The organism is Streptomyces sp. NPDC058289, from assembly GCF_042880975.1.
GTDB lineage: Bacteria > Actinomycetota > Actinomycetes > Streptomycetales > Streptomycetaceae > Streptomyces > Streptomyces stoeckheimensis.
The window spans coordinates 1-51,996 of record NZ_JBHVYI010000062.1; the positions used below are offsets into that span (position 1 = coordinate 1).

Annotated in this window: 51 protein-coding genes, 1 pseudogene and 1 riboswitch; of the genes and pseudogenes, 23 read left to right on the forward strand and 29 right to left on the reverse strand. The window is 72.7% G+C overall.

Annotated elements, in window-relative coordinates:
* Window positions 1–197 precede the first annotated feature (197 nt).
* Both ACFVX6_RS27635 and ACFVX6_RS27640 read right to left on the reverse strand, forming a co-directional pair.
* Entirely contained in the window at window positions 198–1,661 is a 1,464-nt protein-coding gene (locus ACFVX6_RS27635) for a trehalose-6-phosphate synthase (protein WP_389695880.1), read from the reverse strand.
* A 246-nt stretch (window positions 1,662–1,907) separates the two neighbouring features.
* Window positions 1,908–2,894, reverse strand: a complete 987-nt coding sequence (locus ACFVX6_RS27640; RefSeq protein ID WP_389695968.1) for a glucosyl-3-phosphoglycerate synthase — start codon at window positions 2,892–2,894, stop codon at window positions 1,908–1,910.
* A gap of 185 nt (window positions 2,895–3,079) precedes the next feature.
* Window positions 3,080–3,237: riboswitch (SAM riboswitch) on the forward strand.
* A 17-nt stretch (window positions 3,238–3,254) separates the two neighbouring features.
* On the opposite strand from ACFVX6_RS27640, the gene thrC reads away from it, so the two are divergent.
* From thrC to ACFVX6_RS27670, 6 genes are all read left to right on the forward strand, one after another.
* On the forward strand, window positions 3,255–4,565 hold the full coding sequence (gene thrC, locus ACFVX6_RS27645) for a threonine synthase (protein ID WP_389695882.1): 1,311 nt from the start codon (window positions 3,255–3,257) through the stop codon (window positions 4,563–4,565).
* Between the two features lie 37 nt (window positions 4,566–4,602).
* Window positions 4,603–4,881: a ubiquitin-like small modifier protein 1 gene (locus ACFVX6_RS27650; RefSeq protein ID WP_383953156.1), complete on the forward strand. Its 279-nt coding sequence runs from the start codon at window positions 4,603–4,605 to the stop codon at window positions 4,879–4,881.
* Window positions 4,882–5,305: 424 nt separating this feature from the next.
* Window positions 5,306–5,512, forward strand: coding sequence for a cold-shock protein (locus ACFVX6_RS27655; protein ID WP_008743607.1), 207 nt, complete (start codon window positions 5,306–5,308; stop codon window positions 5,510–5,512).
* Between the two features lie 368 nt (window positions 5,513–5,880).
* The gene (gene groL, locus ACFVX6_RS27660; protein WP_389695884.1) at window positions 5,881–7,503 is read left to right on the forward strand and encodes a chaperonin GroEL; all 1,623 of its coding nucleotides are present in this window, start codon (window positions 5,881–5,883) and stop codon (window positions 7,501–7,503) included.
* Between the two features lie 283 nt (window positions 7,504–7,786).
* Entirely contained in the window at window positions 7,787–8,020 is a 234-nt protein-coding gene (locus ACFVX6_RS27665; protein ID WP_389695886.1) for a hypothetical protein, read from the forward strand.
* An 18-nt stretch (window positions 8,021–8,038) separates the two neighbouring features.
* Complete coding sequence (locus ACFVX6_RS27670) at window positions 8,039–8,656, forward strand: phosphoribosylanthranilate isomerase (RefSeq protein WP_389695888.1); 618 nt, start codon at window positions 8,039–8,041, stop codon at window positions 8,654–8,656.
* Between the two features lie 437 nt (window positions 8,657–9,093).
* Here the strand turns inward: ACFVX6_RS27670 and ACFVX6_RS27675 are convergent, their stop codons facing one another.
* Entirely contained in the window at window positions 9,094–9,711 is a 618-nt protein-coding gene (locus tag ACFVX6_RS27675; RefSeq protein WP_389695890.1) for a TetR/AcrR family transcriptional regulator, read from the reverse strand.
* 92 nt (window positions 9,712–9,803) lie between these two features.
* Between ACFVX6_RS27675 and ACFVX6_RS27680 the strand changes: the two genes are divergently transcribed.
* From ACFVX6_RS27680 to ACFVX6_RS27695, 4 genes are all read left to right on the forward strand, one after another.
* The gene (locus ACFVX6_RS27680) at window positions 9,804–10,625 is read left to right on the forward strand and encodes an SDR family oxidoreductase (protein ID WP_389695892.1); all 822 of its coding nucleotides are present in this window, start codon (window positions 9,804–9,806) and stop codon (window positions 10,623–10,625) included.
* A gap of 77 nt (window positions 10,626–10,702) precedes the next feature.
* Window positions 10,703–11,578: a haloalkane dehalogenase gene (locus ACFVX6_RS27685; protein WP_389695894.1), complete on the forward strand. Its 876-nt coding sequence runs from the start codon at window positions 10,703–10,705 to the stop codon at window positions 11,576–11,578.
* A 131-nt stretch (window positions 11,579–11,709) separates the two neighbouring features.
* Window positions 11,710–13,170, forward strand: a complete 1,461-nt coding sequence (locus ACFVX6_RS27690; RefSeq protein ID WP_389695896.1) for an alanine/glycine:cation symporter family protein — start codon at window positions 11,710–11,712, stop codon at window positions 13,168–13,170.
* A gap of 108 nt (window positions 13,171–13,278) precedes the next feature.
* The gene (locus tag ACFVX6_RS27695; protein ID WP_389695898.1) at window positions 13,279–13,881 is read left to right on the forward strand and encodes a Uma2 family endonuclease; all 603 of its coding nucleotides are present in this window, start codon (window positions 13,279–13,281) and stop codon (window positions 13,879–13,881) included.
* Window positions 13,882–13,944: 63 nt separating this feature from the next.
* Here ACFVX6_RS27695 and ACFVX6_RS27700 read toward each other — a convergent pair.
* From ACFVX6_RS27700 to ACFVX6_RS27730, 7 genes and pseudogenes are all read right to left on the reverse strand, one after another.
* A pseudogene (locus ACFVX6_RS27700) lies at window positions 13,945–14,013 on the reverse strand (hypothetical protein); the annotation flags it as partial.
* Window positions 14,014–14,055: 42 nt separating this feature from the next.
* A complete protein-coding gene (locus tag ACFVX6_RS27705) occupies window positions 14,056–15,057 on the reverse strand; it encodes a pyridoxal-phosphate dependent enzyme (protein WP_389695970.1) in 1,002 nt (333 codons plus the stop codon).
* Window positions 14,978–16,060 (reverse strand): GHMP kinase, encoded by a 1,083-nt coding sequence (locus ACFVX6_RS27710; protein ID WP_389695900.1) that lies wholly within the window; start codon window positions 16,058–16,060, stop codon window positions 14,978–14,980. The genes ACFVX6_RS27705 and ACFVX6_RS27710 overlap by 80 nt, the downstream gene beginning before the upstream one ends.
* The gene (locus ACFVX6_RS27715; protein ID WP_389695902.1) at window positions 16,057–16,917 is read right to left on the reverse strand and encodes a Rossmann-like domain-containing protein; all 861 of its coding nucleotides are present in this window, start codon (window positions 16,915–16,917) and stop codon (window positions 16,057–16,059) included. The genes ACFVX6_RS27710 and ACFVX6_RS27715 overlap by 4 nt, the downstream gene beginning before the upstream one ends.
* 11 nt (window positions 16,918–16,928) lie before the next feature.
* A complete protein-coding gene (locus tag ACFVX6_RS27720) occupies window positions 16,929–17,741 on the reverse strand; it encodes an ABC transporter ATP-binding protein (RefSeq protein ID WP_389695904.1) in 813 nt (270 codons plus the stop codon).
* A complete protein-coding gene (locus tag ACFVX6_RS27725) occupies window positions 17,738–18,847 on the reverse strand; it encodes a FecCD family ABC transporter permease (protein WP_389695906.1) in 1,110 nt (369 codons plus the stop codon). Before ACFVX6_RS27725 ends, ACFVX6_RS27720 begins: the two co-directional genes overlap by 4 nt.
* Window positions 18,837–19,868 carry an ABC transporter substrate-binding protein gene (locus ACFVX6_RS27730; RefSeq protein ID WP_389695908.1) on the reverse strand — a complete coding sequence of 344 codons (1,032 nt, stop codon included), beginning with the start codon at window positions 19,866–19,868 and terminating at the stop codon, window positions 18,837–18,839. The genes ACFVX6_RS27725 and ACFVX6_RS27730 overlap by 11 nt, the downstream gene beginning before the upstream one ends.
* Window positions 19,869–20,044: 176 nt before the next feature.
* Between ACFVX6_RS27730 and ACFVX6_RS27735 the strand changes: the two genes are divergently transcribed.
* Window positions 20,045–21,328 carry an MFS transporter gene (locus tag ACFVX6_RS27735; RefSeq protein WP_389695910.1) on the forward strand — a complete coding sequence of 428 codons (1,284 nt, stop codon included), beginning with the start codon at window positions 20,045–20,047 and terminating at the stop codon, window positions 21,326–21,328.
* Here the strand turns inward: ACFVX6_RS27735 and ACFVX6_RS27740 are convergent.
* Genes ACFVX6_RS27740 through ACFVX6_RS27750 form a run of 3 tightly spaced genes read right to left on the reverse strand, consistent with a single transcriptional unit; the run spans window position 21,325 to window position 23,480 of the window.
* Window positions 21,325–22,374 (reverse strand): phosphotransferase, encoded by a 1,050-nt coding sequence (locus ACFVX6_RS27740; protein ID WP_389695912.1) that lies wholly within the window; start codon window positions 22,372–22,374, stop codon window positions 21,325–21,327. The genes ACFVX6_RS27735 and ACFVX6_RS27740 overlap by 4 nt on opposite strands.
* Before the next feature lie 25 nt (window positions 22,375–22,399).
* The gene (locus ACFVX6_RS27745) at window positions 22,400–22,657 is read right to left on the reverse strand and encodes a DUF397 domain-containing protein (RefSeq protein WP_389695914.1); all 258 of its coding nucleotides are present in this window, start codon (window positions 22,655–22,657) and stop codon (window positions 22,400–22,402) included.
* Complete coding sequence (locus tag ACFVX6_RS27750) at window positions 22,641–23,480, reverse strand: helix-turn-helix domain-containing protein (RefSeq protein WP_389695916.1); 840 nt, start codon at window positions 23,478–23,480, stop codon at window positions 22,641–22,643. The genes ACFVX6_RS27745 and ACFVX6_RS27750 overlap by 17 nt, the downstream gene beginning before the upstream one ends.
* Window positions 23,481–23,595: 115 nt before the next feature.
* Here ACFVX6_RS27750 and ACFVX6_RS27755 point away from each other — a divergent pair, with 115 nt between their 5' ends.
* A complete protein-coding gene (locus ACFVX6_RS27755) occupies window positions 23,596–23,814 on the forward strand; it encodes a hypothetical protein (RefSeq protein ID WP_254386664.1) in 219 nt (72 codons plus the stop codon).
* Here ACFVX6_RS27755 and ACFVX6_RS27760 read toward each other — a convergent pair.
* Complete coding sequence (locus ACFVX6_RS27760) at window positions 23,773–24,480, reverse strand: YitT family protein (protein WP_389695918.1); 708 nt, start codon at window positions 24,478–24,480, stop codon at window positions 23,773–23,775. The two genes, ACFVX6_RS27755 and ACFVX6_RS27760, sit on opposite strands and share 42 nt — an antisense overlap.
* A 60-nt stretch (window positions 24,481–24,540) precedes the next feature.
* On the opposite strand from ACFVX6_RS27760, the gene ACFVX6_RS27765 reads away from it, so the two are divergent.
* On the forward strand, window positions 24,541–25,944 hold the full coding sequence (locus ACFVX6_RS27765) for a PLP-dependent aminotransferase family protein (RefSeq protein WP_389695920.1): 1,404 nt from the start codon (window positions 24,541–24,543) through the stop codon (window positions 25,942–25,944).
* A 118-nt stretch (window positions 25,945–26,062) separates the two neighbouring features.
* Window positions 26,063–26,401, forward strand: coding sequence for a GYD domain-containing protein (locus ACFVX6_RS27770; protein WP_389695922.1), 339 nt, complete (start codon window positions 26,063–26,065; stop codon window positions 26,399–26,401).
* A gap of 22 nt (window positions 26,402–26,423) precedes the next feature.
* Here the strand turns inward: ACFVX6_RS27770 and ACFVX6_RS27775 are convergent, their stop codons facing one another.
* A complete protein-coding gene (locus ACFVX6_RS27775) occupies window positions 26,424–27,029 on the reverse strand; it encodes a GNAT family N-acetyltransferase (protein ID WP_389695924.1) in 606 nt (201 codons plus the stop codon).
* A gap of 188 nt (window positions 27,030–27,217) precedes the next feature.
* Here ACFVX6_RS27775 and ACFVX6_RS27780 point away from each other — a divergent pair, with 188 nt between their 5' ends.
* Complete coding sequence (locus ACFVX6_RS27780) at window positions 27,218–28,537, forward strand: lipase family protein (protein ID WP_389695926.1); 1,320 nt, start codon at window positions 27,218–27,220, stop codon at window positions 28,535–28,537.
* An 84-nt stretch (window positions 28,538–28,621) separates the two neighbouring features.
* On the opposite strand, the gene ACFVX6_RS27785 is transcribed toward ACFVX6_RS27780, so the two are convergent.
* From ACFVX6_RS27785 to ACFVX6_RS27795, 3 genes are read right to left on the reverse strand one after another with little or no spacing between them, the layout of a single operon-like run.
* The gene (locus ACFVX6_RS27785) at window positions 28,622–30,172 is read right to left on the reverse strand and encodes a PTS transporter subunit EIIC (protein WP_389695928.1); all 1,551 of its coding nucleotides are present in this window, start codon (window positions 30,170–30,172) and stop codon (window positions 28,622–28,624) included.
* Window positions 30,173–30,199: 27 nt separating this feature from the next.
* Window positions 30,200–31,126 carry an N-acetylmuramic acid 6-phosphate etherase gene (gene murQ / locus ACFVX6_RS27790; RefSeq protein ID WP_389695930.1) on the reverse strand — a complete coding sequence of 309 codons (927 nt, stop codon included), beginning with the start codon at window positions 31,124–31,126 and terminating at the stop codon, window positions 30,200–30,202.
* A gap of 27 nt (window positions 31,127–31,153) precedes the next feature.
* Window positions 31,154–32,113 (reverse strand): MurR/RpiR family transcriptional regulator, encoded by a 960-nt coding sequence (locus ACFVX6_RS27795; protein ID WP_389695932.1) that lies wholly within the window; start codon window positions 32,111–32,113, stop codon window positions 31,154–31,156.
* A 102-nt stretch (window positions 32,114–32,215) separates the two neighbouring features.
* Here ACFVX6_RS27795 and ACFVX6_RS27800 point away from each other — a divergent pair, with 102 nt between their 5' ends.
* Window positions 32,216–32,647: a hypothetical protein gene (locus tag ACFVX6_RS27800; protein ID WP_389695934.1), complete on the forward strand. Its 432-nt coding sequence runs from the start codon at window positions 32,216–32,218 to the stop codon at window positions 32,645–32,647.
* Between the two features lie 7 nt (window positions 32,648–32,654).
* Complete coding sequence (locus ACFVX6_RS27805; protein WP_389695936.1) at window positions 32,655–32,921, forward strand: DUF4031 domain-containing protein; 267 nt, start codon at window positions 32,655–32,657, stop codon at window positions 32,919–32,921.
* Between the two features lie 70 nt (window positions 32,922–32,991).
* On the opposite strand, the gene ACFVX6_RS27810 is transcribed toward ACFVX6_RS27805, so the two are convergent.
* A complete protein-coding gene (locus tag ACFVX6_RS27810; protein ID WP_389695938.1) occupies window positions 32,992–34,215 on the reverse strand; it encodes a Cmx/CmrA family chloramphenicol efflux MFS transporter in 1,224 nt (407 codons plus the stop codon).
* A 68-nt stretch (window positions 34,216–34,283) separates the two neighbouring features.
* Window positions 34,284–34,988, reverse strand: a complete 705-nt coding sequence (locus ACFVX6_RS27815; protein ID WP_389695940.1) for a hypothetical protein — start codon at window positions 34,986–34,988, stop codon at window positions 34,284–34,286.
* A 110-nt stretch (window positions 34,989–35,098) separates the two neighbouring features.
* On the opposite strand from ACFVX6_RS27815, the gene ACFVX6_RS27820 reads away from it, so the two are divergent.
* Complete coding sequence (locus ACFVX6_RS27820) at window positions 35,099–35,794, forward strand: copper homeostasis protein CutC (protein WP_389695942.1); 696 nt, start codon at window positions 35,099–35,101, stop codon at window positions 35,792–35,794.
* Between the two features lie 192 nt (window positions 35,795–35,986).
* On the opposite strand, the gene ACFVX6_RS27825 is transcribed toward ACFVX6_RS27820, so the two are convergent.
* Window positions 35,987–38,089, reverse strand: coding sequence for a HelD family protein (locus tag ACFVX6_RS27825; RefSeq protein WP_389695944.1), 2,103 nt, complete (start codon window positions 38,087–38,089; stop codon window positions 35,987–35,989).
* A gap of 322 nt (window positions 38,090–38,411) precedes the next feature.
* Between ACFVX6_RS27825 and ACFVX6_RS27830 the strand changes: the two genes are divergently transcribed.
* Window positions 38,412–38,600: a hypothetical protein gene (locus ACFVX6_RS27830; protein ID WP_327306059.1), complete on the forward strand. Its 189-nt coding sequence runs from the start codon at window positions 38,412–38,414 to the stop codon at window positions 38,598–38,600.
* 47 nt (window positions 38,601–38,647) lie between these two features.
* On the forward strand, window positions 38,648–39,553 hold the full coding sequence (locus ACFVX6_RS27835; RefSeq protein WP_389695946.1) for a glycosyltransferase family 87 protein: 906 nt from the start codon (window positions 38,648–38,650) through the stop codon (window positions 39,551–39,553).
* Here the strand turns inward: ACFVX6_RS27835 and ACFVX6_RS27840 are convergent.
* The 5 genes from ACFVX6_RS27840 to ACFVX6_RS27860 all read right to left on the reverse strand — a co-directional run bounded on the left by ACFVX6_RS27840 (window position 39,511) and on the right by ACFVX6_RS27860 (window position 44,560).
* Complete coding sequence (locus tag ACFVX6_RS27840) at window positions 39,511–41,154, reverse strand: DNA repair helicase XPB (RefSeq protein ID WP_250750761.1); 1,644 nt, start codon at window positions 41,152–41,154, stop codon at window positions 39,511–39,513. The two genes, ACFVX6_RS27835 and ACFVX6_RS27840, sit on opposite strands and share 43 nt — an antisense overlap.
* A 107-nt stretch (window positions 41,155–41,261) precedes the next feature.
* Window positions 41,262–42,017 (reverse strand): MBL fold metallo-hydrolase, encoded by a 756-nt coding sequence (locus ACFVX6_RS27845; protein ID WP_389695948.1) that lies wholly within the window; start codon window positions 42,015–42,017, stop codon window positions 41,262–41,264.
* Between the two features lie 142 nt (window positions 42,018–42,159).
* The gene (locus ACFVX6_RS27850; protein ID WP_389695950.1) at window positions 42,160–43,194 is read right to left on the reverse strand and encodes a GlxA family transcriptional regulator; all 1,035 of its coding nucleotides are present in this window, start codon (window positions 43,192–43,194) and stop codon (window positions 42,160–42,162) included.
* 75 nt (window positions 43,195–43,269) lie between these two features.
* Window positions 43,270–43,944: an HAD family hydrolase gene (locus ACFVX6_RS27855; protein ID WP_389695952.1), complete on the reverse strand. Its 675-nt coding sequence runs from the start codon at window positions 43,942–43,944 to the stop codon at window positions 43,270–43,272.
* Window positions 43,945–43,951: 7 nt separating this feature from the next.
* Window positions 43,952–44,560, reverse strand: coding sequence for a TetR/AcrR family transcriptional regulator (locus ACFVX6_RS27860; RefSeq protein WP_389695954.1), 609 nt, complete (start codon window positions 44,558–44,560; stop codon window positions 43,952–43,954).
* An 84-nt stretch (window positions 44,561–44,644) separates the two neighbouring features.
* Here ACFVX6_RS27860 and ACFVX6_RS27865 point away from each other — a divergent pair, with 84 nt between their 5' ends.
* Both ACFVX6_RS27865 and ACFVX6_RS27870 read left to right on the forward strand, forming a co-directional pair.
* Window positions 44,645–45,355: a peroxiredoxin-like family protein gene (locus ACFVX6_RS27865; protein WP_389695956.1), complete on the forward strand. Its 711-nt coding sequence runs from the start codon at window positions 44,645–44,647 to the stop codon at window positions 45,353–45,355.
* Between the two features lie 9 nt (window positions 45,356–45,364).
* A complete protein-coding gene (locus ACFVX6_RS27870) occupies window positions 45,365–45,859 on the forward strand; it encodes an N-acetyltransferase (protein ID WP_389695958.1) in 495 nt (164 codons plus the stop codon).
* Window positions 45,860–45,927: 68 nt separating this feature from the next.
* Here the strand turns inward: ACFVX6_RS27870 and ACFVX6_RS27875 are convergent, their stop codons facing one another.
* From ACFVX6_RS27875 to ACFVX6_RS27885, 3 genes are all read right to left on the reverse strand, one after another.
* On the reverse strand, window positions 45,928–47,199 hold the full coding sequence (locus ACFVX6_RS27875; RefSeq protein WP_389695960.1) for an LAETG motif-containing sortase-dependent surface protein: 1,272 nt from the start codon (window positions 47,197–47,199) through the stop codon (window positions 45,928–45,930).
* A 299-nt stretch (window positions 47,200–47,498) separates the two neighbouring features.
* Complete coding sequence (locus ACFVX6_RS27880; RefSeq protein ID WP_389695962.1) at window positions 47,499–48,104, reverse strand: DUF4291 domain-containing protein; 606 nt, start codon at window positions 48,102–48,104, stop codon at window positions 47,499–47,501.
* Window positions 48,105–48,180: 76 nt separating this feature from the next.
* On the reverse strand, window positions 48,181–50,676 hold the full coding sequence (locus ACFVX6_RS27885; RefSeq protein ID WP_389695964.1) for a helicase C-terminal domain-containing protein: 2,496 nt from the start codon (window positions 50,674–50,676) through the stop codon (window positions 48,181–48,183).
* Between the two features lie 85 nt (window positions 50,677–50,761).
* Between ACFVX6_RS27885 and ACFVX6_RS27890 the strand changes: the two genes are divergently transcribed.
* Window positions 50,762–51,754: a hypothetical protein gene (locus ACFVX6_RS27890; RefSeq protein WP_389695966.1), complete on the forward strand. Its 993-nt coding sequence runs from the start codon at window positions 50,762–50,764 to the stop codon at window positions 51,752–51,754.
* Window positions 51,755–51,996 lie beyond the last annotated feature (242 nt).

Sequence of the window (51,996 nt, forward strand, 5' to 3'; positions counted from 1 at the left end):
GGGGCAGGCAACATCCAGCCTCGCCGGCGTTTGAGGAGCGGGGGTCCGGGGCGGAGCCCCAGAGTCTTTGCGGGTCCGGGCAGCGCCCGGGGAACGGTGGAAGGGCGGGTAGGGGACTTCTGCCCTGCGCAGCGGCGACGGGCGCTGCGGGGACTTCGGCCCGCGTAGCGGGACACCCTTGGGCGGGGCCGGGAGGGTCAGGCGCGCAGGGCGTCCAGTTGGGACGTGAGCCACTGGGTCGGGGGGAGGGCCGTGGCCGCCACCGCGAGTCGCTTCGTGCGGTCCGCACGCTCCGCCGCCGGCATGGAGAGGGCGGCGTGCAAGGCCTCCGCGGTGGCCGTCACGTCGTACGGGTTCACCGTCAGCGCATCCGCGCGGAGCTCCTCGTGCGCCCCCGCCCCGGTGGACAGCACCAGCACGCACCCCGCCTCCGAGACCACCGGGATCTCCTTCGCGACGAGGTTCATGCCGTCCCGCACGGGATTGACCAGCGCCACGTCCGCCAGCCGGTACGCCGCCAGCGACCGCGCGAAGTCGTCCTCGACGGAGACCAGCACCGGCTGCCAGTCGGCCGTGCCGAACTCCGTGTTGATCGCCGCCGCCAGCTCCCGCACCGACTCGGTGTACTCCCGGTAGACGGTCAGGTCCTGCCGGGACGGGTACGCGGAGGCAAGGTGGACCACCCGCTCCCGCCATTCGGGGTGCACCGTCAGCAGCTCCCGGTACGCCAGCAGCCCGCGCAGGATGTTCTTCGACAGCTCCGTCCGGTCCACCCGGACGATCGTCTTCAGATCGCCGACCTCCGCCCGCAGCGCCGCCAGCTTGTCGTCCACCTCCGGCCGGTGCGCGAGTGCGCGCAGCTCGTCCGCGTCCACGCCGAGGGGGTACGGGGTCACGTCGGTGAACCGGCGCTCCCCGAGCCCGGTCCTGGTATCGGCCGCCTTCCTGTGCCACACCCCGCGCTCCGGGGTTCCGGTCGGGGAGTAGCCCTCCGCGACGCCGCTCGCGTCGTCCATGCCCGCGCCGTTGACGAAGTTGAACGCCCACCTCCACGTGTGGAACCCCAGCCGGTCCGCCCCGAGCATCCCCCAGACCAACTGGGTCCGGATGTCGCCCGGGAGCATGTTCATGAACTCCGTCGAGGCCCACGGCGTGTGCGTGAAGTGTCCGATCCGCAGGTCGGGGCGGAGCTCCCGGAGCATTCCGGGGGCCAGGGCCAGGTGGTAGTCCTGGATCAGGACCGCCGCCCCCTCGGCCGCCTCCTCCGCGAGCGCCGCCGCGAAGGCCTCGTTGTACGTGACGTACGAAGCCCAGCGCCGCCGGAACTCCGCGTCGAAGACCGGCTCGCGCGGGATCTCGTACAGGTGGTGGTGGAGGAACCACAGCACCGAGTTCGCGATGCCGTTGTACGCGCCGTCGTAGACCTCCGGGTCGATCGGCAGCATCCGTACGCCCGGCTCGGCGACTCCCCGTCGTACCGCCTCCCGGTCCGCGTCCGACAGCGCCGCGCAGATCCACAGCGCCCCGGGTTGCTCCGCGAGGGCGGTGGAGAGGCCGGAGACGAGGCCGCCCCCGCCGCGGCGGGCACTGAGCGTGCCGTCCGCGGCGAGGGCGTACGAGAGGGGGCCGCGATTCGCGGCTACGAGCACTTGGGAAGCCATGCGGCGAACCTAGCCCGCCTCGCCGCCGGTCAAACGTCAGCGCCTGCGCGTCCGCCTGACCGAGAGGAAGACCACACCGCCGAGTGTCGTGAGCGTGGCGGCCGCCGTGCGGGCTGGTCGAGCGGTGGAGCACGTGGCCGCCTTGAAGCGCTCTCCCGGCTGAGGCCGGGAGATTCCTGCTTACCTTGCGGCAGCGGGCTTGACGCGCTTGGCGCGCCTGACGACTGCCCTTCCGGCAGCCGGACGTTACGCCACGCGACGGCGTGCGTACTCCTCGATGTTCCGCATCGGCGGCCGCTCCTCGGTGTCCACGGCGTAGGTGTGCGGTACGAACCCGTCCGGGCCGCGCTCGAACTGCGTCAGCTCGGGGCGTACGAGGTGCCCGCGCGAGAGCCGCACCTGCGCCGTGCGGTAGATCGCGGCGGCCATCCTGCCCAGGGCCTGGCCGTCCTGGTGCCGGTGCAGCCGTACGCCCACGTCCACCTGGGCCAGCGCGTCCAGCCCGGCCGTGTGCAGCGCGTCCACCAGCAGGCCCAGCTCGACCCCGTAGCCCACGGGGAACGGCAGCCGCTCCAGCAGCTCGCGGCGCACGGCGTACTCGCCGCCGAGCGGCTGGACGAAGCCGGCCAGCTGCGGCCAGTGCAGGTTGAGCAGGGGGCGGGCCACCAGCTCCGTGACCCGGCCGCCCTGGCCGTGGGCCTTGGCGGAGGTGAGGCCGGTCGGGTCGCTGAACTCCTGGCCGAGGGGGCGGTCGTACATCGCCTTGACGAACCGCACGTCCGGATCGGTCAGCAGCGGGCCGACGATTCCCGACACGAAGGTGGCCGAGAAATCGCGCAGGTCGGCGTCCACGAAGCAGACGATGTCACCGGTGGTGGCCAGCAGTGAGCGCCACAGCACCTCGCCCTTGCCGGGCAGCGCCGGTATCCGCGGCAGGACCTCGTCGCGGTGCACCACCCGGGCTCCGGCCTTGGCCGCGACCTCCGCGGTGCGGTCCGTGGAGCCCGAGTCGATCACGACGAGCTCGTCCACCAGCGGCACCGGCAGGCCCTCGATCAGATCGCGCCGGATCACCTCGACGATCGCGCCGACCGTCGCCTCCTCGTTCAGCGCCGGCAACACCACGCTCACCGTGGTCCCCGCTGCCCGCTTGGCGGAAAGCAGCTGGCCGAGCGGTCGGTCGGCGGCGGACCAGGAGCGGTCTGCCAACCAGCGCTCCACCTCTTCCAGCACCTTCAGCACTCCCTGGTTCTTCACTGGTTTGGACCGAAATGTGATCCATCTCGCGGTTCGGACGGCTGTCTCAACCACCCGGGCCTTCGGTTACAGTCTTGAACAACGCGATGGTCCACCGCATGCCGGGGGGCCCGCGTACAAACGCACCGGCGCGCCACAGAGCGCGTGTGCCGGTGCCATACCGCTCATCCAGAGGGGCAGAGGGACACGGCCCGTTGAAGCCCCGGCAACCCTCCAGTCGGTTCTCGCGATCGCGCATTCCAGCGCCGCAGCGAGGTCCCCGGCTAGGGAAGGTGCCAATTCCGTCTCATGGCGAAGTGCGCCATGGGGAAGATGAGGAGAAAGGGCCTCGCCATCATGGCTGCACAGTCTGTCGCAACCTCTGCCGAAACCGTTGAAATCAATGCGTCCGGCACCTCTGTCGATCTCGGTCCCGCCACCGGCCTTTCCTGTCGTGAGTGCGGTACCCGCTTCGAGCTCGGCCCGATCTTCGCCTGCGCCGAGTGCTTCGGACCGCTCGAAGTCGCCTACGAGCTGCCCCTGGGCGACCCGGAAGCCCTGCGCGCCGCCATCGAGGCCGGCCCGAACAACATCTGGCGCTACGCGCCGCTGCTGCCCGTCCCGGCGGACGTGGCCTCCAAGCCGAGCCTGAACCCCGGCTTCACCAAGCTCGTGGACGCGGCCAACCTGGCCAAGGAGCTCGGCGTCACCGGCAAGCTGTACGTCAAGGACGACTCCGGCAACCCGACGCACTCCTTCAAGGACCGCGTCGTGGCCATCGCCGTCGAGGCCGCCCGCGCCTTCGGCTTCACCACCCTCTCCTGTTCCTCCACCGGCAACCTGGCCGGCGCCGTCGGCGCCGCGGCCGCCCGCGCCGGCTTCCGCTCCTGCGTGTTCATCCCGCACGACCTGGAGCAGGGCAAGGTCGTCATGGCCGGTGTCTACGGTGGCGACCTGGTCGGCATCGAGGGCAACTACGACGACGTCAACCGCTTCTGCTCCGAGCTCATCGGCGACCCGCTGGGCGAGGGCTGGGGCTTCGTCAACGTCAACCTGCGCCCGTACTACGGCGAGGGTTCCAAGACCTTGGCGTACGAGATCTGCGAGCAGCTCGGCTGGCAGCTGCCCGACCAGATCGTCATCCCGATCGCGTCCGGCTCGCAGCTCACGAAGATCGACAAGGGTCTGCAGGAGCTGATCAAGCTCGGCCTCGTCGAGGACAAGCCGTACAAGATCTTCGGCGCCCAGGCCGAGGGCTGCTCGCCCGTCTCGACCGCCTTCAAGGCCGGTCACGAGGTGGTCCGCCCGCAGAAGCCGAACACCATCGCCAAGTCGCTGGCCATCGGCAACCCGGCGGACGGCCCGTACGTCCTGGACATCGCGCGCCGCACCGGCGGGTACGTCGAGGACGTCAACGACACCCAGGTCGTCGAGGCCATCAAGCTGCTCGCGCAGACCGAGGGCATCTTCGCCGAGACCGCGGGCGGCGTGACCGTCGGCGTGACGAAGAAGCTCGTCGAGAACGGGCAGCTCGACCCCACGCTGACCACCGTGATCCTGAACACCGGTGACGGCCTCAAGACCCTGGAGGCGGTGGCCGAAGGTGGTGGCCAGACCGCCACCATCCGCCCCAGCCTGGACGCGTTCCGCGCCGCCAACCTGGCCTGATCTCTCCCTCCCTGCACACCGGAAAGGCAGTAGCGCCATGAGCGTCAACGTCCGCATCCCCACCATCCTGCGCACCTACACCGGCGGCCAGGCCGAGGTCGCCGCCGAGGGTGCGACCCTCGAAGAGGTCATCCAGTCCCTGGAGGCCAGCCACCCCGGCATCGCCGCGCGCGTCCTGGACGACCAGGGCAAGCTGCGCCGCTTCGTCAACGTCTACGTCAACGACGACGACGTGCGCTTCGAGGGCGGGCTGCAGACGTCCACTCCGGACGGCGCCGGCATCTCGATCATCCCCGCCGTCGCGGGCGGCTGCTGAGGCTCGTCGGGCTTCGTGGGCCTTCGTAGGGCTTCGTAACACTTCGTAGAAACTGAATTCCCCCCTCCGTTACCAAACGGAGGGGGGAATTCTGCTTGGTTGGGCGCGGTAGGGTTGGGGAAGTCCCCTCCGCTGTTCTTGCCCGCCGCATATGAGCGGGTCGCGCGAGGGTTGACATTGAGTCAACATGCAAGTGCGCTATGGGTCGTTGGCGGCGTTTGTCCGGCCCGAGTTGCCCTGGAATATTCCTGGTTTTCACCCTATTTCAATCTTTTGGTGTGTCCAGAATTCTCGTCGGAATGACCTGTTGCAGACAGCAGCGGTGCGGATACATTCAGCCCCGGTCGAGGCGTTCCGGCGCAAGTTCTGACCCGGGACCGCGAAGTGCGGTCCTGCGCAAGGGCCAGTAATAGGGGAGTTAGGCATGGCTCAGGGCACCGTCAAGTGGTTCAACGCGGAGAAGGGCTACGGCTTCATCGCGGTCGACGGTGGTGCGGATGTGTTCGTCCACTACAGCGCCATCCAGATGGACGGGTACCGCACCCTTGAAGAAGGTCAGCGGGTCGAATTCGAGATCTCGCAGGGCCAGAAGGGTCCGCAGGCGGACATGGTCAAGCTCGCCGCCGGCTAGTCCGACCGCGATCGACCACCGACACGTACGCGGTCGCGCACAGCGGCCGCGCACGACGGCACAACGGCATATGTACGAGGGGCCCACATCCTGGACACGGGATGCGGGCCCCTCGTGCGTGGCGGCTCCGGAGCCCTTGCGGCGTCTGGGTGTTCATCCCGGGTTGCTCGAAGCCGCTTGCACTCGGGGGGGTCGAGTGCTAATCATTGGCGTTAGCACTCTCCGGGTGAGAGTGCTACTAAACGAGGACCGGGTCGGTGAGGCCCGCAGGGTCCGGTGGGAAGGAACCGCCGGGCACGCAGGCCGTCCGTCGCGGGCGCGGGCGCGGTCCGGGAGCAATCCACCGCTGTCCGGGAGGACCACTTCAGATGGCCAAGATCATTGCGTTCGACGAGGAGGCCCGCCGCGGCCTCGAGCGTGGGATGAACCAGCTCGCCGACGCCGTCAAGGTCACCCTTGGCCCCAAGGGTCGCAACGTCGTCCTTGAGAAGAAGTGGGGCGCGCCCACGATCACCAACGATGGTGTCTCCATCGCCAAGGAGATCGAGCTCGAGGACCCGTACGAGAAGATCGGCGCCGAGCTGGTCAAGGAAGTCGCCAAGAAGACGGACGACGTCGCCGGCGACGGTACGACCACCGCCACCGTTCTCGCCCAGGCGCTCGTCCGCGAGGGTCTGCGCAACGTGGCCGCCGGTGCGAACCCGATGGCCCTCAAGCGCGGTATCGAGAAGGCCGTCGAGGCCGTCTCCGCCGCCCTGCTGGCGCAGGCCAAGGACGTCGAGACCAAGGAGCAGATCGCTTCGACGGCCTCCATCTCCGCCGCCGACACCCAGATCGGCGAGCTCATCGCCGAGGCCATGGACAAGGTCGGCAAGGAAGGCGTCATCACGGTCGAGGAGTCGCAGACCTTCGGCCTGGAGCTCGAGCTCACCGAGGGCATGCGCTTCGACAAGGGCTACATCTCGGCGTACTTCGCCACCGACATGGAGCGCATGGAGTCGTCCCTCGACGACCCGTACATCCTGATCGTCAACTCCAAGATCGGCTCGGTCAAGGACCTGCTGCCGCTCCTGGAGAAGGTCATGCAGTCCGGCAAGCCGCTGCTGATCATCGCCGAGGACGTCGAGGGCGAGGCGCTCTCCACCCTCGTCGTCAACAAGATCCGCGGCACCTTCAAGTCCGTCGCCGTCAAGGCCCCGGGCTTCGGTGACCGTCGCAAGGCCATGCTCGGCGACATCGCCATCCTCACGGGCGGCACGGTCATCTCCGAGGAGGTCGGCCTCAAGCTCGAGAACGCCGGTCTCGACCTGCTCGGCCGCGCCCGCAAGGTCGTCATCACCAAGGACGAGACCACCATCGTCGACGGTGCCGGTGACAGCGACCAGGTCCAGGGTCGCGTCAACCAGATCCGCGCCGAGATCGAGAACTCCGACTCGGACTACGACCGCGAGAAGCTGCAGGAGCGCCTGGCGAAGCTCGCCGGCGGTGTTGCGGTCATCAAGGCCGGCGCCGCGACCGAGGTCGAGCTCAAGGAGCGCAAGCACCGCATCGAGGACGCCGTTCGCAACGCGAAGGCGGCCGTCGAAGAGGGCATCGTCGCCGGTGGCGGCGTGGCCCTGCTGCAGGCCTCCTCGGTCTTCGACAAGCTCGAGCTCACCGGCGACGAGGCGACCGGCGCCAACGCCGTCAAGCTCGCGCTGGAGGCCCCGCTCAAGCAGATCGCCGTCAACGGTGGTCTCGAGGGTGGCGTCGTCGTGGAGAAGGTCCGCAACCTGCAGATCGGTTGGGGCCTGAACGCCGCGACCGGCGAGTACGTCGACATGATCGCGTCGGGCATCATCGACCCGGCGAAGGTCACCCGCTCTGCCCTGCAGAACGCGGCGTCGATCGCGGCCCTCTTCCTCACCACCGAGGCCGTCATCGCTGACAAGCCCGAGAAGGCCGGCGCCGGTGCCGGCGGCGGCATGCCGGGCGGCGACATGGACTTCTGATCCACCCCCGGGCTCCGGCCCGAAGGTAGATCGGCTGTTCTTCACGTACCGAGGGCGGCACCCCTTCCTGACGGAGGGGGTGCCGCCCTCGGGCGTTTTCGCGCGAGGCGGCCGGCAGCGTAAGACGTTTCGTCTTACGTCGATGTCATGGCTGACACCGTGACGATCCGCACCGACTCGGAGACCGAGCACGCCCCGGCTGTTCTCACGCGGGACGGCAGCTCGCGATCCGTGGCCGTCAGAGCGGCCGAAGCTGGTCCACGCGGAATCCGAGTCGCAGGCATTGCGTGAGTGGCTCGATGAAAGAGCGGAGACGGGTTGGGCCAGTATCGATCTTGATCCCGGCATCCGCATTCTCGCCCAAACCGTGCGGCCGGCCACGGTTCGAAGCCTCGACGCCGTCCATCTGGCGCCGGCGCTCAGCATCGGAGAGCGGCTGACCTCGTTCGTGACGTACGACAAGCGCCTGGCCGATGCCGCACGGGATGCCGGACTGATCGTCGATGCGCCGTCATGACCTGGTTGACTGCATGACATGACTGATGTGTTCGTCAAGATCTGCGGGCTCAAGACCGCGCACGACGTCGAGGTGGCCGTGGCCGCCGGAGCCGATGCCGTCGGCTTCGTCTTCGCGCCCGGGAGCCCGCGTACGGTCGACGCCGCCGCCGCGCGGGAGCTGGCCGCGGGGGTGCCGGACGGGGTGCTCACCGTGGGGGTGTTCCGGGGGCAGTCCGTCGCCGAGGTGCGGCGGTTCGCCGAGGAGAGCGGCGTACGGGGCGTGCAGCTGCACGGCGAGGAGGGCCCGGAGGACTTCGCGGCGCTGCGCGCCGAGGGGCGCACACTGCTGCGGGCGACGGCGCAGCACGTGGAGCGCTGCGGGGAGTACGGGGAGGACCTGCTGCTCCTCGACGCCCCGGACCCGGGCTCCGGCAAGCCGTGGAACTGGGGCTCGGCGGAGTTCGCCGCCCCCGCGGGCCGCTGGCTCCTGGCGGGCGGGCTGACGCCGGCCAACGTGGGTGAGGCCGTCACGGTCACCGGCGCGTGGGGTGTGGACGTGTCCAGCGGTGTGGAGAGCGAGCGCGGGGTCAAGTCCCCCGATCTCATCCGCGCTTTCGTCGCGGCCGCCCGTGGGGCGGGGCCCCGCCGGGGCTGAGCGGCGGAGGCGGCGGGTGTGCGTGTGCCGCTGCGCGGGGCGAAGTCCCCTACCCGCCCTTCCACCGTTCCCCGGGCGCTGCCCGGACCCCGGTCCTCAAGCGCCGGACGGGCTGGGGGGGTACCGGGCTGCGCCCGGACCCCCTGGGGCTCCGCCCCGGACCCCGGTCCTCAAGCGCGGGACGGCTGGATTGGCTTCGCCCCGGACTCTGGTTTTCGAGCGCGGGACGGCTGGATTGGGCTGAGCGGGCTGGTCGGCTGTTCGACTGCCGATCGCCCACGTCGAAAGCTGGTCCCCGGGGAAACGCGCACGCATCCTCGCCGCCGTCGCCCCGTCCCTGCTGGTGGCTGCCCTCGGCAGCACGCCCCGGTCCGCAGGACGCGTCTCTTCGGCCCCGACGACCGTCCCCCGAGGCCCGCCCGCTAGGGCCTGTCGCGTCAGGCCAGCGAGTCGATCCAGCGCTCCAGGCGACGCCCTTCCGCGGCCATCAGTTCCGGGTCGCGGAAGGTGTTCGTGAGCAGCGAGATGCCCTGGTAGGAGGCGATCAGGGCGACCGCCAGCTCGCGCGCGTCCGCGGTGCGGCCCAGCGCGAGGAACTGCTGCTCGGCCCAGTCGAGCAGCACCCGCATGACGGTGGCGAGGGTCTGGTCGAGGCCGTCGTCGCGCTTGTCGAGTTCGGAGGCGAGCGAGCCGGTGGGGCAGCCGTAGCGGGCGGTGAGCTCGCGCTGTTCGACCCAGCCGGCGAGGAGGGCCTTCAGGCGGTCCTGCGGGGTGGGGAGCTCGTCGAGGGCGCTGATCATGCCCGCCAGGGTCTGCGCGTGGGCGTCGATGGCCGCTTCGACCAGTTGGTCCTTGGTCTTGAAGTAGTAGTAGACGTTGCCGAGCGGCACGTCGGCCGCGCGCGCGATGTCGGCGATCGTCGTCTTCTCCATGCCCTGTTCGTGCAGGACCCGGGCCGCAGCCGCGGCGAGGCGTTCGCGCTTGCCGCCGCGCTTGGCCCGCGGGCGGTCCGGCCGGGCTTCCGGGGCCGCTTCGACGGCATCTGAGTAAGTCACCTGACTAAGTGTAGACGGGCGTCGCCCGGCGGGCTATGGTCGTGCCAGGAGTTAGTCAGTCGACTAACTCACTTCACAGGTGGGAGCCTTTCATGATCGTCATCAAGGGTGCGACCGGGAACGTCGGCGGCGAACTGGTACGGATCCTCGCGGCGGCGGGGGAGCAGGTCACGGCCGTCTCCCGCCGGGCACCGGAGGAGGCCCTGCCCCAGGGCGTCCGCCACCACCGGGCCGACCTCGCCGAGCCGCAGAGCCTGCGGCCCGCCCTCGCCGGGGCCGGGGCCCTGTTCCTGCTCGTCGCCGGCGAGGATCCGCAGGCGGTCCTCGACCTGGCCGCGGAGGCCGGCGTACGCAGGGTCGTGCTGCTGTCCTCGCAGGGTGTCGGGACCCGGCCCGAGCAGTACGGGCATCCGGCCGCCTTCGAGGAGGCCGTCCGCCGCTCGGGTCTGGAGTGGACGGTCCTGCGCTCGGGCGGGCTCGACTCCAATGCCTTCGCCTGGGCCGAGTCGATCCGTACGCACCGCACGGCCGCCGCACCCTTCGGGGACGTCGGGCTGCCGACGGTCGACCCGGCCGACGTGGCGGAGGTCGCGGCGGCCGTCCTGCGGGACGCCGGGCACTCGGGCCGCACGTACGACCTGACCGGCCCGGCCCCGGTCACCCCGCGCGAGCGGGCCGCAGCGATCGCGGGGGCGATCGGCGAGCCCGTGCGGTTCGTGGAGCAGAGCCCCGAGGAGGCGCGGGCGCAGATGCTGACCTTCATGCCCGAGCCGGCGGTGGACGGCACGCTGTCCATCCTGGGCGCCCCGGTCCCCGCCGAACGGGCCGTCAGCCCGGCCGTCGAGCGGATCCTCGGCCGGGCCCCGCGCCCCTTCGCCGCCTGGGCGGACCGCACGGCGGCGGCCTTCCGCTGACCGCATCCGGCCCGGTCCCGCATCGCATCCGCCGACGTCGCCTTCCCTTCTCCCCCTTCTCCGCAGGAGCAGCAGCCATGCCCGTACAGCCCGTACTCGACTCGACGATCCACTACCGGGAAGCCGGTGCGCGGACCGGTGTGCCCGTGGTCTTCCTGCACGGGAACCCCACCTCCTCCCATCTCTGGAACGAGGTCCTGCCCGCCCTCGGCGGCCCCGGCCGGCTGCTCGCACCGGACCTGATCGGCATGGGGGACTCGGGCAAGCCCGCCATCGGCTACGACTTCGCCGACCACGCCCGCTACCTCGACGCCTGGTTCGACGCGCTCGGCCTGGACGAGGTGGTCCTGGTCGGGCACGACTGGGGCGGCGCACTCGCCTTCGACTGGGCCGCCCGGCATCCGGGGCGGGTACGCGGGATCGCGTTCACCGAAACCATCGTCAAGCCGATGAGCTGGGAGGAGTTCCCCGAAGGCGGCCGCGAACTGTTCAGGGCGATCAAGACGCCCGGCGTCGGGGAAGCGATGATCCTCGACGAGAACGCCTTCATCGAGCAGGCGCTGCCCGGCAGCGTCGCCCGCCCGCTGGACCCCCGCGACCTGGACGCGTACAGGGCCCCGTACCCGACGAGGGAGAGCCGGCGCCCGCTGCTCCAGTGGGCGCGGTCGATGCCGCTGGGCGGGGAGCCCGCCGAGGTGGTGGCCCGCGTGGCGGCGTACGGCGACTGGCTCGCGGCCGGTCCGGACGTGCCCAAGCTGCTGCTGACCTTCGCTCCCGGACCCGGGGCGATGACGGGGCCGGAGACCGTCGAGTGGTGCGTGGCGAACATGGCGGGCCTGGAGCTCGCCCGGCACGACGACGTGCCGGCCGGGCACCACACCCCCCAGGACCACCCGCTGCTGGTCGCGGCGGCGGTGCGGGAGTGGGCGGAGCGGCACGGGCTGTGGGGATGAGCCGGTTGCCGAGCCGGTTGCCCCGAGCGGCGAGGAGGGGGCGAAGGGCGGGCAGCGCGGGTCTTCCGTCCCTCCGGCGACGGACGTAGGTCCCTGTCCGTGGGCCTTCCGCCCCGGGGAGACTTCGCATCATGGACACTCTGGATTCGGTGATCGTCAACGTCAACGATCACCTCTGGACCTACCTGCTGATTCCGCTGGTGGTCGGTGCGGGCCTGTACTTCACGGTCCGCTCCCGGGGTGTGCAGCTGCGCCTGCTTCCCGAGATGTTCCGGGTGGTGAAGGAGAAGACCCCGCCGCGCGCCGACGGCCGCAAGCAGGTCTCGTCCTTCGGCGCCTTCACGATCTCGGCCGCCGCGCGCGTCGGTACCGGCAACATCGCGGGTGTCGCCGCCGCCATCACGCTGGGCGGCGCGGGCGCCGTCTTCTGGATGTGGATGATGGCGCTGATCGGCGCGGCCTCCGCCTTCGTGGAATCGGCGCTCGCCCAGCTCTACAAGGTGCGCAACGCCGGCGGCGCCTACCGGGGCGGCCCCGCGTACTACATGCAGCGGGCGCTCGGTAAACGCTGGCTCGGGGTGCTCTTCGCGGTGACGATCACCGTCACCTTCGGCTTCGTCTTCAACGCCGTACAGGCCAACACCATCACCGCCGTGGCTTCGGGCTCCCTCGCCGACGCGGACGGCTCGAACTGGTTCGGCCCCTCCCTCGGCGTGCTGCTGGCCGCCCTGCTGGGCCTGGCCGTCTTCGGCGGGGTCAAGCGGATCTCGTCCATCACCACGGTGCTGGTGCCGGTGATGGCGATCGTGTACCTCCTCCTCGGCGCGGCGGTGGTCCTCCTCAACATCACCGAGTTCCCCCGGGTCATCGCGGACATCGTCGGCGGCGCCTTCGGCTTCCGCGAGCTGGCGGCCGGCGGCATCGGCGCGGCGATCCAGCAGGGCATCCGGCGCGGCATGTTCTCCAACGAGGCGGGGCTCGGCTCGGCCCCGAACGCGGGCGCCGCCGCCGAGGTCTCGCACCCGGTCAAGCAGGGCCTCGTACAGTCCCTGGGCGTCTTCTTCGACACCCTCCTCGTCTGCACGATGACGGCCTTCATCGTCCTCGTCAGCAACCCGGAGCTGTCGGGCCGCCAGGGCGCGGACCTGACGCAGACCGCGCTCAGCGACACGCTGGGCGGGTGGGCCGGCCACCTCCTGACCGGCGTCGTCTTCATGCTCGCCTTCAGCAGCATGATCGGGAACTACTACTACGGCGAGACCAACATCCAGTTCATCACCCGCAAGCGATGGGTCCTGCCGGGATACCGGGTGCTCGTCCTGTCGGCGGTCGTCCTGGGCTCCCTCGGCTCGGTGTCGGTCGTCTGGAACCTGGCGGACGTGTTCATGGGCCTCATGGCCCTGATCAACCTGGCCGCGATCATCCCGCTGTCGGCCATCGCCTTCCGCCTCCTGGACGACTACCTCGCCCAGCGCCGGGCGGGCCTGGAGCCGGTCTTCACCCGGGACCGCATGCCTGACCTGAAGGGCGTCCAGTGCTGGGACCCGATCCGCACGACGGTCCCGTCGGCGCAGGCCCCGGAACGGGTGTAGTGGGGGGCCTGCGCCACTCGATCGTGGGACGGGGAAGGCAAGCGCCCGCCACCCGTCGGCGGCCCGCCCTACCCTCCCTGGCATATGCCATGACAGAGGGGGATCGCAATGACCGCAGCCACGCCCGAGCCCGGCCGCTACGCCGACGGTCACACGTGGGAGTACCTGCTGCGGACCTGGTGCGACCTGGACGTGCCGAAGGGCTGGCGGGCCGAGATCGACGGCGGCCGGATCACCTTGGCGCCGCCGCCCCACCGCCACCACCACGCCGTCGCGGCCACGGTGCAGCGTGCCCTGTACGAGGTCGTGCCGCCGGAGTGGGGTGTCTACCAGTGGCTCGGCATCCACATCGCCGCCCTGGACAAGCTCTACGTTCCGGACCTCGTGGTCGCCCCGGCCGCCCTGGTCGATGACGTGGAGGCCGAGGTCTCGGACCCCGTGGACGCGGCCGATGCGCTGGTCGTCGCGGAGATCACCTCCAAGAGCAACGCCGAGGACGACCGGAAGAAGAAGCTCTGGGCCTACGCCCACGCCCCCGTCCCGGTCTACCTGCTCATCGATCGCTTCGACGAGCACGGCCCCACGGCGACGCTGTTCACCGAACCGGAGAAGGGCGCCTACAAGCACGCGGTCCGGGTCGCCTTCGGCGATGAGTTGCGGCTCCCCGAGCCCTTCGCGCTGACGCTCGACACGGGGAGCTTCCCGCACTGATCCGCCACTGATCCGCCTGGACCGCCGGGCCGGAGACGGCGACCGGGCCGCCGGCTCGACCGAGGTCACGACCGCCGTCGACCGCAGGGAGTCGACCTGGTCGGGGGAGAGGCGGGCGCTGAAACCGTTCAGGGCGTGGCGGTAGGGACTCTGACCGGGGGCGCGGCGGCGTGCTCACGCAGCGGCGCGGTTCCACTGCATCCGCGCCCACGGCAGGGCCAGATCGCTCCGGTCCGTCACCTCGCGCGGGGCGAGGGTCGCGATCGGCGCGGCCTCGCGGTGCCTGGCGTAGACGGTGTCGACGTAGCGGTGGCCGGTGTCGGGGGCGATGAAGAGGACCGTGCGGTGGGGCGAGCGCTCGCGCTCGTGGCGGGCGGCGAGGTAGCCGGCGCCGGTCGACAGCCCGGCGAAGACCGCGTGCCGGCGCAGCAGGTCGACGCTGCCGGCCAGGGCCGCGTCGAAGGAGACCCAGTGCAGGGCGTCGTACAGCTCGTGGGAGACGTTCCCGAAGGGAATGGAGCTGCCGATCCCCGCGATGATCATCTCGGTGTCGGTGACGTGTTCGGAGCCGAAGGTGATGCTGCCGTACGGCTGGACGCCGATGAGTTCGATGCGGGAGGTGTCAGCGGCGTCCGCGCGGAGGTAGCGGGTCAGGGCGCCGGTGGAGGCGCCCGAGCCGACCCCGCCGACGACGGTGAGCGCCTCCGTGCCGGTGGCCTCGCGGATCCGGTCGGCGATCGCGCGGTAGCCGAGGTAGTGGACGTCGTCGTGGTACTGGCGCATCCAGTGGTACTCGGGGTGTGCGGCGAGGATCTCGTGGATCCGCTCGACGCGCCGCTTCTGGTCGAGCTTCAGGTCGCTGCACGGCTCCATCTGCTCCAGCGTGGCTCCGAGGACGGCCAGTTGGGTCCGCAGCGTGTGGTCCACCGTGGCCGAGCCGACGATGTGGCAGCGCAGGCCGTACCGGTGGCAGGTCAGGGCCAGGGCGTACGCGTAGATGCCGCTGGAGCTGTCCAGCAGGGTGTCCCCGCGGCGCACGACGCCGGTGTCGAGCAGGTGGCGTACCGCCGCGAGGGCGGAGACCACCTTCATCGTTTCAAAGCGCAGGCAGACGAGCCGGTCGTCGAGGCGTATCAGGTCCGGCCGGCCGATCGACTCCGCGATGTGCTGGTCCATGTCCATGGTTCGGGATCTCCTTGGTGGTCGTGCCGGCGCCGGCGAAGGTCGTGAAGGTGCGGGTGGCGGGGATGCCGTGGGCGTCCAGGGCGCGCAGGCAGCCGCGGACGCGGCGGCGCAGCCCGGGTGCGGCCGGATCGAAGAGCACGCCCGCCACCGCGCCGCTGTGCGCGATCTGCACGCCGACCGCCCCGACCCGCCGGGCGAGGACGGCCAGGGCGTCGAACTCCGGATGTCCGAGGACCTGTTGGCCGCGCCGTGCGCTGGCGGTGGCGACCGCGCCGAGCAGCTCCGCGCTGCCGGTGGCCACGGCCCGGCGCAGCAGCGCGCGCAGCCGCTCGTAGGCCCGTACGTCGCTGTCGCCCACCTCGGCCACCGGCAGGGACAGGGTGTCGACGGGCGCGCCCCCGCCGAGGGCGCAGCCCACCACGACCAGCGGCGGCAGGGCCGGGCCGAGGACCTCCAGGACCCGGCCCTCCCGCTGGGCGAACAGCACCGGGCGGCCGCCCAGCATCAGCGGATCGGAGGCGAGTTCGGCGCGTACGGCGAGCCCGGCGACCGTCGAGGGCTCCAACCGCAGTCCGTACGAGTCCGCGACCGCGCGCACGGCTGCGATCACGTCGCTGCTGGAGCTGCCCATGCCCAGGCCCACCGGTATCTCGCCGGTGAGCCGCAACTCCCCGCCGCAGGGCGGCTGACCGGTCCGCCGCGCGCACTCCGCGACGGTGAGGGCCGCGGCCCGCGCCGCCTTCGTGCGGTCGGCGGGTGCGACGGTGAGCGCCTCGGGCTCCGCGCCGGGGCGGCGGACGAACGCGGCGCTGCTGCCGGGGCCCGCCATGGGGAGGGTGACCAGTCCGGCGCACCGGCGCCCGGCGGCGTCGAGGAAGACGCCCTGGAGGATCTCGCCGTGGTGGCAGGGGGCCTGCCCGGTGCCGGTGGCGGTGGAGGTGGCGGTGGAGGTGGCGGTGCCGGGAGCGGTGGCTGCGGCGGCGCCGGGCCTCACGCGCGGCCCGCCGTCCGGTAGCGGTAAAGGACCGTCTCCTCGGCGCTGAACTGCGAGAAGGGGAAGGGCTCCGCGGACAGGGCGGTCACCCCGGAGCCGAGGAAGGCGCGGGCGACGGCGCTGCCGGTCTGTGCGTAGACGACCAGCGGGATGCCGCGGGAGCGGCAGCGCTCCAGGATGGTGTCGAAGGTGCCGTTGCTCAGGGTCATGCCGGTGGCGACGACGGCCTGCGCGCGCTCCAGCACCTCGTGCATGTCGTCGGTGACGGGGTCGCCCCACTGGGTGGCCTTGAGGTTGAGGTCGCAGGGCAGCGGCCGGCCGCCGCGCGCGCGGATCGCCGCCACCAGCGGGTTGACGACGCCGATGAGGCCGACCTCGGCGCCCTCCTCGATGTCGAGCAGTCCGGCGATGGCGGCGTCCCGGGCCCCGGCACGGAGCTCGGGGGTGCCGGCGGGGAGGGTCACGGGCTCCGCGTCGCCCTCCTCGGCCGCCAGGCGGTGGGGGCGGGTCTCGGAGAGGTAGGCGTCGAGGGCGGCGATGCGCAGGGGGCGCGGGGCCTCGCGCAGGAGGACGTCGAGCGGGGTGCCGGAGGAGTCGCGGCAGATCGACGGGTCGATCTCGCCGGCCTCGAACGCGCAGCCGCCGAAGGAGCCGCCGAGGCGGACCAGGACGTACTGGTTGAGGTAGGTGGTGTCGCCGCCGGCCAGGCGGGTGCCGTGGTGGATCCAGAAGACGCTGGTCGCCACGAGCGAGGAGGGCAGCGGGCCGTGCTCGCCGGCCAGTACGGCCTCGACGAGCGCGTCGACCGAGGTCGCGGGGGCGGGGGCGGGGGCGGTGGTGCGGGGCATCGGGTTCATGGGGTTCCTCTTCACAGAGCGGGTTGGGGCATCGGCGTCGCGGCCGTCGGGCCCGGTGCGCCGAGCGGTCCGCGGTAGCTGACCTGCGGGTGTCCGAGGGGGTCGGTGGTGAGTTCGGCGTCCACCTCGAAGACCTCGGCGAGCCGCTGCGCCGTCAGGACGGCGGCGGGCGGGCCGGAGGCGACCAGGCGGCCGTGGTGCAGGAGCAGCAGCCGGTCGCAGTACCGGGCGGCGAGCGACAGGTCGTGCAGCGCGACCAGGACCGTCTGTCCGGTGCCGGACAGCAGCTCCATCAGCTCCAACTGGTGTTTGACGTCGAGGTGGTTGGTGGGCTCGTCGAGCAGCAGTCCGGACGGCTGCTGGGCCAACGCGCGGGCGATGTGCGTGCGTTGCCGCTCCCCGCCCGACAGCGCCTTCCAGCGACGGCCGGCGAGCGCGGTGAGTCCTACGCGTTCCAGCGCGGCGGTGACCACGGCCCGGTCGGTGGCGTCCGGCCCGTGCCAGCGGTCGCGGAACGGGGTCCGGCCCAGGCCGACGATGTCGGCGACCGCCAGATCGCCGTCCGCGCCCGCGTCCTGCTCGACGAAGGCGACGTGCCGGGCGATCCTGCGCGCACTCCAGTCGCGTACGGACTCCCCGTCGTACCGGACCGCGCCCGCGTCGGGAGCCCGTAGGCCGGCCAGGCAGCGCAGCAGCGAGGACTTGCCGGAGCCGTTGGGGCCGAGCAGCCCGACGGTCTCGCCGGTGGCGATGTCCGCGCTGACTTCGCGTACGACCGGCGTGCCCGCCACCGACCAGCTCACTGCTTCGGCGGTGATCCTCACAGCTCACCCCGCTTGCGCAGGACCAGCAGGAAGATCGGTACGCCGAGCAGTGCGGTGATCACGCCGACGGGAACCTCGCGGGGTCCGAAGGCGATCCGTGCCAGCGCGTCCGTCCACACCAGGAACACCGCGCCCGCCAGCGCCGCGTACGGCAGCAGCACCCGGTGCAGCGGCCCGACGAGGAACCGCACCCCGTGGGGGACGATCAGCCCGACGAAGCCGATGGCGCCGACGGTGGCCACCGCCACCGCAGTGAGCACGGCGGTGACCACGAGCAGCAGCATCCGCGTGTGCCGTACGTCGATCCCGAGGGACGCGGCGGTGTCGGTGCCGAAGGCGAGCCCGTCGAGGGCGTTCGAGCAGAGCCAGGCCGCCGCCAGCCCCAGCGGGGTGACGACCGCGCAGACCGCGACCGTGTTCCAGCGGGCCGGCGCCATCGAGCCCAGGAGCCAGTGGGTGACGGCCCGCGTGGTGTCCGCGTCCGCCGAGGCCATCAGCACGAGCGAGGTCAGGGCGGTGAAGAGCTGCCCGATGACCACGCCCGTGAGGACGATGCGTACCGAGTCCAGTCCGGTGCGTCGCAGGAGCAGCAGGAGCAGCCCGAAGGAGAGCAGCGCACCGGCGAGCGCTCCGCCGGTGACGCCGAGGGTGCTCGCGCCGATCCCGAGGACGACCACGGTGACCGCTCCCGCGGAGGCGCCCGAGGAGACGCCGAGCAGGTAAGGGTCGGCGAGGGCGTTACGGGTGACCGCCTGGAGCACCGCTCCGCACACGGCGAGCGAGGCGCCGACGAGGGCGGCCATCAGCACGCGCGGAAGCCTCAGGTCCCAGACGAGCGAGTCGAGCAACGGGGGCAACGGCTCCACGTCCAGGCCGAGTCGGGCACCGAAGACGCGGGCGAGGCCGGTCCAGCCCACGTCGGCGCCGCCGATGCGGACGGCTGCCGCGACCGAGGCCGCCAGGACGGCCGTGGCGAGGAGGAAGAGGCCCGCCGCGGCCACCGCGGACCGGCGAGGGGCCGGGCCCGGCCCCCTCGGAGCGACCGGACCCGCAAGGTCGACCGGGTCGGTGGCCGCTGTGTCCGTGGCCGCCGTGTCAGCGGACATGCCCGAGGTCCTTCATGCCGGCCGCCAGCAGTCCCAGGGCGTGTACGGAGCGGACCGAGGGGTCCAGCTCGATGCCGGGCACTTCGAGGATCTTGTTGTCGCGGACCGCGGCGAGCTTGGACACGACCGGGTGCTCGGTCATGGTGGTGCGCTTCTCGGCGGCGCTGTCGCCGGGCCGGCCGCGCTCGGACAGGTCGCCGATCACGATGAAGTCGGGGTTGCGCTTGGCGACTTCCTCCCAGGAGACCTCCGGCCAGTCCCCGTCGACGTCATCGAAGGCGTTCTTCGCGCCGACGATGCGGCTCATCTCGCTGGGCAGGCCTGTCTTGCCCGCCACGTACGGCATGCCGTTGAAGACGGAGTAGAGGTAGACCACGGTCGGCTGGTCGGCGCCCCCGGTGCCCCCGGTGCGCTCCGCGGCGTTCTCCCCGGCCTTGGCGACGGCGGCGCGCTGGTCGGCGGCGAGCTTGCCGGCCCGCTCCTCGGCGCCGAAGACCTTGCCGAGGTTCTCGTAGTCGGAGAAGAGGAGCTCGAAGGGGGTCGCCCCGGCCGGGTTCTGCCCGGGGCAGTCCACGGCGCTGACGAAGGTCGGGACCTTGAGGGCGTCCAGCTCCTCGCGGGTGCCCGCCCGGTCCTTGGTGAAGAGGTCGGCGGAGCCGCCGATGACGAAGTCGGGCGTGGCGGCGCGTAGTTGCTCGCCGGTCGCGATCTTCGGGGCGATGACCGGGACCTTGGCGTACGCGGCTTCGTACGGGGCGGGGATCTTCGTCTTGAGGTTGGCGGTGCCCGCCATCGAGTCCTGGAGTCCGAGTTCGAGCAGGGTCTCGGTCGAGGTCTGGTCCAGGGCGACGGCCCGTTTCGGCGGCGCGGCGAAGGAGGCCTGGCGGCCGCAGCTCGTGACGGAGGAGGCCTGGGCGGCGGGGGCGGCTTCGGCTTTGGAGTCGTTGCCGGCGGGTGCGGCGCAGGCCGCGGTGGCGAGGGCGAGGGTCAGGGCGATGCCGAGGCGAGCGGGGTGGCGCATGGGTTCTCCGGTCTGGGCAGGGCAGGTGAGGGCGCGGGTGTGGGCGGGCGTGGGCGTTGTCGTGCACCGGGCAAGACCACCACGTTCGAAGGGTACTGTAATGGTATTCATTTTCATTAAGAACCCCGGGGGCGGTTCACCGCGCCCCCACTCCACCCCCAAGGAGCCATCACACCGTGGCGACCACACCCGCGCCCCCGGCGGCCAAGTCCGCTGACCCGCATGCGCGTTCAGTCCTCCTCGACGTCCCGTTCCTGCGCCTGTGGGCGGGCACCACCGCCTCCGGACTCGCGACCTGGGCCCTGCCCTTCGTCCTCGGGCTCGCCGTCCTCCACCGCGACCTGAGCGCCGCCGGCCTCGGCCTGGTCCTCGCCGCGCGCACGGTCGGATTCCTCGCGGCCGTCACCGTCGGCGGAGTCCTGGCCGACCGGCACTCCCGCCGCGCGGTCGTCCTCTGGTCGGCCCTGGCGGCGGCGGTCGCCGCACCCCTCCTCGCCGCCGGACTGGGCCGCTCGCTCCTGCTGATGACGGCCGCCGCCGCCCTCGCCGGAGCCGGGCAGGGCGCCTGCCGCCCGGCGTTCCAGGCACTCACCGCCGAGACCGTCGACCCCGGCCGCCGTCAGCAGGCCAACGCCGCCATGACCATGGCCGTACGCGGATCCACCCTCGCCGGACCCGCCCTGACCGCGCTGCTCGCGGCCTTCCTCGACGTCCGGACCCTGCTGCTCGGCATCGGCCTGCTCTGGCTGGTCGCCGCGCTGGTCCCGGGCAAGGGTCAGGGGGCCGTCACCGCGGCGGACCCGGCGGCCGCCGGACCCGCGCCGCGTGCGAGCTTCCGCGCCGAGTTCGTGGACGGCGTACGGGAGGCGCGCCGCCACCCCTGGTTCCTCGCCGGACTGGCCGCCCTCGTCGCGGTCATCGCCCTCGGTTACTCCGCCACCAGCGTCGCCCTGCCCCTGATCAGCCGGGACCGCTACGACAGCGAATGGGTGCTCGCGGCGGCCATGACCGCGTACATAGTGGGCGCCCTCGGCGGATCCCTGGTCATCGCCCGTTGGCGGCCGCGTTCACAGGGCTGGGCCGCCTTCGCGGGACTGGCGGCGTACGGATTCGCCCCGCTGAGCCTGATGCTCCCCGTGCATCCGGGCGTGGTCGTCGGCGCCTACGCCGTCGCCGGGATCGGGATCGAGCTGTTCAACGTGCCCTGGTTCACCGCCACCCAGCGCGAGGTCGCCCCGGACCGGCTGGCCCGCGTCTCCTCGCTGGACTTCCTCGTCTCCTACGGCCTGGCCCCGGTCGGCCTCGCGCTGATCGCCCCGGCCATCGACGTCTTCGGGGTCACGCCCGTCCTCGGCGCCTGCGCGGCCGCGTGCTTCCTCGTACCGGCGGCGGCCGCCCTGGTCCCGACCGCCCGCCACTTCGGGCGGACGGTGCCGGGGGCCGGGGCGGACACCCCCTAGAACCAGGGGCGGGCGTCGGGGGTGGGCAGCGGACGCAGGGCGGGCCAGCGTTCGAGCAGGCGGGCGGCCAAGGCGGAGCCGAGGCGGCCGACGGCGTGCAGGTGGTCGTGGTCGCGGGTCATGTCGGCGACCACGACCAGGCGGTGGACGAGCCGCTCGCGGGCGGTGACGTAGCCCCACTCGAAGTCCTCGACGGGCACCCGGGCGAGCTGGTCGACCGTCCCGCGGTGGGCCCGCTCGACGAGCGCGTCGCCCCGGATCAGCCAGCCCGCGCACGCGTCGGCGAGATCGCCCGGGACGTCCTTCCCGGTGAGGCCGCGCCAGGTGGACCGGTAGACGTCCTCGACCTCCGCGAGCGGGGCCGCGGTGACCGACAGGGCGCACCAGCAGGTCGGGAAGGCGATGCGGAAGTAGGCGAGTTCGACCAGGCCGTTGCCGAGGGAGGCCCGCTCGAAGTCGACGAAGCGGATGCCGTCGGCGGTGCGCAGGTCGTTGCCGGGGCAGGGGTCGCCGTGCAGCAGTGCATGGTGCGCGGTGGGGTCCAACCGGTCGAGGAGACCGGCGAGTTCATCGGGGACCGCGGCCGGTACGGGCACGTCGAGCGCCCTGGCCAGGGCGAGGAAGGACTCCGCGTCGCCGGCCGTGGGCCCCGACCAGACCGGTAGCGTGCCCGCGTCGGCGGGCCCGGTCAGGGCGTGCAGGCGGGCGAGCGACTCGGCGTACGCCGGCATCCAGTCGCCCGTCTCGCCGAGGTCGTCCACGTACTCCAGGACGATCATGCGTGAGGACGGGTCGGTGGCGAGCACCGCAGGGGCCACGGAGCCCCGCCCCGCCAGGCGCAGCCCGGCGAGCTCCCGCGCGAAGCGCGCGTCCGCGTCGGCGGCCGTGTCCCCGGTGTCGGTGATCTGCTTGACGATCACCGGCTGCCCGTCGGCAGGCCGCACCCACCACACCCGTGACCGCGGACTGCTGTCCAGGAGCTTGCTCTCCTCGGGGGTGCCCAGGGTGGAGAGCAGTGCCTCGTTGAGCGGAACGCTGTTCGACATGCGGACGAGCGTAGCCGCAGCTTCCCTAGGCGAGGGAGGCGACGAAGGCGGACCAGGCGGGGGCGCCGAAGGTGAGGTGGGGGCCGTCGGGGACCTTGGAGTCGCGGACGGGGACGATGTCGGGGTGACCGTCGGAGACTTCTAGGCAGTCGCCGCCGGTGCCGTCGCTGTAGGTGGACTTGCGCCAGGTGGCCATCTCAAGGCAGTCGCCGCCGCTTCCGCCGCTGTAGCTGGACTTGTGCCACGTGGCTGCCGACAGGCCGTACTCAGGCTGCTGCGTCATGCTCGTACCTCTCCGCCACTGACTCGATGAGAGCCAGCGACTCGTGAGGTGAGAGTGCGCTGGCTGTAAGGAGATCGTAGGTCAGGGAGTGGCGGGCGACTGTGGCTGGATCGTCCAACAGAATCCCTATTGCGTTCCCTTGGACGTATGCGAGCGGGGGAGCGTCGTCGAACGACATCAGTTTGAGCGTGCCACCCATGGAGGGGTGTGCTCCTGCACTGAACGGGAGTACTTGCACGATGATTCGGCGGGAGCGGATCAAGGATGCGATGTGCCGCAGACTCTGGGCCATCACGGTCTTGCTGACCACGATCCGCCGAAGGAGAGTCTCGTCGAGAACGCACCACAACAATGGTGTTGTTGGATCGCTGAGGAGCTTCGCCCGGGCCAGCCGGTTGGCGACCAGCTCGTCGATGACATCGTCCGTCGCGGTCGGCTGGTAGGCGCGGAAAACCTCCCGAGCGTACGGCTCCACCTGGAGTATTCCGGGAATCGCCAGAGGCGCGTACTCCCGGATCTCTCTGGCCAGGGCCTCCGCCTCAGCCGCAGGTGCGAAGTGGTTGGGGTATTTGGACTTGGCCAGCGCCCCGGAGTTGCGGGTGAAGAAGTCGTCCGTGCCGAGGATGGTGTCTATCTGGCGGCCCAGCTCCACCGTCATCCGCCGCGTACCCGCTTCGAGTTGGCCGATGAAGGAGCCGCTGACGAAGAGGGGCTCGCCCAGCTTGTCCTGGCTGAGGCCGGCCCTTTTGCGGGCGACGCGCAGTTCGGAGCCGAGCATGGTGCGGGGTGAGGAGAACGGGTCGACGTCTCCGGAATCGGGCACGGCAACTCCCCTGACAACAGGTGCGGGTGTTGGAGTCTGGCCCTTGAAGGCTAGCCAGCCCGTCGCCACTCTGAGTACTGAACTCGACTACTCAGAGCGAAAGGTGACATTGCAAATGGTGCTCACGCCAAGGGAACGGATGCTGGCGGCCGAGGAGGCCGTGGGGCAGTTGAAGGCCGCGCTGACGGACGTCGGGGTGGTGTTCCCCTCGCTCGGGGTGGACGGGGTGTCCGCGGCGGGGTCGTACGGGCTGCCGCTGGTCGATCTGGGGCGCTGCAACCTGGACACCGCGCTACGGCTGGCTGCCGTCCTGCACGAGCGGGCCCATCCCTGAGGGGGCGGCGAGGCGGACGGTCAGGCGCGGGAGGAACCAGCCGACCAGCGGGCCCGTGCACAGGGCGACGAGCACGGTGCCGAGGCCGAGGGTGCCGCCGAGCAGCCAGCCGAGGCCGGCCACGGACACCTCGATGCCGGTGCGCACCGCCGCGACGGGCAGCCGGGTGAGCCGGACGAGTCCGGTCATGATGCCGTCGCGCGGGCCCGAGCCGTACTGCGCGCCGAGGTAGAGCGCGTCGAAGAAGCCGAGGGCGACCAGGCCGAGGGCGAGGTACGCGAGCGCGGCGGCGGTCCCCCGGGGCGCGGGGAGTACGAGGGCTGTGGCGTCGGCGGCGAAGCCGACGATCGCGACGTTGAGGACGGTACCGAGTCCGGGGAGCTCGCGCAGCGGGATCCAGGCGAGGAGCACCAGGAGCGAGATCAGGTTGGTGGCCCAGCCGAAGGAGATGCCGAGGCTTTTCGCCGTGCCGTCGGTGAGCACGCTCCAGCTCGCCGTGCCGAGGCCGGACTCGACGAGCATCATGACGGCGGCGCCGTAGCCCGCCAGGCCGAGCAGGAGTTGGGGAACGCGGCGCGCGGTGCGGCCCGCCCGGAGCTGGGCGTAGGCGTTCATGCGGGGCGGGTGGTGAGTGGCGGGAGCGGGTACGGCCATGACTCGGGGCATGGGCCAAGCCTCAGGGGATCTGGACCCTGATTCCATGGCCAGATTGCATACGCTGGTCCGGTGAAGATCAGCGCGCACGCCGTCGGACGCATGGTGGGGACCTGGCAGGAGGGGCCCGGGCCGGCGCACCAGCGGCTCTCCGACCGGCTGCGGCTGCTGATCCTGGACGGGCGGGTCGTTCTCGGGGCGGCGCTGCCGGGTGAACGCGACCTGGCTACCGCGCTCGGTACGAGCCGGACCACGGTCGGGGCCGCGTACCGCACGCTGGTGGAGCACGGGTACCTGGAGACGAGGGAGCGCGCGCGGGCGACCGTACGGCTCCCGCACGGGGACGCGCCCGCCCGGCGGCGGGCCGGTGGCGCGGACGCGGAGGACATCGACCTCTCCTTCGCCGCTCCGCCCGCGCCCCCCGAGGTCCTGCACGCCGCCTTCGCGACGGCGCTGGAGCGGCTGCCGCTCCACTTCGAGCGGCACGGGTACGACCGGTACGGCACTGCGGAGCTGCGCGAGGCGGTCGCCGGGTGGTACGGGCGCAGGGGGCTGCCGACCTCGCCCGACCACGTCATGATCACCAGCGGTGCGCAGCACGCGATCGGCCTGCTGGTGCGCACGCTGCTGTCGCCGCGGGACAAGGTGCTGTTCGACCACCCGACCTATCCGCACGCGATCAGGGCGTTCGCCGATGCGCGCGCCCGGCTGCTGCCGGTTGCGGTGGGCCCGACCGGCTGGGACGTGCCGCAGCTCCTCGCGGCGGCGCGGTCGGCGCAATTGGCGTACCTGATCCCGGACTTCCACAATCCGACGGGGATGTACATGCCCGCGAGCGTGCGCCGGATCTTGCGGCCGGCTTGCCCGACGGTCATCGACGAGACCCTGGCGGACCTGGGGCTGGAGGCGACGGCCCCGGCCGCGGAGCCCTTCGCCGTCCACCACCCCACCGTCATCAGCATCGGCTCGGTGTCCAAGAGCATCTGGGGCGGCCTGCGCATCGGCTGGATCCGCGCCGTGCCCGCGCTGCTGGAACGCGTCGCGCGGGCCCGTCCGGCGACGGATCTCGGTACCCCGGTGGTGGAACAGCTGGCCACCGCGGTTCTCCTGAACGGCGGTCAGACCCGCAGGCCCGAGGCGCTGCTCCAACTGCGCGCACAGCAAGACGCCTTGCGGGAGGCGCTGGCCGTGCATCTCCCCGAGGTGGACGCGCCGCGGGCGGCGGGCGGTGTGACGTTGTGGGCGCGCTTCCCGGAGCCGGTCGGTTCACGGCTGGCGGCGATCGCGCCGGACCACGGGGTGACGATCGCGGCGGGGCCGCAGTTCGGGGTCGGCGGCGCGTTCGAACGCCACGTACGGCTGCCGTACACGCTCCCGCCGGCCCGCCTCATCGAGGCCGTCCGGCGCCTCGCCGCCGCCCACCGGGCCCTCACGGCGGGCGGCAGCGGAACCCACACCCCGGCGGCGGTGGCCTGAGAGCGGTTGGGCCGTGATGGTGGCCGTCCCCGGCCGTTCGGGGGAAGGCCGCGATCCGGTGCGCCCCTTCGGGCGCCGGGCATGGGCATCGTCGTCGAAACGAAAGAAGGTGGACGCGATGCCGCTGTATCTGTCGAGGTTCAGCTATACGCCGGAGACCTGGGCGAGGCTGACGGCTCACCCCGAGGACCGCTCACGGGCTGCCAAGTCGTACATCGAGTCCGTCGGCGGGAAGCTGCACGGGTTCTGGTACGCCTTCGGCACGCACGACGGCTACAACCTCTGGGAAGCCCCGGACGACGTGTCCATGGCCGCGGTTGCCCTGGCGATCAGCGGGGGCGGCGCGCTCAGCTCGTTCGAGACGACGGTCCTGCTGAGCGTGGACGACACGCTGGACGCCCTGCGCAAGGCCGAGCAGATCCGGTACCGGCCTCCGGGCGCGGCGGCGACGTCGTAACCCGGCGGGCGGCCTCCCGCCCTCAGTCCGTGCTCAGGCGGGCGTGGAGGTGTTCGTCGTGCCAGCCGTCCGCGTGGAGGAGGGCGCCGCGCATGGTGCCCTCCAAGGCGTAGCCGCAGTTCAGGGCGACGCGGCAGGAGGCCGGGTTGGCCGTGGAGTGGGTGATGCGCAGGCGGTGCAGGCCGAGTTCCTCGAAGGCCCAGCGGGTCAGGACGGCCAGGCCTTCGGTGGTGGCTCCGGCGCCGCGGCCCGCGGGGAGCAGCCAGTACGTGAACTCCCCGCTGCCGCCGCGCAGGTCGATGTCGGCGAGGCCGATCAGGCCGACCGCGGAGCCTCCGTCCGCGGGGGCCAGGGCCCAGACCGCCGAGCGTTCGGCGTGCCGGCGCTCGTGCCAGCGGGCGATGCGGGTGACGGCCCGCTCCTCCGTGAGGGGGTCCGGGCGGTTCCAGTGGCGGATGTCCGGATCGGCGTACGCGGCCACGAGCGCGGGGGCGTCGTAGGGCTCCCAGGGGCGCAGGTGCAGCCCGCAGGGGAGGGCGTACGACGGCTGGACGAGCGCGGCCATCCTGCCCGTCGGGACCACGGGCGGTATGGGGGCGGTCGGCGGGGCGGTCGGCGAGTCGGTCATCGGGTCATCATCGGGCCATCGGCGTGCCCGCGGCGCGGCCGGGGCGGGCCGTGGTGCGGCCATTGGGGGCCGGGCGCACCGGCGGCCGTAACAACTGGCGAACACTTAGTCACGGTAAGCGACATTTCATCCCTTTCTTCCTAGTCTCACGTCCCGGTACCGAGTGACCGAGCGAAATGGACGATGAGATGAGACGACGGCTTTCCGCGATCGCCGCGGCCGGTGTGGCCGCGATCCTCGCGCTGGGCGGCGGGTCGACCGCGACCGCGACGGCGGGCACGAACCCGGACGGCGGCAAGGGCGGCAAGGGGCTGTGCGCCCCCGGCGTTCCGATCGGGCCGGAGGGCGAGAAGTTCTACGACCCGCCGTCGCCGCTGCCCGACGGGGAGCACGGTGACCTGATCTGGGCCCGCCGCGTCGACGCCCCCGACGGTGCGCGCGCCTGCCGGATCCTGTACCTCTCGACCCTGCAGACCGGTACCCGCGTCGCCGTCTCGGGCATCGTGGCCTGGCCCGACGCCCCCGCGCCGCGCAGCGGCCGCAACGTGGTGGCCTGGGCGCACGGGACCGTGGGCGGCCCGCGCCAGTGCGCGCCCTCCGCGGTGCCGAACCCGGCGACCGACCTCGTCGGCTACTACACCTACGACAGCCCGTGGGGCATCGACGTCGGCGTGCCGGCGCTGACGCAGTTCCTCGACTCGGGTGACGTCGTGGTCGGTACGGACTACCAGGGTCTGGGCACCCCGGGCGTGCACCAGTACACGGTCGCCGTCACGGAGACGAACAACGTCCTGGACTCCGTCCGCGCGGCCCGCCAGATCACCGACGCCCACGCGAACCGCAAGGCGGCCGTCCTGGGCTGGTCGCAGGGTGGCGGCGCGGCGGCGTTCATCGCCCAGAACTACAAGGCGTACACCCCGGAGACCAACCTGGTCGGCATCGCGGCGCTGGCGCCCGCCGCCAACCTGGGGCCGGACTTCCGCGGCCTGGTGCTGCCCGGCCCGACGTCCCCCACCTCGCCCTCCCACAACGCGGCGCTGCGCGTCAACGTCTACCGGGGCTTCCTCGCGGCCTACCCCGGGCTGAAGGCCGAGGACGTGCTGAAGCCGGCCGGGCTGGAGGCGCTGCGCGGTGACGGGGTGATGTGCATCGAGCACCTCGCCGACGTGATCCAGAACAACGTGGGCAACGCGGGGCAGCTGGACACGCTGTTCCAGCCGCTGAGCGTGGTGCCGGAGGTCTGGCACCAGCGCTTTAGGGAGAACACCGCGGGCCTGGTCACCTCGGTGGCGCCGATCCTGGTGATGCAGGGCACGGCGGACACGGTCATCAACCCGAACTCCACCGACGAGTACGTGGAGCGGGCCTGCCGGTTCGGCAAGCCGGTCGAGTACACGAAGTACCAGGGGGCGACGCACCAGACGATCCCCAACGTCGCGGAGCCGGAGTACCTGGGCTGGATCGCGGACCGCTTCGCGGGCAAGCCGGCGCCGTCCAACTGCGCGTGATGTGACGGCTCTCTGAGCAGTCAATGAAGGCTCCCGGCCGGTGGACCACACCGGCCGGGAGCCTTCGTACGTGGGGGCCTGCCGTCAGCGGCCCACGGGGACGGGCGCCGCGTCCGGCACGGGCCCGGTGGCCGCCGCCGTCGGCGCGGTCTCCGGGGCCGTCTCCGCGTCCGGAGCGGTGTTGAACTCGGCCAGCATCTGCCGGGTGAAGCCGAAGAAGTAGGTGGCGGCGAAGCCCACGAGGTAACCGACGGCCAGGCCGCCCGCGTAGATCGCGATGGTCATCCCCATGCCCGACTTGCCGTCCAGCAGCGGGAACAGCGCCCAGCCCGAGGGGCCGATGGCGGTGGAGCCGAAGGCGGTGCCCAGCTGGTTGAAGAGGCCGACGAAGGCTCCGCCCGCGGCGCCGCCGATGCAGGCGGTGATGAACGGGCGGCCCAGGGGGAGGGAGACGCCGTAGATGAGGGGTTCGCCCACGCCCAGGAAGCCGGCCGGGAGGGCGGACTTGATGGTGGCGCGGATCGAGCGGTTGCGCGGGAGCTTGTAGTAGACGGCGATGGCCGCGCCGACCTGGCCCGCGCCCGCCATGGCGAGGATGGGGAGCAGGACGGTGTAGCCGGTCTGCTCGATCAGGGTGGTGTGGATGGGGATCAGGGCCTGGTGCAGGCCGAGCATGACCAGCGGGAGGAAGAGTCCGCCGAGGACCAGGCCCGCGAAGGCCCCGCCGGTGGCGAGCAGCCAGGTGGCGAAGGTGCCGATGGCGCTGGAGACCTCACCGGCGACGAACATCAGGCCGAAGATGGTGACGAGGCCGGAGATCAGCACCGTGAGGGTGGGGGTGACCAGGACGTCGAGCGCCTCCGGGACCCACTTGCGGCACCACTTCTCCACCTGGACGGCGAGCAGTGCGGCTGCCAGTGCGCCGAGCACGCCGCCCTGGCCGGGGGAGAGCTGCTGGCCGAAGGCGTCGATCTTCGCGACGCCGGGGAAGACGATGATCGCGGCGACCGCGCCGCCGAGGATGGCGGTGCCGCCGAACTCCTTGGCCGTGTTGTAGCCGACGAAGACCGCGATCAGGGACATGAAGCCGCTCGCCATCGCGGCGAGGGCGGGGACGACGGCCGGCACCCAGCCCATGTTGGTGAGGAACCCGTTGAGGCCGGCGATGATGCCGCAGCCGATCAGGGCGGGGATCAGCGGGACGAAGATGTTCGCGATGCGGCGCAGGAACAGCTTGAAGGGGGTGGAGTTCTTCGCCTTCCGGGCGTTCTTGATGGCCGCGCCCTGGGCGGCGAGTTCGTCGGCCGTCACGGTGTGGGGGGGTGCGGGGGCGGCCGGGGTGGTGCCCGGGGCTGTGGCGGCCGGCGCGGCCGAGCGGCCTTCCGCGACCAGGGCCTCGAACTCGGGCGTGACGCGGGCGACGGTGCCCGGTCCCAGCACGATCTGGTACGTGTCGTCCTCGACGACGCCCATCACGGCGGGCAGGGCCTTGAGGGCCTCGTCCTGGACCAGGGAGCGGTCGCGCAGGGTGATCCGCAGGCGGGTCATGCAGTGCGCGATGGAGACGATGTTGTCCGGGCCGCCGACCAGAGGAAGGATCGCGGCGGCTGTGGCGCGGTTCTTGTCAGTGGACATCTTGGTGTTCGCCTTGCTGCTGGGGGGTCAGCGGGGGGTCTGGGTGAGGGCGGCCCGGAGGTGGCCCCGGGAGGCGGTGAGCAGTTCGGCGGCCGTGGGGCCGTCGACTCCGCCGAGGATGACGAGGATGGCCTGCTTGACCTCGCCGTCGGAGGCGGTGAGCGCGGCCTCGATCTCGGCGTCGGGGGCGCCGGTGGCCAGCGAGACGATGCGGCGGGCGCGGGCGCGCAGCTTCTCGTTGGAGGAGCGCATGTCGACCATCAGGTTTCCGTACGTCTTGCCGAGCCGGATCATCGTGAGGGTCGAGATGAGGTTGAGGACGAGCTTCTGCGCGGTGCCGGCCTTCAGCCGGGTGGACCCGGTGAGGAGTTCGGGGCCGACGACCACCTCGATGCCGTGGTCGGCGGCCGCGGCGAGCGCGGAGCCGGCGTTGCAGGACAGGCCGACGGTGAGCGCTCCGCGGTGGCGGGCGAACTCGACGGCGCCGATCGCGTACGGGGTGCGGCCGGAGGCGGAGATCCCGATGACGGTGTCGTCGGCGGTCAGGGCCAGCGCGGTCAGGTCCTCGGCGGCCAGTTCCTTGGAGTCCTCGGCGCCTTCGACGGCCTTGACCATGGCGGAGGGGCCGCCCGCGATCAGGCCGACGACCTCGGAGGGGTCGGTGTTGAAGGTGGGCGGGCACTCGCTGGCGTCCAGTACGCCCATCCGGCCGGCGGTGCCGGCGCCCGCGTAGATCAGGCGCCCGCCGCGGGCCATCCGCTCGGAGATCCCGTCGATGGCGGCGGCGATCGTCTCCAGCTCGCCGGCGACGGCGGCCGGGACGGTGGCGTCCTCGGCGTTCATCAGGCGGGCGATCTCGAGGGTGGAGAGCCGGTCGATCTCGGCCAGCTCGGGGCGGAACGCCTCGGTGGTCAAGGTGGCGAGCTGGGCACGGAGTTCGGCGTACGCGGTCATGGGCTTCGGCTCCTGGGCTACGGGCTGCTAGCGGGTGGTGCTGCCCCGCTTGGCGGTGGGTACGGGGGTGTGGTGGCGGGGCGCGAGCGCCTCGTACGAGGCTGCGAGCGCGGGCGCCGCGGTCTCGTAGGTCTGCTGGGCGACGCCCACGAACAGGCAGTCCACGACGAGGAGCTGGCTGGTCCGGCTCGACATGGCCGCCGGGCGCAGCTGGGTCTCGCGGGCGGCGGAGGTCGCCAGTACGAGGTCGGCGTAGTGGACGACGGGGGAGTTGGCGCGGGCCGTGAGCGCGAGGGTGGTGGCCCCGTGCTCGAAGGCGGTCCGCAGGGGTTCGATGACGTCGCCGGTGCCGCCGGAGTGCGTGATGGCGACGGCCACGTCGCCGGGGCGCAGCAGCACGGCGGTGGTGACGGACAGGTGCGGGTCGTTGTGCGCGTGGGCGATCAGGCCGATGCGCGACAGCTTCTGCGCGAGGTCCTGGGCGACGAGGCCGGAGGCGCCGACGCCGTAGATCTCGATGCGGCGGGCGCCCGCGAGGGCGGCGACGGCCGAGCCGAGGGCGGCGACGTCGAGTCCGGCGGCGGTGTCGGCGAGGGTCTGCGCCTCCTCCTGGGCCAGTTTGGCGACCACGTCCGCGAGGGAGTCGTCGACGGCTATGTCCACGGTGACGGCGGGGGCCGCGCCGGACTCCTGCTGGGCGGCGAGCGCGGCGAGGGCGAGGCGCAGGTCGCGGTAGCCGGGGTAGCCGAGGAGGCGGGCGGTGCGGACGACGGTGGCCTCGCTGGTGCCGGTGCGGGCGGCGAGGTCGCTGACGGTGAGCGCGGCGCAGCCGGCGGGGTCCTCGGCGACGGCCTCGGCGACGGCCTGCATGGAGCGGGTCATCGAGGGGCCGAGGCTGCGGACGCGGGCCCGCAGGGCGGCGGGGGCAGGGACGGGGACGGTCGCGTCCGGGCTCCCGCTGAAGGTTTCTTTCACGTTCTTGCTCACCCTTGAAACTTATTTTCAGAAGGGTGGGAACGTCAAGGCGCCATAAGTCACCGGAGAAGGAGGACCTTCGCCACGGGGCCGATCCGGGTCCACAATGTGTCCATGGACCACGCGACTCCCCCAACCCCCCTCGAACAGGCGCTGCACGCCGCACGCGCCCTCGTACTCGCCGATCTCGTCGCGGGCGAGGTCGCCGAGGCCTATGTCGTCTCCCTCGTCGAGGACGCGGTCACCCACCGCCGGTGGTGGGTGGAGGAGTGGCCGGAGGGCGTCGACTACCTCGCCGGACTCGTCGCCCAGGACGTGAAGGACGCACTGCTGGAGAAGCACGGGCGCTGGCCGCTGTGCCCGGTCTGCAACCACGGCGAGCCGCACGCGCTGGACGTGGAGCCCGAGCTCGGACCGGACCCGATGTGGGTGTGCTCGGAGGCCGGTGTGCGGGTGGCGCCGGTGGGCGGCCTCGGAACGGTCCTCGGCGGCGGCTTCGGCGGCGGCGGCTTCGGCTCCGGTTCCGGTTCCGGCTTCGGCGAATGAGCCGCCGGTGACGGTGTACATCGACCCGCCCGACTGGCCGGGTCACGGCCGCATGTGGTCGCACCTGGTCAGCGACACCTCGTTCGAGGAACTGCACGCCTTCGCGGCGTCGATCGGCTGCCCGCCGAAGGCCTTCGAACGCGACCACTACGACGTCCCGGAGCAGCGGTACGCGGCCGCGGTCGACGCGGGCGCGGTGGAGATCGGCAGCAAGGAGCTGGTCCGGAGGCTGACGGCGGCCGGGCTGCGGCGCCCCAAGGGGCGGCCGGCATAGGCGGTGCGTCACTCTGCCGCTGAGCGGCGGCCCTCGGAGTCGTCAGAGGCGCCCGAGCCCGTCAGGGCCCTCAGACCTTCTCGGTCGCGTCCGATCGGGTCGGGGTCGAGCCGGCCACCACGCGGGTCGGGCGGGCCGCGCGGGACCCCGTACGGCGGTCCAGGCGGAGGGCTGCGAGGCCCAGGGCGATGGCGGTGACGGTCATCGCGCCGCCTGCCCAGGCGGTGGCGGAGTAGCCGTACCCGGCGTCGATGACGGTGCCGCCGAGCCAGGGGCCGCCGGTGTTGCCGAGGTTGAAGGCGGCCGTGGTGGTCGCTCCGGCCAGGGTCGGGGCGGCGCCCGCGACGTTGAACATGCGGGCGTTGAGCGCCGGGGCCGTGAAGAACGCCGAGAAGCCGATCAGGAACGCGAGGACGATCGCGGCCGCCGCGGTGGAGGCCAGCAGGGCCAGCGCCGCCAGGAAGGCGGTGGAGGCGGTGATGCCCCACAGCATCACCCCGAACAGGTGCGCGTCGGCGATCCGCCCGCCCACCATGGTGCCCACCAGCGCGCCGATCCCGAAGAGGCCGAGGATCCAGGGGACCCACTGGGAATCCAGTCCGGCCACGTCCGTGAGCAGCGGGGACAGGTAGCTGAAGGCGCAGAAGACCCCGCCCGCGGCGAGCGCCGTGATGCCGATCGACAGCCACACCTGCCGGTCGCGGTAGATGCGCAGCTCGCGCGCGAGCGTCGGCTTCTCGGCGGGCAGCGGGATCTTGGGGATCAGCGCGAGGATGCCGACCAGGGCGACGGCGGAGGCGGCGCCCACCGCCCAGAACGCGGACCGCCAGCCCAGGTGCTCACCGAGGAAGGCGCCGGCCGGGACGCCGAGGACGTTGGCGATGGAGAGGCCGCCGATCATGACGGCCATCGCGCGGGCCCGCTGGTGCTGCTCGACCATGGCGATGGCCACGGCGGCGCCGACCGCCCAGAAGCCGGCGCAGGCGAGCGCGGAGACGATGCGGGAGGCGAAGAGCAGCTCGTACGAGGGGGCCAGGGCGCCCGCGACCTGCCCGAGGCCGAAGAGGCTGATCAGCGAGAGCAGGGTGGTGCGCCGGGGCAGCCGCAGCGTGGCGACGGCGAGCAGGGGCGCTCCGACGACCATGCCGATCGCGAAGGCGGATATGAGCAGGCCCGCCTGGGGGATCGTGACGCCCATGTCCTCGGCGATGGGTGGCAGGAGTCCGGAGAGCATGAACTCGCTGGTGCCGAGGGCGAAGACGGACAGGCCGAGGACGTAGACGGCAACGGGCATACGGGTGCGTTCGGCTGGGGCGGGCATGAACCATCTCAACAGCGACGAACGGGATCACATTCCCCGGGCTACTCGGAGGGCTCGCCGAGGTCCGTCAGCTCGGCCAGCTCGGCGGCCAGGTTCGCGCGGGCCGGGGCCTCCCAGCGCGCAGCCCCGTAGGCGGTGCGGAAGAGGCGGGGCAGCTCCAGGAGCTGGCGCAGCACGGCGGCCCGGCCTGCACGGAAGGCCTCGTCGGGGACGAAGGCGTACTCGGCGCGCACGGCTGCCGCGTAGGCGGCGTACTCCTCGGCGGTGCCCGCCAGGACGCCCAGGTCGGCGTCGCAGAGCAGCTCGCCGTTGGCGTCGCCGGGCGCGGGGTCGTGGGTGACGGTGAGGCGCACGAGGCGGGCCACCTCGGCGGTGCGGGCCCCGTCGATGCCGAGCTCGGGCAGGGCGCGCTCGGCGAGGGCGGCGCTGCGCTCCTCGTTCTCGGAGCGGTCGGGCCGGTAGACGGCGTCGTGGAACCAGGCGGCGAGCTCGACGGCGGCGCGGTCCGATGCCGCCTCCTCCGCTTCCGCCTCGTCCGCTGCGAGTACGTCGATGCGCGCGAGTACGTCGGCCAGGTGCGCGGTGGTGTGGTACCTGCGCTGCGGCTCCGCCCAGGCGGTGAGGAGGCGGTCGGCGTAGGGGGCGGGGTCGCGGTCGGGGGTGGCGCCGGCGGCGGCGGTGGTGGCGTGCCAGCGGGCGCGGAGGTTCTGCTCGCGATGCGTGTCGGAAGTCATGGCGGATGTCATGCGCACATTGTGGTGGTGGCGTGATTGTGCTGGTGAAGGGTGGGCGGAGGCCCGTACCCTGAATATTGGACTAGACCTATTTTCCAATGCAGGACGAAGGATGGGATTACATGAGCAACCGTGCGCTCCTGGAGGTGATCGCCCTCGACGTGGAGGACGCGGTCGCGGCCCAGGCCGGTGGGGCGGACCGACTCGAGCTGGTCACCGACATGGCCGCCGACGGGCTCACCCCGCCGCGCGAGACCTTCGCGGCGATCCGGGCGGCGGTCGACATCCGGCTGCGCGTGATGCTCCGGAAGGCGGACGGCTTCTCGGCGGGTTCCGCGCAGGACGTGGAACGCCTGGTGGAGGAGGCGCGGGCGCTGCGTGCGGAGGGCGCCGAGGAGTTCGTGCTGGGCTTCCTGAACCCCGACGGCAGCCCCGACCTCACCGCCGTCGAGGCGGTCGTGGCGGAGCTCGGCGGCTGCGGGTGGACGTTCCACCGCGCGATCGACCGGGCGGCGGACCGTGACCAGCTCCGCAAGGCGGTCGCGGACCTGCCCGGCCTCGACACCTACCTGACCGCGGGTGCGGCGGGCGGGGTCGACGAGGGCCTGCCGACGCTGCTGGCGGAGGCGGCGAAGTCCGGCACCCCCGGCTACGAGCCGCGGATCCTGGTCGGCGGCGGCCTGGCCCTCTCCCACCTGCCGGTGCTGCGCGGAGCGGGCATCGACGCCTTCCACATCGGCAGCGCGTCCCGCCCCGACGGCTGGGACCGCCCGGTGTCGGTGGCGGCCGTCGCCGAATGGCGCTCCGCCCTGTCCTGACCGGACCGGTCCGGACCGGGGGAGGCGCACCGGGGCGAGGGCGGCCCTGCGGGGGCGGAGTCCCCTACCCGCCCTTCCACCGTTCCCCGGGGCTGCGCCCCGGACCCCGCGCCCCAAACGCCGACGAGGCTGGATTGTGCCGCGCAGCGGCAAATCCAGCCCGTCCGGCGTTCGGGGCCTGCCCCCGCAGGGCTACGCCAGGGCCCCCGGCAGCGGGGCGGCGTGGAGGACGGTGAGGCCCGAGACGGCTCGGGTGAGGCAGACGTAGAGGCGGCGCAGGCCCGTGCGTTCGTCGGGCTCGCCCGCCACCACGTCCGCCGGCTCGTGCAGGACGACGTAGTCGTACTCCAGACCCTTCGCGAGGGACGCCGGCACCAGCGTCAGCCGCGACTCCGCGGTCGTCTCCTCGCCGGGCGAGAGGGAGGGCAGGCCCGCCGCAAGCAACGCCTCCCCGAGCTCCGCGATCCGCTCGTCCGCCGCGATCAGTCCGATCGACCCCTCGTGCACGAGCGAGGCCCGGCACGCCGCGATCACCGCCCCCGGGAGGGCGGAGTCCGAGTCGACTTCGGAGACGACCAGCGAGCCCGGGGTCTCGCGGACCGAGGAGACCGGCGACAGGCCCGGCGAGATCGCCGGCAGCAGCCGCGAGGCGTAGGCGATCACCTCGCGCGGCACGCGGAAGCCCGCCGTCAGTTCCTCCAGGACCGCACCCGGCTTGCCCAGATGCCCCAGCGCCTCGTCCCAGCTGCGCGTCGCCCACGGGGTCGTGCCCTGCGCGAGGTCCCCGAGGACCGTCGCCGAGCCGGTCGTGCAGCGCCGGCCGACCGCCCGGTACTGCATCGGGGACAGGTCCTGCGCCTCGTCGATGACGACGTGGCCGAGCGAGTGCGTGCGCTCCACCAGGTCCGTCGCCTCGTCGATGAGGACCAGGTCCGCCGCCGACCACTTCACCGACTTCACGCTGCGCGCCGGCTTCGCCCACAGCAGCAGTTCCTGCTCCTGCGCCGACAGGACCCCGTCCGCGTGCGCCGCGAGGAACTGCGCGTCCGAGAGCAGCCGCAGCACCAGCTTGGCCGGTTCCACCAGCGGCCACACCGTCTTGACCACGGCCTTCACGGCGGGATTGCGCGCCACCGCGTCCTGGACCCGGTCGTCGGGCGCCTCGCCCGCCTGCTCCATGCGCACGAGGACCGTGTGCGCGATCCGCTGCGGGAGGGCGTCGCGGGCGGCTCCGTAGCGGATGTCGCGGTTCTGGAGCTCGGTGACGATCTCGGCGATCTCGTACGCGGGCACCCGCCAGCGGCGCGATCCGCGGACCACCATCAGCGGTTCGACCGGCTCCGTCACGTGCGAGTGGACCGCGCGGCGCAGGACCTCCGCCATCCGGGCGTCGCCCTTGACCACGGCGGTTTCGGCGGCGTCCGCACCGCGTACCTCAAGGTCCGCGCGGGCGACCAGATCGTCGACCGTGGCCTGCTTCACCTCCAGCTCGCCGAGGGCGGGCAGGACCTGCTCGATGTAGTGCAGGAAGGAACGGTTCGGCCCGATGACCAGGGTTCCGGTACGGGCGAGGCGGTCGCGGTGCGCGTAGAGGAGGTACGCGACGCGGTGCAGGCCGACGGCCGTCTTGCCGGTGCCGGGACCGCCCTGCACGCAGACGGAGCCCGACAGGCCGGAACGGACGATCTCGTCCTGCTCGGGCTGGATCGTCGCCACGATGTCGCGCATGGGACCCACGCGCGGGCGCTCGATCTCCTGCTGGAGCAGCTTGCTGACGGCCGCCGCCTCGGCGGGGTCGGAGAGGTGCTCGTCCTCGTACGCGGTCAGCTCGCCGCCCGTGTAACCGAAGCGGCGGCGCAGCCCGACGTCCTGAGGGTCGTTCTTGGAGGCCCGGTAGAAGGGCTGGGAGACGGGCGCGCGCCAGTCGATCACCATGGGATCGCCGCCGGCGTCGTGGACGTGGCGGCGGCCGATGTAGAACTGCTCGCCCTCCGCGCCCTCGGCGAGCTCCGCGCCGGGCGCGTGCAGGTAGTTGAGGCGGCCGAAGAAGAGGGGGGTGTGGGCGAGGTCGGCGAGGGCCTTGATCCGGTCGTCGATCTGGGCCTGGAGGACGACCGCGTTGACCCAGTTCGCGGTGACGTCGCGGATGTCGAGGTTCTCGACGTCCTCGCGCATCGCGCGGAGCGCGGACCGGGAGGCGGCGAGGTGGGCCCGCTCGCGGCCCAGCGGGTCGGTGGCGGCTGCGTCGGCTGCTGATGCGGCGTCGGGGTCGGTGACGTGGGCGTGCGCGGGCACGGAACTGCCTCCATCTGCTGAGGACCTGCGTGATGCGGGCGGACGGGCCCGCCGGTTTCCGAGCGGCGGGCGGCGCTCCCGATGACGCGGCGGGAGGCGGCAAGAGCGGAGATTCTAGTCATCGCGAAGGCGCTGCGCGAATGGATAAAGGGGGGCCGAAAGTCCTTCGGGGCGGTGACCCCGTACGGGGGGTGTTCGGTCCGTGTCCTCCTTCGGGCAGAGCCCGTAGGGGGAGGCATGGGCCGGGAGGAGGAGGCCGGAGAGCGGGAGGTTCAGCCCTCAGGGCGATGCGACAACCCGGTCGAAAACCGACCATGGATACATGAGCACCGCAACCTACACCCCGGTCCAGGGTCGCCGCCCTCGCGGCGCCACCGCCACCTCCGACTCCCGCCGCCCCCGCCACAGCGCCGGCAGCGTCCTGCGCGCCGCCAAGGTCTTCGCGGCGACCGCCGTGAGCGTCGTCGTCCTCGGTGAATACGCCGAGGACGCGGGAGTCATACGCCGCTGAGGTGCCTCCGCGCGGGTGTCCGGCCGTTGATCCACTAGGGTCGCGCCGTGACCCGGAGTTCCGAGCCCAGCCGCTCTCCGTCGCCCCGCGCCGGCGTGCTGCTCGCGGGCCTGCTGCTCGTGCTCGGCGTGCTCTGCGTCGCCCTGCGCATCCCGGTGGCCGATGCCCTCGCCCCCGGTCTCTCCGCCGCCGAGTGGAGCCCGCCCGCCGCGTATCCGCCCTTCGCGGCCATCCTCTTCGCCCCGGCCGCCTGGCTGCCGACCGGCGTACTGAAGGCCGTCCTGGTGGGGGGCAGCGCGGGCCTGTTCGCCCTGCTGATCCTGCTGTCGTGCCGGCTGACGGGACTGCGGGCCCGGCCGGGCGCGGTGCTGGCCGCCACCGTCGCCGGGGTATGGCTGGAGCCGCTGTTCCAGAGCCCGCTGTCCGGACAGATCGCCCTGGCCCTGGCCTGCCTCGTCCTGTGGGACCTGCACCGGCCGCGCGGCGCGCTCGGCAAGGGCTTCGCGCTGGGCACGGCCGCCGGGATCACCCTGACCCCGGCGCTGCTGATCCCGTACTTCCTGCTGACCGGCCGGGTCAGGGTCGGGCTCACCGCGCTGGCGGCCTTCGCGGGCAGCGGCCTGCTCGGGCTGCTGGTCCTCCCGGGGGCCTCCGCAGAGTTCTGGTCCCGGCACCCGCCCACGGGCGGCCGCTCGCTCCTGCTGGACTGGCCCCACCTGTGGGTGTGGACCGTGCCCCTGCTCACGGCTCTGCTCGCCGCGGGCCTGCGCCGGCGCCGGGGTCTGCGCCTGGACCCGCGCCTGGGGCCAGGCCCTGCTCGGCGCCTGGGGCCAAGTCTGCGCCGACCGGCCGCCGACGAGCCCGTCGTCGGGGAGCCGGCCGGCGGGGAGGATGCCGCGGGCCTTCGGGATCAGCCGTCGGCCAGCAGCTCGTCGGCGTCCATGATCCGGTAGGCGTAGCCCTGTTCGGCCAGGAAGCGCTGGCGGTGCGCGGCGAAGTCCTGGTCGATGGTGTCGCGCGCGACGACCGAGTAGAAGCGCGCCTCGTGGCCGTCGGCCTTCGGGCGCAGCACGCGGCCCAGTCGCTGGGCCTCCTCCTGGCGGGAGCCGAAGGTGCCGGACACCTGGATGGCGACCGTGGCCTCGGGCAGGTCGATGGAGAAGTTCGCGACCTTCGAGACGACCAGCACGCTGATCTCGCCCTCGCGGAAGGCGTTGAAGAGCTTCTCGCGCTGCGCGTTGGAGGTCTCGCCCTTGATGACGGGCGCGTCGAGGTGTTCGCCGAGCTCGTCGAGCTGGTCGATGTACTGCCCGATGACCAGCGTCTGCTCACCCGCGTGCTTGGCGACCAGCGCCTCGGTGACCTTCCGCTTGGTGGCGGTGGTCGCGCAGAAGCGGTACTTCTCCTCCGTCTCGGCGGTCGCGTAGGCGAGGCGCTCCGACTCGGTGAGGTTCACGCGGACCTCGACGCAGTCGGCCGGCGCGATGTAGCCCTGCGCCTCGATCTCCTTCCACGGGGCGTCGAACCGCTTGGGCCCGATCAGCGAGAACACGTCCGACTCGCGGCCGTCCTCACGCACCAGCGTGGCGGTCAGACCGAGGCGGCGGCGTGCCTGGAGGTCCGCGGTGAACTTGAAGACCGGCGCCGGCAGCAGGTGCACCTCGTCGTAGAGGATCAGGCCCCAGTCCCGGGAGTCGAAGAGCTCCAGGTGCGGGTAGATGCCCTTCCGCTTCGTCGTCAGGACCTGGTAGGTGGCGATCGTGACGGGCCGGATCTCCTTGCGCGTACCGGAGTACTCGCCGATCTCCTCCTCCGTCAGCGAGGTCCGCTTGATCAGCTCGTGCTTCCACTGGCGGGCGGAGACGGTGTTCGTGACGAGGATCAGCGTGGTCGCCTTGGCCTTCGCCATCGCGCCGGCGCCGACCAGCGTCTTGCCGGCGCCGCAGGGCAGCACGACCACGCCGGAGCCGCCGTGCCAGAAGCCCTCGACGGCCTGCTGCTGGTAGGGGCGCAGCGCCCAGCCGGTCTCGTCGAGCTCGATCGGGTGCGCTTCGCCGTCCACGTACCCGGCGAGGTCCTCGGCGGGCCAGCCCAGCTTGAGCAGGGTCTGCTTGATCTGTCCGCGCTCGGAGGGGTGCACGGCGACGGTGTCGGCGTCGAGGCGCGCGCCGACCAGCGGGGCGATCCGCTTCGACCGCAGGATCTCCTCCAGCACCGGCCGGTCGGTGCTGGTCAGGACCAGCCCGTGGACGGGGTGCTTGGAGAGGGTGAGCCGGCCGTACCGGGCCATGGTCTCGGCGACGTCGACGAGCAGCGCGTGCGGGACGGGGTAACGGGAGAACTCCACGAGCGCGTCGACGACCTGCTCGGCGTCGTGCCCGGCGGCGCGGGCGTTCCACAGCCCGAGCGGCGTGATCCGGTACGTGTGGATGTGCTCGGGAGCACGCTCCAGCTCGGCGAAGGGCGCGATGGCCCGCCGCGCGGCCGCGGAGAGCTCGTGGTCGATCTCGAGGAGGAGTGTTTTGTCGCTCTGGACGATCAGTGGACCATTCACACGCAGCGCCCCGTTTCACTCTGGCCAAACCTCCAGTGTGCCGCATCCCCGCATGTTCAGGAACATGGCGCTCGGAGAGGTCCCAGGTGGTGCGGGGTCCACGGTGGTCAGGTCGTTTCCTCGGTGCGGGTGGTGAGGCGGCCGGCTGCCGCGCGCTGGGACAGGCGGTCGTGTTCCCGGTCGGCCCAGCGGCGGACCCGGTCGGGCTCCAGCGGGGAGCCGTGGCCGACGTGGAGTCTCGTGGGGTTGAGGGCGAGCATTTCGCGGAGGCTGGTGAGGTTGCGCCGCGGGTCGTCGTGGAACGGCGGATTGGCCGGCCTGCCAGGGATGAGGCCCATGAAGGAGTTGGCCACGAGGTCGCCGGCGACGAGGTCTCCGTCGTCGGTGAGGACGGAGATCGATCCGGCGGTGTGTCCGGGGGTGGGCATGATGCGGGCGGCGATCCCGAAGTCCTCCAGGGACGTCTCGCCGCGGATCAGGACATCGGGGTCGAGGGGTTCGGCCTGGGCGTGCAGGTCCTTGCTCCGGTCCATGACGCGGCCCATCGGGCCGGTGGGCAGGTACGGTTCGCGGACCCGGCCGGAGCGGTACGGCCCGAGGTCCGCGATGTGGCCGGCGACGGGTGCGCCGGTGAGCCGGTGCAGTTCGGCGGCGGATCCGAAGTGGTCGATGTGCCCGTGGGTGATGACGATGAGCGAGACGTCGCGGGGGTCCACTCCGTGCTCGGTGATCCGGTCGTAGATCTTCCGGCCGCTGCCGGGTGTCCCGGCGTCGACGATCACGGGCCGGCGGCCCAGGAGCAGGTACGCGTTGATGGCCGTGCGGCCCATGACGGGGATGGGGATGACCTTCGTGCGGGACATGGCGTCCTCCGTGAGGTGACGGGCGGCTGCTGCCCGTGCGGGCATGCCGGGGATCCGCCGGGCTGTCGGCGGATGGTGTGGGTGTGGGCGTAAGTGGGGACGTGCCGGGGGCCGGGCCGCGCCGGCCGCGCCGGGGCGGGTCTTAGCGGAATCGGCGCCGGTATTCGGCGGGAGTGGTTCCCAGTCGGCGCTGGAAGGAGCGGTGCAAGGTCTCGACGGAGCCGAGGCCGCTGGCCGCGGCGATGTCCGGCAGGCTGCCGTCGCTCTCCTCCAGCAGCCGGCGGGCGGCTTCGAGGCGGGCGGACTCCACGTAGGCGGCGGGCGTGCCGTGGGTGCGCAGCCGGAACAGCCGGGAGAAGTGGCGCACGCTCAGGTGCAGCCGTGCGGCCAGTGCCTCTGCGGTGAGGTCCTCGGTGAGGTGGTCGGCGATCCACACGCGCAGGTCGTCGATCCGGTCGCCCGAAGTGGCCGGGGCGGAGAGCGGAACGCTGAACTGGCTCTGCCCGCCGGAGCGCTTGACGTACATGACCATCATCCGTGCGGTGGCCAGGGCAAGGGCCTGGCCGTGGTCCTCGGCGACCATCGCCAGTGCCATGTCCAGCCCCGAGGTGACACCGGCGCAGGTCCACACGCTCCCGGACCGGATGAAGATCGGGTCCGGATCGACGGCGACCCGGGGATGGTCGGCCGCCAGCCGTGCGGCGGTGAGCCAGTGGGTGGTGGCGGACAGGCCGTCCAGCAGGCCCGCCGCGGCCAGCAGGTGCGCTCCCGCGCAGATCGACCCGGTCCTGCGCGCCGTCGGCGCGGCTTTACGCAGCCAATCGGTGACCTCGCTGTCGATGACGGGCTCCACCCCGTCGCCGACCATGTCGACCGCCCCGGCCACGAGCAGGGTGTCGACCCGGCCCTGCACCTCGTCGAGGGTCAGGTCCGCCAGCAGCCGGACGCCGCTGGAGGTGGCCACCGGCCCGCCGTCGGCGGTGGCGATCCGGACGACGTAGCCGGGGTGACCGGGGTTGCTCGTGCCGGCGACCCGCGTGGCGACCGAGAAGACCTCGGCCGGGCCGGTGACGTCCAGCAGTTCCACACCGGCGAAGGCCACGATGACGACTCTGTGCGGTGCGGATGCGGATGCGGATGCGGGTGCGGGTGCGGCTGCTGCTTCGGCTGCGGGCATGTGCAGATCATTTCGCCCTGCCGTGATGGCCGCAATGACGAGGTTCTGTCAGATCCGGCCACCCCGGGAGCGCGGTTACGCCCGCCCGGTGGCGAAGGCGAGGATCTCGGGCGCGGCCTCGCCGAGGGTGGGGAAGTGGCGGTGGGCTTCGGGGTGGGGGACGGGGGTGTTGACCGTCCAGACCGTCATGCCCGCCGCCAGGCCCGACCGGACGCCCGAGGGGGCGTCCTCGACGACCAGGCAGTGGGCGGGGTCGGCGCCGAGGAGGGCCGCGCCCCGCAGGTACGGGACCGGTGAGGGCTTGCCCTCGGTGACGGCGGCGGCGTCCACGAGCACCTGCGGCACGGGCAGGCCGGTGCGGTCGAAGCGGCCGCGCACCCGGTGCTCGTAGTTGGAGGTGACCAGGCCCCAGCTCCCCGTGGGCAGGGCGGCCAGCAGATCGGCCGCGCCCTCGAAGGCGGCGTAGGTGCCGGTGCGGACGTCCTCGTCCTCCAGCTCGTGCAGCGCGGCCAGGCACGCGTGCGGGTCCCGGTCCGGGGCGACGGCCGCGAAGGTTTCCATCGGGCGGGTCCGCAGGGCCACGGCGTAGACCGCGTCCGGGTCCAGTCCGTGGCGGGCGGCCCAGGTCGCCCAGACCCGGCGCTGGTTGGTGACGGCGTCGACGAGGGTGCCGTCGACGTCGAACAGGACGTACCGGGCGGGCGGGGCGGAAGGAGTGGGGGCTGCGGGAGCGGTGGCTGCGGTGGTCACCGGCGGATCATGCCAGGCCGCGCAGGAGCAGCTTCAGGCCGCCCTCGAACTCCCGGTCCGGGGTGACCGCGCGGGCGTCGCGGGCGGTGGCCGACATGTACGGGAACTCGTCCGGGGGGAGACCGGCGATGGCGGTCGTTCCGGGTCCGGCCAGCGGGCCGAGGTGTTCCAGCTGCGTGGCGCCGATCACGTAGGAGATGAGAGCGCGCAGCGCGATCACCCGCTCCTCGGCCTCGATGCCGGCCTCGGTGAGGACGCCGAGCACGGTTTCCGACCAGCGCAGCCCGCTCGGCGAGCGGTGCCGGTGCGTCAGGGAGAGCGGCAGCACGTCCGGGTGTGCGCCCATGGTGTCGCGCAGGCGGCGGGCCAGGACGGTGATCCGGCCGGGCCAGGGGCCCGGGGGCGGCGGGGTGGTGTCGACGCCGCTGAGGACGAGTTCGACGACGAGCGCTTCGAGTTCCTCGCGGCCCGGGACGTAGCGGTACAGGGCCATGGGGCTGGCGCCCAGCTCGGTGGCGACGGCGCGCATGGTGAGGCCGGGGAGCCCGTCGCGGTCGATGACGGCGAGGGCGGCGGCGGCCAGTTGGTCCGGGGTGTACGAGCGGGGGCGCGGCATGACGGTTGACAGCGTACGGCATACGCCTACGCTGGGGAGGTAGGCGTACGGCATACGCCTACGCCTGTCGAGGGAGGGTTTCCCATGCTCGAACCCGGTTCCGTGGTGCCCGCACGCCTGCTCACGTCCGTCACGCCCGTCCCATCCGCCATGCCCACCGCATCCACCATGCCCACCGCATCCACCGCATCCACCGCATCCGCCGCATCCGCCGCATCCGCCACGCCCGCCGACTCCATCGCGGGCGGGGCCGTCCCCGTCCACGTTCCCGTCCCCGTGCCCGACCCGGAGCGGCTCGTCCATCTGCAGTTCCGGCGCTTCGCCGGCTGCCCCGTCTGCCACCTCCACCTGCGGTCCGTCGTCCGGCGCCACGCGGAGATCGAGGCCGCCGGGATCAGCGAGATCGTGCTCTTCCACTCCTCCGCCGAGGAACTGCGCCCGCACATCGCCGACTTCCCCTTCGCCGTGATCGCCGATCCGCAGCAGCGGCTGTACCGGGAGTTCGGCGTCGAGTCCTCCCCGCGCTCCCTGTTGGACCCGCGCGCCTGGGGCCCGGTGCTGTGGGCGATCGCCCGGTCGGCCGTCGAGGTGGCGCGCGGGCGGGAGCGGCTGCCCGCCCCGCGGCAGCCGGCAGGCCGGCTCGGGCTGCCCGCCGACCTGCTGATCGGGCCGGACGGGAGGGTGCTGGCCGTCAAGTACGGGGAGCACGTCTACGACCAGTGGTCCGTGGACGAGTTGCTCCGGCTGGCGGCGGCGGCCCGAAACTCCGTGGGTGTCCGGGGGACCTCTGCGTAGGGTCGCCGCATGAAGAGCGATCAGCAGACCTTCGTACCGCCGGCCGAGGTGTTCGAGGTGCCCGTCGGGCTCGTCGGGGAGGGCTTCCGACTGGAGCCCCTCGGGCCCGAGCACAACGAGGGGGACCTCGCCGCCTGGAGCGGGAGCGTCGAGCACGTGCGCGCAACACCCGGCTTCCTGGGCGACTGGCCGCCGGAGGAGGGGATGAGCCCCGAAGCCAACCTCGCCGACCTGGTGCGCCACGCAAGGGACTTCGCCGAGCGGCGCGGATTCACGTACAGCGTCCTGGACGGGGAGGGCGAGGGGGAGCAGGACGGTACGGGCGAGGTCATCGGGTGCCTCTACATCTACCCCGCGAAGAAGGACCCGGAGCGCGTGCACGTCACCTCCTGGGTGCGCGCCGACCGGGCCGCGCTCGACAAGCCGGTGTACGAGACCGTCTCGCGCTGGCTCGCCGAGGTCTGGCCGTTCGACGCGGAGCGCATCGACTATGCGGCGAGGTGAGCAACGCCGAAGGGGCCCGGCCCACGCGGTGCGTGGACCGGGCCCCTTCGGTTCGTCGTACGGGGTGACTAGCCGCGGACGGTGCGCCGACGGCGGGCGAACCAGGCGGCCGCGCCGCCGAGGCCGATGAGGACGGCGGCCAGGCCGGAGTACAGGGCGGTGTTGGAGTCCGAGCCGGTGTGCGCGAGGGAACCGGTCGGCTTGGGGGTGTTCCCCGTGGCCGGGGTCGTCGCGGCCGCCGGGGCGGTGGTTGCCGGAGCGGTGGTCGCGGAGCCGGTCGGGGCCGGGGTGGTCGGCGCCGGGGAGGTCGGGGCCGGCGAGGTGGGCGCCGGGGAGGTGGGCGGGGTGGTGGTCTTCGGGCCGAGCTGGAAGGGCTGCTCGGCGCCCTCGAACTGGTAGGTGTTGCCCTCGGCCAGCCCGACCATGGTGGAGACCTTGACGTCGGTGAGCTTCTTCAGCTTCGACTTGGGGCCGAGCTTGACCTGCACGTGCGTGATGACGTCACCGGAGGCGGCGCCGTAGCCCTTCGGGATGACCGGCAGCGTGCCCGAGCCGTTGCCGCCCGTCAGGTCCTTCCACTCGCCGCCGACCTTGACGCGGGTCTGGATGTCGGCGTCGTCCTTGCTGTCCATGTCCACGTTGAAGAAGGTGCTGAGCGCGGTGTTGAACTCGCCGTCACCGGTGACCCGATAGCGGACGTCCATCTCCTGGCAGTCGGGGGTCTCGGTGTCCGCGCAGGGGCTCAGCATGTCGAACCAGGTCTCCAGCGCACCGGGCTTGGAGGCGGGGCCGGTCTTGAAGGCCAGGGAGCCCTCGCCGCCGTTGGCGATCTCGTTCGCGAAGCTCGACGCCCGCAGGGTGAAGTCGCCGTTGAGGGTCGGGTAGCTCTTGCCGAGGCCGATGGTGATCTTCCAGACCATCTTGCCGCCGGCGGGGATCTGGAAGCCGTCCGAGGCCTTGTCGCCCGCCGGGTGGAACAGACCCTGCCACTCGCCGTCCTGCTGGCCGATGTTGTACTCGGTCGCCGGGGCGCTCACCGCTTCGACCTTGTAGACCACGTCGCTCTGCTGGAGCGGGCTGCCGCCGGTCGGGTCCAGGAGCATCCACGGGTGGTAGGAGGAGACCTTGTCCGTCGTGTTCGTCACCGTCAGGTCGAAGGTCTCCGTCGCACCACCGCGGGTCAGCGGGCCGCTCGGGACCGGCGCGCTCATCGTGGTCTTCAGCGCCTGCGGGTTGCCCTCGTCGGCGGAGGCCGTCATCGGCATCAGGACGGTACCGGCGATGGCGGCGGCGACTACGGCGGCGGAGGCGGTGCGGAGGGCGGCGGTGCGAGCGGACATGGTGGACTCCCCCAGGAATCTTCAAGATCAGACGGCAGTGGCGGCCGAGAGGCCGAGAGGTAGAGCAGAGGTTGAGCGGCCGAGCGAGGTGGCCGGCGGTCGAACGCCGGTCCGTTGGTGCTTGGTTCTCGCTGGCGGTCCGGTTTCTTTCCCCCGGTCGCTGCTGCGATGAGCTGATCTTCACACAGACCACATCTCCAATCCGTCGTCGGAATGTCACCGCCGTGCAACAGCAAAAACTGGTTCTGTCTGCGGCCTGACCTGCGGAGATAGCGGAATGGCAGCCACCTGTTCTGCTGTTACGCGCCCAAGTGCTCCAGCGGTCCGGCCGGGTAAGGGATCTCCACCGGGAGCAGGGCCCGCGCCGCCTCCGGTTGGCCGGAACGCAGCAGGTCGTGGATCTCCCGCACCAGCGGGGTCACATCGCGGATGGCGACCGTCCACTCGTCGGCGTAGGAGCGCGACGCCGGTCCGGACAGGCCCAGTTGGAGCGAGCGGTAGGGCAGCGGGTTCAGGTGCAGATTGCGCTCCGGGTCCCACTGCACCCGGGCGGGGGCGGTGCGCAGCGCCCGCGTCCAGGCCTCGCGGTCGGCGTGCACGCCGGGGACGTAGTGCGACAGGCAGGCGCCGCTCAGCGCCCGGTCGAAGCCGGCGCGGGTGATCTCGACGGCCAGGACCGTCTCCTGGTCGGCCTTGGTGGCCCAGCCGCAGCGGTACATCATCCACAGGAACGAGGGCTTGACCCAGGTCATCCGCTCCCGCTTCCAGGCGGGCGGGAAACGGCCCTCACGGGCGGCCGGCACCCCGATCCGGGGGTGGTACGCCTGGTACACGGTGAGGGTGTCGGCGGTGTGCGAGGCGCGGATCTGATGGCGCGGGACCCGGTCGGCGGTTGCTTCGGACATGACCCCAGGGTGCGGGCCGCAGCCGCGTCCGGGCCAGGGGATTTCCCTGCCGGGGGATTTCCCCCCGGGCGCGGGATCAGATCTGGTCCTCCGCCAGTTCCGCGACCCCCGTGATCCGGTGCAGCGCGAACGTCCGTACCTCGTCCGCCGTGTGGTCGTAGCCGGTGACGAAGCCGCCCTCCACCCGGACCGGGGCGATGACCCGCTGGCTCGCCGCCCCGTCGGCGTTGACGTAGCCGATCCACACCGCCGACCCGGTGAGCGCGGCCGCCTGCACGGTCGCCAGGGTCTCCGCCGCGCTCGTGCGCGGGAGTTCGCCCGGGGTGCCGGAGCCGCCCGCCCCGGCGCCGGACGGCCCGGCCGGCTCCTTGCGGACCGCCGTCGCCGCCAGGTCGCCCGCGCGGATCGCCCGTACGGCCGCCCCCAGCAGCGTCGAGTCCGGTACCGGCGGCCCGTCCGGGACCGGTACGGGCAGTGCACGGGCCGGGGTGCGGTGGGCGTCGGCGCGGGAGATCAGGACGTCGCCCGTACGGGATTCCGCGGCCGGGGCGTAGCCCATGGCCCGCAACCCGTCGAGCAGCGTGGTCGGTTCGGCCTGCGCGGCCAGTACGGTCGGCGCGAGGCGGCGCAGCCCGAGGCTCGCGGACCGCTTGTCGGCGAGGATCTCGTTCAGCATGCCGTCGTCGTCGCAGCGCACGTACGAGGAGGCCGCGCCGACCCGGAGGTGTCCGTGCCGCCTCGCCACGTCGTCGATGAGGTACGACAGCGGCTGCGGCACCGGGGTCCGGCTGTGCTCGGTGAGGAAGGACTGCAGGTCGACGGCGGTGTGGCCGGCGTCCAGGGCGCGGCGTACCGACCCGGGCGTGAAGCGGTACACGGTGGCCCCGCCCTTGGACTCCACCTCCGCCAGCACGGCCAGCACCTCGGCGAGCGCCCGCCGCAGCGGCCCCGGGGCCACCGCCGTCAGGTCGGCCTGGAGCAGTACGTGGTCCACGGGCTCGGGGAGCAGCGGCGCGAGCAGCGGCGCCGGGTCGCGCCCCTCCAGCAGGGCCCGGCCGGGCGCGGCGAGCGCGCTCCGGCCGGTGACTCCGAGGACCTCCGCCTCGGTCAGGGTCCAGCGTGCGAGGCGAGTGCGCAGTTCGCTCGTCCCGCGCACCGGCCGCTCCCACTCCAGGCGGGCGAGGAGCGCGGCCGGGTCGGGGGAGGCGCCCTCGGGGAGGGCGGCGAGCAGGCCGAGGATGCGGCGGCGGACCTCGGGGGCGGCGGAGCGGTCCAGTTCGGCGCCGAGCGCCGACAGGGTGCGGCCCTTCGCGTCCTGTTCGCCGACCAGGCCCGGGGTGCGGGTGGCGGTCAGCCAGGCCGTCGCCAGCACCGACCAGCGCTCGGCGGGCGGGAGTTCGAGCCAGCCGTCGAAGGCGGGGGTCGGGGCGTACCGTTCGTCGGCCTCGCCGTCGCTGGCCAGCAGGCCGGCCGCGTAGGACAGTTCGATCCAGAACGCCGCCGACGGCTCGTCGGTGTCCAGGGTGGCGGCCGCCCGCTTCAGGTCGCGTACGGAGAGCCCGCCCGCCCGGAGCACGGGCGGACCGGCGTGCTCCCAGGACTTCACCAGCTCCTCGACCGTCGACAGCGCCGCCAGTGCCTGGCCGGCCGCGTTCGCGTCCACAAGCTGTGGACGGTGCTCGCGGTGCGCGGGAACGGCCGGGGGCAGCGGCTCCGTCACCCGGTGCGCGAGCCCGCCGCGCAGGTACAGGGCCACCTCGCGGGGCAGCAGCACCGTGCGGGCCGTGGCCGGCAGCAGCAGGCCGCGGTCGCGCAGCCAGCGCACCGGAGGCGTCGGATGGGGCGTCACTTCCCCGTACGGCGGACCCCACACGAGCCGGCCCAGCACCTGGTGGGCCTCCGCCGGAGCCTCGTCGAGCAGCGCAGACATCCGTTCCGGGTCGGTGAACAGGGCCGTCAGCGCGGTCACCGCCGACACCGGGTCGTGCGTTGCGGGCAGCCCGACGGCCGCCACGATCTCCTGGATCCGGGTCGGCGACATGCCCGCGGTGGCCTCGGCGACGGTGGGGCCGAGGCCGGTGGGGGAGGGGCGGGTGGCGGAGGGGGCGAGCAGTTCGCGGGCGGTGCGCACCAGGCGCAGCCGCTCGTCGTCGCCCCATACGAGGGCCTGCTCGCGCAGGGTGGCCAGGGCCCGGGGGAGTTCGGCGCGGGCCCCGTTGTCCGCGCCGGAGGTGGTGCCGGTGTCACCGCTGAGCAGGGACTCCAGTACCGCGTACGGGCAGGGCTCGGGGCCCACCGCGAGGGCCTCGGCGGCCTGCAGGGCGAACCGGTCCAGGTGGTCCAGCGCGCGCACCACCGAAGCCCGCGTGCCGGCCCGGGTGGCGAGCTGCGTCACGTCTCCGGGGACCGGGCTCAGCAGGTCCGGCCGGGCGCGCAGCAGGGCGCCGAGCCCGTCGTCGTCGCGGGCGCGCAGCGCTTCGGCGAGGGAGCGCGGAGCGCTTCCCGAGGTGCTCGGGTCAGGCACGGTCGTCGCCTCCTGGTCGCGTCGGCCGGTCAGTCGGCCGGTCCCCATCCGGTCAACGGTATCCGCTGCGCCCCCGGCCGCTCCACGGGCGCACGCGCTACCTTCGCTGGAGGTGGCACGGGAGGAGCCGGGCGTGGGGATCGAGAGCGACCATCTGGTCTACGAATATCTGAGCCGGGTAGGGGACTTGGCGCAGCGCAGGCAGCTGTCGTCGGGCGATCGGATGCGGCTGGTGGCGGGGTTGCGGGACGAGATCGACCGGCGGCGGGCCAAGTACGAACCGGAGACGCCGGCGGCGGTACGGCGCATCCTGCAGCGGATCGGCACGCCGGAGGAGGTCCTCGACACGCTGTCGACGACGGGCGCGGCGGCTCCTGTTCCCCCGGCCGGGTTTGCTCCCTCCACCCCCTCCGCTTCGTCGGTGCCGGTGCAGCGGGGGGCTGCGCCGCCGCATCTCGCGGGGCTCGACGAACTGGGTGCGGGCGAGCAGCTGGAGCCCGACTGGTGGACGGTCGGGCCGGGGTCGACGGTGGAGGGCTTCGCGGGCGGCATCGAGATCCCGGAACTCCTGAAGGCGCCGAAGCGGCGGGGCTCCGACGGGGACTCCGACGGGGACTCCGACTCGGACTCCGGCTCGGGCTCCGGCTCGGACCCGCAGCCGGGGGGTTCCGGTTCCGCCGGTGCCCCGGCGGGTGGCAAGCGCACACTCGTCGGGTTCCTGCGCGAGCGGCGGCGCCGGGCGAAGGCGGAGGCCGCGGCGGCGACCGCCGCTCCGGTGGTTGCCGCGGCCAGGCCGAAGCCGTACGCCTTCCTGCTGCTCGCGGCGGTGGCCCTGATCGCGGGGGCCGTCTCCGGCTACTGGCTGCTGCTCGCCGCGGGCTGGCTGCTCGCGTACGCCTCGCGGGTGCTGGGTCCTGCGGAGCGGAAGTGGGTGGTCTTCGGGCTGCCCGGGGTGGTCTTCGCGGGGGCGGTGGTGTGGCTGTGGGGCCGCCTGAACGGCCGCTGGGGCTCCGCCCTGACGGACGATGCCCTGAGCGGCACCTTCCAGGACCTGCTGCCCTGGCTGGCGCGGGCCGCGGCGGTGTCCTCGGCGCTCTATCTTCTCTGGCGCTCGCGCCGCCGCTAGCCCCCTCCGGGGTCGGTGGTGGGGGGTCCGGGTGCGGCGCCGTTGCCGGGGACCGGTCCCCGGGCCCCTGCGCCTCAAGCGCCGGCGGGGCTGGGGTGTGGTCGGGGTCTGTGTGTACGTGTACGTGGTCGTGCGCCGGCTGCGGGTGGGTCGGTGCCGGGGCCGGGGTGGGGTGTCGGCCTGGACCGCATGATTTAGGCGCCCTGTGTCCTACGTGGACAGGGTGCGGGGTGTTCTCGCGC

What these genes read in the sequence shown, in the direction of transcription:
- ACFVX6_RS27635 (WP_389695880.1), bottom strand. Translation starts at nt 1,661, where the DNA reads ATGGCTTCCCAAGTGCTCGTAGCCGCGAATCGCGGCCCCCTCTCGTAC.
- thrC (WP_389695882.1), top strand. Translation starts at nt 3,255, where the DNA reads ATGGCTGCACAGTCTGTCGCAACCTCTGCCGAAACCGTTGAAATCAAT.
- ACFVX6_RS27650 (WP_383953156.1), top strand. Translation starts at nt 4,603, where the DNA reads ATGAGCGTCAACGTCCGCATCCCCACCATCCTGCGCACCTACACCGGC.
- ACFVX6_RS27655 (WP_008743607.1), top strand. Translation starts at nt 5,306, where the DNA reads ATGGCTCAGGGCACCGTCAAGTGGTTCAACGCGGAGAAGGGCTACGGC.
- groL (WP_389695884.1), top strand. Translation starts at nt 5,881, where the DNA reads ATGGCCAAGATCATTGCGTTCGACGAGGAGGCCCGCCGCGGCCTCGAG.
- ACFVX6_RS27670 (WP_389695888.1), top strand. Translation starts at nt 8,039, where the DNA reads ATGACTGATGTGTTCGTCAAGATCTGCGGGCTCAAGACCGCGCACGAC.
- ACFVX6_RS27680 (WP_389695892.1), top strand. Translation starts at nt 9,804, where the DNA reads ATGATCGTCATCAAGGGTGCGACCGGGAACGTCGGCGGCGAACTGGTA.
- ACFVX6_RS27685 (WP_389695894.1), top strand. Translation starts at nt 10,703, where the DNA reads ATGCCCGTACAGCCCGTACTCGACTCGACGATCCACTACCGGGAAGCC.
- ACFVX6_RS27690 (WP_389695896.1), top strand. Translation starts at nt 11,710, where the DNA reads ATGGACACTCTGGATTCGGTGATCGTCAACGTCAACGATCACCTCTGG.
- ACFVX6_RS27695 (WP_389695898.1), top strand. Translation starts at nt 13,279, where the DNA reads ATGACCGCAGCCACGCCCGAGCCCGGCCGCTACGCCGACGGTCACACG.
- ACFVX6_RS27705 (WP_389695970.1), bottom strand. Translation starts at nt 15,057, where the DNA reads ATGGACCAGCACATCGCGGAGTCGATCGGCCGGCCGGACCTGATACGC.
- ACFVX6_RS27715 (WP_389695902.1), bottom strand. Translation starts at nt 16,917, where the DNA reads ATGAACCCGATGCCCCGCACCACCGCCCCCGCCCCCGCCCCCGCGACC.
- ACFVX6_RS27725 (WP_389695906.1), bottom strand. Translation starts at nt 18,847, where the DNA reads ATGTCCGCTGACACGGCGGCCACGGACACAGCGGCCACCGACCCGGTC.
- ACFVX6_RS27730 (WP_389695908.1), bottom strand. Translation starts at nt 19,868, where the DNA reads ATGCGCCACCCCGCTCGCCTCGGCATCGCCCTGACCCTCGCCCTCGCC.
- ACFVX6_RS27740 (WP_389695912.1), bottom strand. Translation starts at nt 22,374, where the DNA reads ATGTCGAACAGCGTTCCGCTCAACGAGGCACTGCTCTCCACCCTGGGC.
- ACFVX6_RS27745 (WP_389695914.1), bottom strand. Translation starts at nt 22,657, where the DNA reads ATGACGCAGCAGCCTGAGTACGGCCTGTCGGCAGCCACGTGGCACAAG.
- ACFVX6_RS27755 (WP_254386664.1), top strand. Translation starts at nt 23,596, where the DNA reads ATGGTGCTCACGCCAAGGGAACGGATGCTGGCGGCCGAGGAGGCCGTG.
- ACFVX6_RS27760 (WP_389695918.1), bottom strand. Translation starts at nt 24,480, where the DNA reads ATGCCCCGAGTCATGGCCGTACCCGCTCCCGCCACTCACCACCCGCCC.
- ACFVX6_RS27770 (WP_389695922.1), top strand. Translation starts at nt 26,063, where the DNA reads ATGCCGCTGTATCTGTCGAGGTTCAGCTATACGCCGGAGACCTGGGCG.
- ACFVX6_RS27775 (WP_389695924.1), bottom strand. Translation starts at nt 27,029, where the DNA reads ATGACCGACTCGCCGACCGCCCCGCCGACCGCCCCCATACCGCCCGTG.
- ACFVX6_RS27780 (WP_389695926.1), top strand. Translation starts at nt 27,218, where the DNA reads ATGAGACGACGGCTTTCCGCGATCGCCGCGGCCGGTGTGGCCGCGATC.
- ACFVX6_RS27785 (WP_389695928.1), bottom strand. Translation starts at nt 30,172, where the DNA reads ATGTCCACTGACAAGAACCGCGCCACAGCCGCCGCGATCCTTCCTCTG.
- murQ (WP_389695930.1), bottom strand. Translation starts at nt 31,126, where the DNA reads ATGACCGCGTACGCCGAACTCCGTGCCCAGCTCGCCACCTTGACCACC.
- ACFVX6_RS27800 (WP_389695934.1), top strand. Translation starts at nt 32,216, where the DNA reads ATGGACCACGCGACTCCCCCAACCCCCCTCGAACAGGCGCTGCACGCC.
- ACFVX6_RS27810 (WP_389695938.1), bottom strand. Translation starts at nt 34,215, where the DNA reads ATGCCCGTTGCCGTCTACGTCCTCGGCCTGTCCGTCTTCGCCCTCGGC.
- ACFVX6_RS27815 (WP_389695940.1), bottom strand. Translation starts at nt 34,988, where the DNA reads ATGACATCCGCCATGACTTCCGACACGCATCGCGAGCAGAACCTCCGC.
- ACFVX6_RS27820 (WP_389695942.1), top strand. Translation starts at nt 35,099, where the DNA reads ATGAGCAACCGTGCGCTCCTGGAGGTGATCGCCCTCGACGTGGAGGAC.
- ACFVX6_RS27830 (WP_327306059.1), top strand. Translation starts at nt 38,412, where the DNA reads ATGAGCACCGCAACCTACACCCCGGTCCAGGGTCGCCGCCCTCGCGGC.
- ACFVX6_RS27845 (WP_389695948.1), bottom strand. Translation starts at nt 42,017, where the DNA reads ATGTCCCGCACGAAGGTCATCCCCATCCCCGTCATGGGCCGCACGGCC.
- ACFVX6_RS27850 (WP_389695950.1), bottom strand. Translation starts at nt 43,194, where the DNA reads ATGCCCGCAGCCGAAGCAGCAGCCGCACCCGCACCCGCATCCGCATCC.
- ACFVX6_RS27860 (WP_389695954.1), bottom strand. Translation starts at nt 44,560, where the DNA reads ATGCCGCGCCCCCGCTCGTACACCCCGGACCAACTGGCCGCCGCCGCC.
- ACFVX6_RS27865 (WP_389695956.1), top strand. Translation starts at nt 44,645, where the DNA reads ATGCTCGAACCCGGTTCCGTGGTGCCCGCACGCCTGCTCACGTCCGTC.
- ACFVX6_RS27870 (WP_389695958.1), top strand. Translation starts at nt 45,365, where the DNA reads ATGAAGAGCGATCAGCAGACCTTCGTACCGCCGGCCGAGGTGTTCGAG.
- ACFVX6_RS27875 (WP_389695960.1), bottom strand. Translation starts at nt 47,199, where the DNA reads ATGTCCGCTCGCACCGCCGCCCTCCGCACCGCCTCCGCCGCCGTAGTC.
- ACFVX6_RS27880 (WP_389695962.1), bottom strand. Translation starts at nt 48,104, where the DNA reads ATGTCCGAAGCAACCGCCGACCGGGTCCCGCGCCATCAGATCCGCGCC.
- ACFVX6_RS27885 (WP_389695964.1), bottom strand. Translation starts at nt 50,676, where the DNA reads ATGGGGACCGGCCGACTGACCGGCCGACGCGACCAGGAGGCGACGACC.